This is a genomic window from Kribbella jejuensis, from assembly GCF_006715085.1.
In the GTDB taxonomy this organism is placed as follows: domain Bacteria; phylum Actinomycetota; class Actinomycetes; order Propionibacteriales; family Kribbellaceae; genus Kribbella; species Kribbella jejuensis.
Genome location: NZ_VFMM01000002.1, coordinates 280,306 through 336,212 on the forward strand (window position 1 = coordinate 280,306; position 55,907 = coordinate 336,212).

Genomic DNA, 55,907 nt, shown 5'->3' on the forward strand with positions numbered 1-55,907 from the left:
TGCGGGCGAGGGTTTGGGTGTTGAGGCCGACCCGGCGCGCCAACAAAGGAAGGCTTTCGGGGCCGCGCATGCTCACGGGCTGCTCGCCGCTGGGTTCGATGACGATCTCGACGTCGTCCGACATCGACACGACCCCAGCAACGGAGCCGATCGATGCGGCGCGGCTCACCGCGCGGCGGGCGAGGGCTTCGGCTTCCGCCGCCGTACGGCCGACACCGAAGCCGACGTACGCCGTGCTGTGCCGCGACGCGAGATGATCCAGCAACGGCATCCGCGTGAACTGCTCCGTGGCCTGCTCGAGCAGACCGCGGGTCGTGACGACCAGATGACGCCCGTCCGGCAACGCGGCCAGGCTGCCGCCGAGCGTGATGAGATCCGCCGCGAGCGCGTCGTCCGGCTCGGGGAGGTCGACGATGCCGAGCGCGACCTGCGCATCGCCGACGTGCTGCCCGGTCGTGGTCAGTACGAGCGCCTGCAGCGTCGAGCGGATCGAGTACCGCGACGGCGCGAGCCGCACCGAGGGCATCTCGTTCTCGATCAGGTGGTACGCCGACCCGAGGCAGGTGATCGCCACCTTCGTGTCGTGCTTGTCGTGCGCGCTCCGGTGGAACGCGACGATGTCGTCGGAGGTCAGCCCCGGCCGGTACGGCAGTACGTGGATCCGATCCGTCGGCAGTTTCGCCTCGATCAGCGTCTCGAGTACTTCGGACCGCCGCAGCGTGTCGATCGAGAACTGGGTGACGTTGTGCCCGAGCCGGAGCAGTTCGACCAGTGCGCGCAGCAGCGTCGCCCCGTCGTACGAGACGTACATCGCCGGCCGATCGATCGCGCCGGCCTCGGTCGCGATCGTGTACGGGACGACACCGGTGAACAGGAACGCGTCCACGTCACCGTGTGCCTGGCGGACCAGGTCGACCGCTTCGGTCTCGTGCCGGTACGGGAGCGGGACGAGCGTCGTACCGTTGGGGCCGCCGACCGCGGTCACCCGCTGAACCAGATCTTCGGGCCCGACCACCCCGACCGCGAGCGCCATCAGCGCACCTCCCGACGACTTATGGTCCGGCCCTCAAGTCCCCTCACGACGCAGAATAGCGCAGCTAAGCCCCGGGGCTTGACGTACCGGTCGCGCTCTCCTAGTTTCGGTCAAGACCACATTTAGCGTGGTGGAGCGTCGGAGGGAGCGCGCCACCTCACTTCCCGTGGAGTTCCTCCAGGCAGCGGATCACCAGTTCACGCTCGCCCGGAGGCAGTTCCGGCCCGTACGGATCGTGCGCGGCCGCCGCCGGTACCAGCCCTTCCCACTCGGCCGCCCAGAGCATCCGCTGGACGTACCCCTCGATCGGCGCGTAGAACGTCGCCGCCGCGAACCGGTCGAGCCGCTCCGACGCGGCCGGGAACTCCGAGTGCGCACTCGCTGTCCACGCCCGCAGTACGGCGGCCGACAGCTCGACCTGGGCGGACGCGATCCCGACCAGCGCGGTGTCGGCGCCCCACAGGAACGACGGGCCGTACATCCGGTCCTCGCCGGTGATCAGCAGCTTCCCGGTACCGCGGCCGGCCCAGATCGCGTCCTGGCAGCCGATCGCCCGGTCCAGCGTCGCGGTCTTGACGCCGAGCATGGCGTCCAGCGACAGCAGATCCCGGATCAGCGAAGGCGGGTACGGGTACCCGCCGGCCTCGCCGTGCAGGTAGAAACCGACCAGTGGCAGCCCGCTCTCCGCGGCCACCCGCTCGTGCAGCGCGACCGCCTGCGCGTGCCCGTCCTCCAGTTCGCCGAGCGCCGCCAACGGGTAGACCATCACCGCATCGGCCCCGCCCGCCGCCGCGGCCCGCGCCATCTCGACCGTTGCCTCCGCGGCCTCTTCCAATCCTCGTGCGTCGGCGGACTTCGGTACGCCGACCCCGGCCACGATCGGTAGGTCGGTAGCCGCCCGCCACGTCTCGAGCACCTTCACCCGGTCGCCGGGCGACAGGTACAGCCCGCGGCCGGTGTGCGCCCAGACGGCGACCCCGCCGATCGCGTGCTTCGTCAGCGTCACGGCGTACGCGGACAGGGCGTCGTACGAAACCACGCCGTCGGAGTTCATCGGGGTGATGACCGCGGGGAGCAGCGTGCCGCGGAGCCGTTCTACGAGCGGATGCATCAGCTACCTTTCACAGGTCGTGGCCGAGACCGGGCCGCTTCGGTACGTCGATCCAGCCGTCGCAATCGGCGAAAACGGTCGGGGCCAGCGGGTCCTCGTCGACCATCAGCGGGCCCACCAGGTCGGCCGCGACGGTCGCACCCGGAACGGCGGCGGCCAGGTGAACGGCCGCCAGCGTGGCCACGCCCAGCTCCGGCATCGAGCCTACCTTCACGGCGAGCCCGGCGGCCTCGGCGACCGCGGCGATCTGCAACGCCCGGTGCAGGCCGCCGACCTTCAGGATCTTGATGTTCAGTACGTCGGCGGCACCGCGGCGGGCGATCTCCAGCGCGTCGTGCAGCGAATGCATGCTCTCGTCGACCATCACCCGGACGTCGAGGCGGTCGCGGAGGCGGACGAGTCCGGTCAGGTCCCAGCGCGGCAGCGGCTGCTCGAGCAACGTGAGGCCCGCCGCGCTCATCCGGGCGAGGTACGGGAGCGCGGTCGTGGCGTCGTACCCCTCGTTGGCGTCCAGGCACAGCTCGGCGTCGGCGGGGATCGCGGCGCGGACCGCGCGGACCAGTTCGAGGTCCTTCGCGGGGTCCTGACCGCCCTTGACCTTCAGGTGCCGGAACCCACGGGCGGCGTACTCCGCGGCCTCGGCCGCCATCTCGTCGAGCGTTCCGAGGCCGACGACCCAGGTGGTCTCCACCCGATCGCGGACGCTGCCGCCGAGCAGGGCGTGCACGGGCCAGCCGCTGAGCCGTCCCGCGAGGTCGAAGAGCGCGATGTCCAGCCCGGACTTCGCGACCTGCTGGCCGCGCAGTACGGCGTCCATCACCACGTGCGCGCCGGCCCGGTCGAGCGGGTCGCGACCGACCAGGGCCGGCGCCAGATGCTCCTCGATCGCGGCCTGGACCCCGGCCAGCGTCTCACCGGTGTACGCCGTCATCGGGGACGTCTCGCCGATCCCGACCGCGCCGTCCGCGGTGTGCACCTCGACGACCAGGCTGATCAGCTCGGTGCTGACCCCGCTGCTGATCCGGAACGGCCGACGGTACCGCGCGCTCACCACCCGGGTCTTGACCGCGCTGATCGGCGCCGCCACCGCTGTCCGGTCCGGCAACTCGGCCGGTTCTGCTGCAAGACTCATGACCGGCTCCTAGCGTTCTGGGCGGAAAGCATTTACGGTCAAGACCGTAAATAGCCCGAGCGCTCCCTGTCAACGGAAGGTGGCACCCCCGATGCGGCTGGGTCTGTATCTGAACCTCTACGGCACCCCGGACGAGCGCCCGCGGCTCGCGGACGCCGTCGAACAGGCGAAGCTGGCCGAGCAGGCCGGGTTCGAGTGGGTCGTGCTCGGCGAACGGCACCTGCACCGGCCGGGGTACCACGAGATCCTCACATCGATGACCTGGCTGGCCGCGCACACCTCGCGGATCGGGATTGCGACGGCGGGGATCGTGGCGCCGCTGTACGACCCGGTGCTGCTGGCGGAGACGCTGGCGCATATCGACGTACTGTCCGGTGGGCGGCTGACTGCTGGGTTCGTGCTCGGGTACCGGCCGGAGGAGTTCGCGCTGTACGGCGCGACGCAGGCGGAGCGGGTCGCGCGGTTCGAGGAGGGGCTGGAGATCCTCACCCGGCTGTGGACGTCCGACGAGGTGACGTACGACGGGAAGTTCACGTCGATCGCCGAGGCCTACCTGTCGCCACGACCGTTGCAGTCGCCGCGCCCGCGGTTGTGGAACGGCGGCCGGGTGTCCGCCGTACTGGAACGCACCGCGCGGATGTGCGACGGCTGGACGAGCTCCTTCAACGAACTGGACGCCGACCTACCGTCGAAGATCTCCGAATACCTGTCGTATCCGCTGGGCCCGTCGTCGCTGGGCCACGAGGTCATCCTGTGCCGCGAAGGCTACTGCGCCGACACGTCCCAGGCGGCCCGCGCGGCGTTGGAGCAACCCCTGCGCGACCTGTACGACGCCTACACCGGCTGGAAACGGACGTCGACAGACGCCTCCCGCTACACCCAAGGCTGGGACGACATCACCGCCCGCAGCATCATCGGTTCCAAGTCCCAATGCGCCGACCGCCTGGCCCACTACACAGAACTAGGAGCCGACGGCATCGTCCTCCGCATCCAACCCCCCGGGATGACCCAATCCGACGCCCTCAGGTCCATCGAGGCTTTCGGAGAGATGTTGTAGATTGTCCTACTTGAAGTAGGATAGCAGTATGAGTACTCCGGCCGGGATTGAGAAGCACTCCGTCACGATGCCTGCGGCAACCTCCGAGGGTGTACGCGCCCGCGTCGGTGCCCGCGGGTTCTCCGCGTATGTCGCCGGAGCCGTAGCGCGCCAGTTGGAGCGCGACGCCCTGGATGACACCTTGGCTCGGATCGAGGCCGAGCACGGCCCGGTCGACGAGCAAGAGGTAGCAGCGATCATGGGTCGGCTGACCGCGTGATCGTTCGCCCACACTCGATATTGCTCGATTCCGAGGCGCTGTCCGCTCTCGCTGCCGGCGAACGTCGTATGCACGCGTGGGCGACGGTCGCCCGGCGAACGGACTCGATCCTCTATACCTCGACCATCACACTCGCAGAGGTCACGGACGGCACCGCTCGCGACGTTGCGGTACGTCGTACCGCGAAGGCTGTGCGGCTGGAACCGGTCAGCGAGCCGATCGGCTACCAGGCAGGTGCGCTTCGCGCCGGTGCAGCGGCGCGCAGGCGAAAGCCTCGCGACCTGACCGTGGACGCGGTCGTCGCGGCGACCGCACTCATGCTCCCCCCTCCGGTTGTCGTCCTCACCTCCGACCAGAGTGATCTACGGCTCTTGTTGACGGGGACGCCAGTGCTGGTCGAGCAGATCGGCTGACGGGCGCACAAAGCTCAGGCCTTCAGGCCCGACATGGTGATGCTGTCGGTTAGGTAGCGTTGGAGGAGGGCGAAGACGAGGAGGCTGGGGACTACGGTGATGGTGGCGCCGGCCATCAGTTCGTTGATCGGTGGGGATTGGGACTGGAGGGTGGCGAGGCCGACGGTCAGGGTCTGCATCTTGGCGGACTGGCCGATCACCAGCGGCCAGAGGAAGTCGTTCCAGTGCCAGAGGAAGACGAAGATGCCGAGGGTCGCGAGCACCGGGCGGATCAGCGGCATCACGATCATCGTGAAGATCCGCCACTCGCCGGCACCGTCGATCTCGGCCGCCTCGAACAGTTCGTCGGGGAGCTGGGCGATGAACTGGCGCATCAGGAAGACAGCCTGTGAGTTCGCCAAGGTCGGCACGATCAGGCCCCAGTAGCTGTCCACCCAGTTCAGGTTCGAGACCAGGATGTACGACGGGATCAGCGTCGCCTGGAACGGCACCATCAGCGTCGCGAGGAACGCCCAGAACATGATCTCCCGCCCCGGGAACTTCTTCTTCGCGAACGCGTACCCGGCCATCGACGCGAACAGCAGTACGCAGACGACCGACACCAGCGAGTACAGCAGCGAGTTGACCGTCCAGCGCGGGATGTCCGAGCTGGCCAGCACGTGCCGGAAGTTCTCCAGCGTCACCTGGCTCAGGTTCAGCGCGTCCGGGAACGTCCGTCCGCTGTGCGGCGCGAACGCGACCAGCACCATCGCCGCGAACGGCACGATCGTCACGATCGCGGTCAGCGCCAGCAGCGTCGGCAACGTCAGGCGCGCGACCGTACGGCGCCCGGCACCCCGGGATGCGCGGAGCTCGCGGACCGGCGGTCGATCGAGTACCTGGGTCATCAGTCGTCCCTCCCGACGAGCCGGCGCTGGACGAGCGAGACGATCAGCACGATCAGGAACAGCACCAGGCCGATCGCGCTGGCGTAGCCGAAGTCGAAGTACTTGAAACCGCTGTCGTACAGGAAGTACACGAGCGAGTAGCTGGACCGCACCGGCCCGCCGCCGGTCATCACATACATCGCGTCGAAGACCTGGAACGCCCCGATGGTCTCGATCACCAGCACGAAGAACAGCACCGGCCGCAGCTGCGGCAACGTGATGTACCGGAACCGTTGCCAGCTCCCCGCACCGTCGATCATCGCCGCCTCCAGGTACGACTTCGGCACGGACTGCAGGCCCGCGAGCAGGATCAACATCGAGTACCCGAAGCCCTTCCACGCCGACGTCACCGCGATCGACGGGAGCACCGTGCCGGACTGGTTGAGGAAGTCGATCGGACCGATCGACACCAGCCCGAGGACCGCGTTCAGCAGACCGTCCTGCGCGTCGTAGATCCACTTCCAGATCACCGCGGCGAGCACGATGCTGGTCACGTACGGCAGGAAGAACACACCGCGGAAGAACCCGCGCTTCCACACCACCTGCTGCAGCAGTACGGCGGTACCGAGCGACAGCAGCACGGTGAGCGGTACGAAGATCACCGTGTACGTCAGCGTCACCAGCAACGTCTGGTGGAACAGTTGGTCCGAGAACAGTCGCGTGTAGTTGTCGAGTGCAACGAATGTCCATTGGCCGCTGAGCCGGTAGTCGGTCAGGCTGAGGAACAGCGCGCCGAGGGCCGGCAGGAACCTGAACACTCCGAACAGTGCCAGCATCGGCGCGACGAACAGCAGCCCGACCCACGGCCGCCGGAGCGATCCGCGCCGCCCCCAGGACGGCGCGGACCGGCCGGCCACGGGCCCCGCCCGGCCCGTGGCCGTCTCCGGCTGCTGCCGGGTCTCGGTCAACGCTGTCTCGACAGCAGGTCGTCGGCTTGCTTCGCCGCGTCGTCCAGCGCCTGCTGCGGCTGCTTCTTCCCGGTCAGCACCGCCTGGATCTCGGTCGCCAGGTACGACATCACCTGGCGCGCGGCCGGATTCGGTTCACCCGGTACTGCGTACTGCAGGGCGTCGGCGAACTTCGCCGCGGTCGGGTTCGCGGCCGCCACCTTGACGTCGGTGCGCGGGCTGTAGAACCCCGACGCCTTGCTCAGGCCCTCGAGTTGCGCGGGCTGGATCATGAACGACAGGAACTTCTTCGCGGCGTCCTTGTTGCCCGACGCGGCGTTCAGCACCAGACCGCCCGGCAGACCGAACCCGACCTGCTTCTTGCCGGTCAGCGGGGCGCCGATCTCGACGTTCCCGTCGCCCCAGGTCTTCGCGACCGCGCCGGCGTCGGCCGGCGTGCTGGTCATCGCCATCGCGACCTGGCCCTTGCCGAACGGCTGGTCGGCGATCACGTTCGCGTTGCTGAGCGCGCTCTTCGGGATCGCACCCTCGTCCCACAGCGTCTTGAGGAAGGTCAACGCCTCGAGGCCGGGCGCCTGGTTGAAGGCGACCGACTTGCCGTCGTCGGCGAACACCTTGCCGCCGGCCTGCCAGAGCAGCGGGTAGAAGTTGAGGTTCAGCGAGGCCTCCGGCGAGGCGGAGTAGTCCAGCGTGGAGAACCCGGCCGCCTTGATCTTCGGCGCGGCGGCCTTGATCTCGTCCCAGGTCTCCGGCGGCTTGCTGATCCCGGCCTTGGTCAGGATCGTCTTGTTGTACATCGTCGTGGTGACGGTGTGGTAGATCGGAGCGCCGTACACCTTGCCGTCGACCGTGAGGCCCGGCAGTGCGGCCGGCAGGAACTTGTCCTTGTCCGGCGCGACCACGTCGTCGACCGGCTCCAGCGAGCCGTTCTTCACGTACTGCGGGATCTGGTCCGGGATCATCAGCAGGACGTCCGGGCCCTTCTTGCCGGAGAACGCGGCCGAGACCTTCTCCTCGCGGTTCGCCCACGGCTGCGCCTCGATCTTGAGGTCGATGCCTGAGTTGGCCGCCTCGAAGTCGGTCTCGACCTTCTTCCAGTACGTGTCGCTGGCTGCCTGGTCGCCGATCACCGGGTACATCCAGAGCGTGATGCTCTTCTTGGAGTCCGACGAGCCGGAGCCGTCGCCGCCGCAGGAACTGAGCGCGACCGCCAGTACCAGCGCCGTGAGTGGTGCCGCGATGCGGCGGACAGTGGATTTCATCGCACCCCCAGGGTGTGTGTCCGGACGTCAGGGCCGGAAAGTATTGCACCGAATAACGGTCAGGACCGAAAGTAGCCGGGGTGAATTTCGGCTGTCAACGGCTGATATCAATCCGGAACAGCTCGGAGCCGCTGGTCATCAGTAGTTGGTGATCCCCGCGGACGCCCAGCCGCCGGTGGGCGTGCTCGACGAACAGCGTCGGAACCGACTTCGTTCCCGGCGCGATCCGGTAGATCTTGTTCAGGTCGATACTCACGTACACCGCCTCCGGGGTGGCGACGATATCGCCGCTGGAGGTGGTCGTGCCGAGCGTGAAGGACCGCTTCAGCTTGCCGTTGCCCGGCGCGAGCGCGAACACCGTCTTGCCGGCCACGCCCCAGAGCAGGCCGTCCGGTCCGATCGTCACCGACGAGACCGTCGCCGCGCCTGGCACCGGCACGGTTTCCCACAGCTTCTTCTTGCCCGTCACGTCCCACGCGAACACTGTGCCTGCTGAACGGGTCGGCGGAGTGGTCGTCAGGCCACCGGCGATCGACGTTCCGCCGTACACGATGCCGCACTGGGCGGTGAGGCCGTAGACGGACTCGTCCTGGACCACATTGCGGTACTTCTCCGAAACGCCGGTTGCCGGGTCGTAGATCACCAGCGCGCCGCCGAGCCGGTCGCCGTCGGGGACGGTGCCGACGGCGATCTTGCCGTCCACCTCGGCCAGCGCCCGGGCCCGGGTCTGGAAAATGTCCGGTTTCAGGTTCAGCAGCTGCTTCGGGTTGTCCGGGGTGCCGGGCGGTCCGGGGGAGTACTCCGGGCTGCTCCAGGTCTGCGTCGGCTCGTAGGAGTAGAGCCGGGCCTCCGGGTACGCGCCGACGTACACCGTGCCGTCGGACGCCTCCATCAGCGCCTCGACCTGGGAGAACCGGTTGAACTTCGCTTCGCCCGTCGACGGGTTGACGACCGAGACGCCGCCGTTCAGGAAGCCTCCGGCGTAGATGTTGTCCTTGCCCCCGGCCACCGACAGGATCTCGATCGGCTCCCGGCGGACCTTGGTCTGGAAGATCTCCGACTTGCCGGTCTGCGGGTTGTACCGGAACTCCTCGCCGCGCCAGAGCGTGCCGACCACGCTGGTCCCCGGGTAGTCGGGCAGGTTCAGGTCGGCGTACCCGATCGAGCGGGCGTTCTGGATCCGGCCGGTGAACATCAGACCAGTGCCGGTCAGCATCTTCGTTGCCGGGTCGTACCTCTTCAGCTCGCTGCTCTGGATCAGGTAGATCCCGCCGTCCGCGCCGATCGGCGAGATGTCCAGGCCGTGCTCGTTCGGGATCGTGTCGACCCAGGTCCGGGACGCGATGTCCCAGACGTACAGCGGCCCGGGGAACGCGGTGCTGACCCGCGCGTACATCCGCCCGCCGCGGACGTTCAGGTCGTAGACGACCTGGTTCTTCGGATCGCCCATCCCGGGCGGTGCCGGGATCTCGGTGACCGCGCCGGTGCTGACGTCGATCTCGGAGAAGTACGCGTCCGGCTCGGAGCCGGTGTACAGCTTGCCGTTGAAGTAGTCGATGCTCTTCACGTAACCCTGGCCGGCCTTGATCGTGCCGTAGTCGCGGATCGCGCCGGTCGCGTGGTCGTACCGGAACACCTTGCCGTGCGGGTACGTCCCGCCGTACACGTTGCCCTGCTCGTCGACGGTGATCCGCAGGATGAACGTCTCGGTGGACAGCGGCCGGCCGAGGTCCTCGGCGGTCGTCGCGCCGGGCTTCAGCCGGTACAGGTGGCCGTTGTTGTAGGTGCCGGCGTAGATCGTGCCATCCGTCGCGGCCGCGACCGCGTAGCTGCCGTCGGCGCCGGGCAGTGCCGTTGACAACAGGCTGTCGCCGGTGGCCGGGTCGATCGCGTTCAGGTACGCCGGACTGCCGCTGGACACGTTCCAGATCGCGGTCTTCCCGTTCGGCCCGGGGGCGACGGTGCCGCCGATCAGCAGTACGTCGGACAGCGGCGTACCGAGCGAGACGAGGGTCGCGGTCGGTGGATTGTGCCCCGCTTGCGCGGGGGTCGCGAGGGTGGTCACGAACAGGGCGGTGAGGGCCAGTGCGAGAAGTGAGCGGACTGATCGCATGCGATTGCCTCCGGGATGCCGTATTTACGGTCCTGTCCGAAAGTGAAGCGCTCGCGGCGCGACGAAGTCAACGGCTCAGCAGAATTTGCAGCTAGTGGCAGCCACCGATGCGGTTGCGGGCCGGGCCGTTAGCTGGACGGAAGCTTGGTCAGGAGCTCCTGGAGCGTCCCACGCGTCGCGGCGAGGTAGCTGTCGTCGCGCTGCAGCGCCCGGCGGAACGCGGCCAGCTCGGCCGGCGAGATCGTGTTCGAGAACGTACTGACTTCGGTCAGGTCGAGGCGCCGGTTGAACAGATGCACGGTGTCCCGCCAGCGGTGCAGCAGCCCGACCAGCTCGGCGTCCTTGTGCAGGCCGAGCGCGCCGGACACCAGCGCCAGGTCCACTGCGGACACGATCAGCCGCGGGTACACCTGCCGGGTGGTCGGCGCGTCCGGTGAGAACCGCGGGTCGTTCAGCAGCCGTGAGTTCTCCTGCAGTTCGTCCTCGACCGATCGCAGTACCTCGGTACGGCGTTCCGCCTCGGACGTCAGCCGCTCCACGAAGATGCCGGTCAGTCCCGCGACGAGCGTCAGCGTGTTCACCGCCGGGTCCAGCCGTGCGTTGCCCGGGCTGATGACCGCGATCACGCCCAGCACGAACGCGGTGCCGAGCAGCCCGTAGGTCACCAGGCTGACGACGGTTCGCTTCATCTCATACGGACCAGATGTCGTCGGCGAGGGTGTGCGTGGCCTCGCCGGCCGCCTCCGGTGCGAGCAGCAACAGCTCCAGGCCGAACGGGTTCGCCCGGCGGGCGTAGCGGAACTGGGACTGGATCGCCTCGATCGGGGTCAGCTTGCAGGCCTCGGTGAGCCGCTTGAGCCGGGCGGTGGAGTACTTCCGGGTGGTGTAGAGCCGGATCGTGTCGCCGACCGGGAGCACCACCTCGGTGTGGTCGGGCAGCTCCATCCGGATCTCTTCGCCGGTGTCGTTGCGCCAGAGGATCTTGACCAGCAGCGCGTCGTCGTCCTCGACCTCGCCGACGAACCGCACCAGTTCGTTGCTGATCTTGAGGTCGGTGTTGTACCGCAGGGCGCTGGTCACGAACTCCGCGAAGGCACGGGTCTGGTGGTACTCGTCCGCGGCCGCGTCGGCGGTCTCCTGGTCGAGTCGCGTCGTACTGGCGACCTCGAGCAGCAGCCGGTCCTGCGGCCGCAGCGCCCGGGTGAGTGTGTCGAGCAGCTCCTCGTCGTTCTCGAAGTTGGCCAGCGTGTTGCCGGTCAGCGTGAACAGGATCGGGTCGTCACCGACCAGCCGGGCCAGCATCTGGCCGAGCTCGTCCATGTTGTCCTCGATCGAGAAGTCGAGCTGCACCGGCAGCACTTGGGACACCGGGAACCGGGCACCGCGGACGGGCTCGAGGGTGCCCATCCGCAGCATCTCCGAGCTCATGTCGACCGGGATGTAATACATGTCCGGGTTGTTGCGGCGCATGTCGCCGAGGATCGTCCGGTCCTTGACGCCGGTGCCGATCCCGAGGCTGACCAGGTGGAAGCCGCCGTTCTGCACCTTCGGCAACAGCTTGCGCCAGTGCCGCAGGAACGACTCGGTGCCGACCTTCATCACCAGGTAGAACGGGTCGTTGGTGGCGTTCGCCCAGGCGATCGTCGGTGCGATACCCCAGTACGAGAAGCCCGACGTGATCCGCTTGCCGTCACCGGTCGCCGAGAACGGCCCGCGCAGATCGGCGGTCAGCGTGGCCAGCTTGTCCGCCTGGTCCTCGCCGACGAGCAGCATCGACCAGGCGAAGTCGTCGTCGGCCAGCGCATGCTCGAGCTTCCGGATCACCGGTACCGGATCGGCCACGTCTCACCCCTCACACGATGAGACGTCAGGTTACCGGTATCCGGACCGGTCCGCCGGTCAGACCGGAGTGACCGCGTCGGCCTCGCGGCCCTTGGGGCCTTCGACGATCTGGAAGTCGACCTGCTGGCCGTCCTCGAGCGTCTTGTACCCGTCGGAGACGATCTTGCTCCAGTGCACGAACACGTCGTCCTGACCCTCGACGGCCAGGAAGCCGTACCCCTTGTCGGCGTTGAACCACTTCACGGTGCCGCGCACCATCGAATCTCCTCGACCACGGGACCCGCTCTACCAGGGCCCCTCGCGGTCCACAAGCCTAACCCAGCTCGCCTCCCGTCCGGATCGACCGCGGTGCGGTGAGCCCGGCGACCGCGCCGGCCACGGCGACCGCGACACCCAGCAGGTAGGCGGTCCGGTACCCGGTCATCGGCCCGCCGGCGGCGACGACCGGTCCGGCGAGGGCCAGACCGAGCGAGGTCCCGAGCTGCGCCGAGGAGTTGAGTACGCCGGCGGCCAAGCCGCGGTCGGCTTGCCGGACGTACGCCGTACCCGCCGTCGTGGATGCCACCGATGCCAGGCCGAGGCCGACGCCCATCACGCCGAAGCCGCTGCTCAGCAGGGCCAGCGGGAGACCTTGGGGTGGGAGCGGGATCAGCAGTAGTACGCCCACCGCGATGCCGAGGAAGCCGATGACGAGCGTTCGTCGTACGCCGAGAACGTGGATCACGCGCGGTCCGAGCAGGGAGCCTCCGATGACCGCGAGGTTGAAGAGCGGGAAGATCAGGCCGGCCAGCGCGGGCGGCAGTCTGAGCGTGTCCTGTACGTACAGGGCGACGGTGACCATCGCGGGGCTGGTCGCACCGGTCACGGCCGCCGCGGTGAGGTTGCCGCCCAGCACGCCCGGCGTCCGGGCGAAGCCGAGCGGAACCAGGGGCTGACGCGACGACCGCTCGATGCGCAGGAAGGTGAGAAGCAGCAGGACGGCGATGGCGAGGGCCGCCCAACCGGTCCAGGCAGACGGATCGCCGGCGACCTTCGACAGGCCGAGCGCTGTCATGCCGATGCCTGCGGTGGCTGTGCAGGCTCCCGGGAGATCGAGGGTCGCAATGCGCGTGGTTGTGCCGTGGCTCGGAAGGCTGCGCAGGCTCCAGAGCAGGGCGACGATGCCGAGCGGGACGTTCACAGCGAACACCCAGCGCCAGCCGGCCACCTGGGTGATCAGGCCGCCCACGAACCAGCCGCTCGCCCCGCCGGCAGCTCCGGCGGCTGTCCACCAGCCCAGCGCGCGGCGCGCGGCGTCCGGGGGCAGCGCGTCGGACAGTGCGGCGAGTGCGGCCGGGGAGAGGAGTGCGGCGCCGGCGCCTTGGAACAGGCGAGCCACGACGAGCGATGCCGGGGACCAGGCGAGCGCGCAGGCCAGTGAGGCGGCGGAGAACAGCCCGAGCCCCCAGCGGAAGACGCGCCGGGAGCCGGCCACGTCCGCTGTGCGACCGCCGAGGACCAGCAGGCCGGCCAGCACGATCGTGTACGCCGTGAACACCCACGGCAGGGTGCCCGCGGCGAAATGCAGGTCCGCGCCGATCCGGGGCAGTGCCGTGGTGACGATCGTCGCGTCGAGCACGACCACGAACTGGGCCACGCAGACGACCGCCCAGCGGCCCGGTCGGGTCGAGGTGTTTCCGGTCAAAGCCGTCATGCTGGAAACAGTGCCCTGGGGCCCGAACTGGTAAACTGCCTTTTGATGGAAACACCTGAACTGCCGGCCGGGATCCGCGAACTGCCCGTCGTCGGTGGAGACCTTGCGCTGGATTTCGCGAACACGGTCGACGACCCACTCGGCCCGGAACGACACGACCACATCGCCGACTACCACGGCCTGCTGTGGTGGTCGCTGCGCGTCGGCATCCTCACCGAACAAGATGCGGACCGCCTGCTCCTACGCGCGGCCCCCCGACGAACAGCACCAGTCCTCCGCCGCGCCCACCAGTTGCGCACGGCAATCAACCTCGCCGCCGGTGCAGTGGCTGACGGCTCTGTGGGGGTTGATGTGCTGCCGGGGTGGGGGGTGTTGCGCGGAGTGGCGGGGGAGGCGCTGGGGGAGTGTGAGTTGGTGCAGCTGCGGCCGGTGTGGGGGTTTGAGGCTGTGGAGTCGCCGTTGTGGCCGGTGGGGTTGGCGGCGTACGAGTTGTTGACCGGTCCGCGGGCGCGCCGGATCAAGCGGTGCGCCGGCTGCCCGTGGCTGTTCCTCGACCAGTCGAAGAACGGCAGCCGGCGCTGGTGCTCGATGGACATCTGCGGCACGGACGAGAAGATGCGCCGCTACGTCGCCCGCCGCGCGGCCAGGCGCACCCACACCTGACCTACGCAGAGTGCGGTGGCGACTAGGGCGGCGCTGACCCATAAGGGGGCTTGGAAGCCTGAGACGGTGATTGCGAGGCCGCCTAGGAGCGGGCCTGTGGCGGCGCCGGTGTTGAGGGCTGCGGTGGACAGGGCGCCGGTGAGGAGCGGCGACTGGGAGCCTGCGTAGAGGGCGTACGCGATCAGCGTCGAGCCGACCGCGAACGACAGCGCGCCCTGGAGCAGCACGAGGAACACGGACGGTACGACGTACGACGCTGTCAGGGCGAACGCGATCCAGCCGAGCAAGAGGATGCCTCCGGCAACGAAAACGGGGCGGTGGTCGCGGCGGTCGGCGTACCGGCCCGCGACCGTCACGCCCGCGAACGAACCGAGGCCGAAGAGCGCGAGCAGCAGCGGCACCCACCCGGCGCCGAGCCCCGTGACTTCGGTGATTACGGGCGAGAGATACGTGAACGAGCAGAAGGTAGCGCCGTTCACAAGCGCGCCGAGCAGCAGCAGTACGGCGAGCCGCGGCGACACGCGGAACCGGGCGATCGCAGCAGGCCCAGGAGAACGCGACGGGACGGACCGGAGGATCCCGATCAGTGCCGGCAGCGAGATCAGCGCGACCGCCCAGAACGCGGACCGCCAGCCGAGCGAGGCCCCGAGCACCGCACCTGCCGGTACGCCGACGATGCACGCGAGCGTCGTACCGCCGAGCAGGACCGAGGTCGCGCGACCCTTGGCGTCCGGGCGGACCAGGCTGGTCGCGGTGGCCAGTGCGATCGCGAGGAAGCCCGCGTTCGCGAGGGCGGCGAGGATGCGGGTGATGAGCAGTACGGCGAAGCTCGCGGTCAGTGCGCCGACCACGTGGACGGCGAGGAAAACGGTCAGTGTCACGAGCAGGGTCCGGCGCCGCGGCCAGCGGGCGCCGAGGACCGCGATCGCCGGGGCGCCGACGATCATCCCGAGTGCGAACGCCGACGTCAGCCAGCCGGCGGCCGGGATCGAGACGCCCAGGTCCTGGGCGATCTCCGGACCGAGCCCGGAGAGCATGAACTCAGAAGTCGCCTGGGCGAAAACGGCCAGGCCGAGCAGGTACAGCACGAAAGGCATGGAGATACTCCGCAACCATGAGAAGACGGCATGGGTCGTCTCCGGCCGGCTCGACGTGCGAAGCACGGAACCCGCCGGTGGTTACGGTCTGTCCGCCTCCGGGCTGGTCACGGGATGGAGCCTAGGAAACCGGCGTCCGCCGCGTCCACACGATTAACCGCGCTGCGAGGCTCGCTCAATCGCAGTGCGAGGCTGAGTTAGCCGCGGTGCGAGGCCGCCAGGCCCAGCAGACCCGCGGTCACCAGCAAGAGAGCACTGGTGACGCCGAGGTCGTCGGTCTGCAGGACACCGTTGTCGGTGAGCATCCAGATCGTGGCGGCGCCGGTCAGCACGGTACCGGCCACGACACCGGGCACGTCCGGCCTGGTTTTGCGTTGCTGGCTCATCCGCGCTCCACCTTGATGCTGCCGAGTTTGAGGTTCAGGTCCAAGGTGACCTGCTCGCCGGCCTTGCCGTCCGCGCCCAGGTCGTCGAGCGTCAGGTTGGCATTATGGCCGCTGTGGTCGTCGTTGAGGAAGGCAACGTCTCCCATCTCGGTCGACAGCTGACCCTTCACGTCGACGTCCGCGGGCACCTTGACGATCACCTCGCCGACCCCGCCGCGCACCTGCACGGTCGCGCCCGGGTCGAACTTCGCCTTGGTCAGGTCCAGGTGCACCGACCCGGCGTCGAACTGGTACGTCGACCCGGTCGCGGAGATCGTCGTACCGGGCGGCGCCACGTAGTTGGTGTCGGCGAAGTTCCGCGGTACGTCGGTGAAGACCGTACTGACGACCGCACCGGCCGCGAGCAGGATCCCGAGCGGGAGCAGGCCGAGCGTACGGCCGACGAACCCGCCGATCAGCATGCCGGCGCCGAGCGTGGCCAGACCGATCACCAGCATGGTCGCGGTGGACGCGTGCGCCAGCGCGGCGATCCCGATCGCGAGCCCGGTGAGCACGACGACGATCGACTTCACCCCGCGCATGCCCTTCGCGGGTGGTGCGGCGGGCCGGGTGGTGGCCGTCGTACCGGACGGGCCGGCGGGTTCGTCGACGTACAGGCCGAGGGGGTCGTCCTCGGTCCACACAGGCTGGACCGGTTCGACGGTGCGGTCCTGGGGTCGCTGTGTGGCCGAGGACGACGGGCCCGCCGGGGGAGCTGACGGGCCGGTCTGGGGAGATGTGTAAGCAGGGCCGTACGGCTGGGAGGAGTACGGCTGCGTGGTGAACTGCTGGCCGCTCGCCGGAGAAGTGGTGTCCTGCGGCCGAGGTGCTTGCGGTGGCTGCACGGGCTGCTGCGGCTGCTTGTTGTTCTTGCGGTGCTTGGACAGCAGCCAGATCGCCGCCACCACGATCACCGGACCGGGCACGAAGTGACCGAACTTGAACGACGACATGGTCGCGATCCCGGCGAACAGGCAGATCCCGATCACCACCGGCCAGAACCACGGGTGGTCGGTCCGGATCCGGTCGCCGAGCAGGCCTTGGACCGGCGCCCGGTCGCTGCCCTCGTCGGGCATCAGCAGCCAGGCCGCGAGGTAGAAGATGATGCCCGGGCCGCTGATGATCAGCACAGCCATCACCACCCGGACCAGCACGGGGTCGATGTTCAGCGAACGGCCGATGCCGCCGCAGACACCCGCGACCCAACGGTCCGACCTGCTGCGCCGCCAGCTCTGGGGGTTCTGCAGGCGGTCGCGGTCGAACCCGGAGGGTCCACTCTGGTTCTGCTCCATGCCATCGATACTCACACCGGATCCGGCGGCGAACATCGGGGATCCACCCTGATGGGCCCCGGAACGGCAGGAATTCGGGGTTCTCCCCGACCCGACCCTGACCGCGGTGGGCGAGCGTTGAGGAGGCGGCCGGGGACAAGCCTGCTGGTGTCCGGCCTGTCCGCATGTGACGATCGTGGTGATGAGCCAGCCAGCAGCCGCGCCGGCGGGCGGACCCTCCGACAACGGAGCCCCGCCCGAACCCACGCCTGGCCAGAATCAGAGCCAGAACCAGGAGCAGTGGCGCTACAAAGGCTGGGGTCCGCAGGGCCCGGCAGGCCAGTACCAGGGCCCGTACGCCGCCTACGCCGCGCGGATGAGCGCCCAGGCGGGCGTGTCCGGCGGCTACACCGGCCCCTTCAGCAGTTCGTCGTACCAGTCCCCGTTGCCGCGAGAGGACGCGCCGCGACGGGCGTACCGCCGGACCGAAGGACGCGTGATCGCCGGTGTGGCCGGCGGCGTCGCGGACCACCTCGGCGTCTCGGACACCGTCGTACGGCTGGTGCTGATCGCGACCACCGTGTCCGGCGGCTTCGGCGTACTGATCTATGCGGCCCTGTGGTTCCTGATGCCGCTCGCCCCCGAGACCGTGCCCGGCGCGCCCGGCCTTGCGGCGCACACGCGCTCCGGGATGCGGTCCGACGAACCGCCGGCGCCGGTCGCCGAGGCGAAGCAGCGCAAGCGGGAAAAGAGCCGCGGCCAGCTGCCCGCGCTCGTCGCCATCGGCATCGGTGTGCTGATCCTGCTGCAGGTGGCCGGGTTCGGCGTGGCCGGGAAGCTGTTCTGGCCGTTGGTGTTCGCGGCCACCGGTCTGGCGCTGATCTGGCGGCAGGCCGACGAGAGCCAGAAGGACAAGTGGGCGCAGGACATCCGGGTCCCGATCCTCGGTCTGGTGCTCGGCAAGGGCGGCTGGAAGTCGTTGCTCCGGATCGCCGTCGGCCTGGTCCTGATCGGGACCGCGGTGACGCTGTTCCTGGTCCAGAACGGCCGGCTCCAGATGGTCGGCGACGTCCTGATCGCGCTGCTGCTCGCGGTCGTCGGGATCGGCGTCATCGCCGGCCCGTGGGTGCACCGGCTGACCCGCGACCTGAACGCCGAGCGCGCCGAGCGGGTCCGCTCGCAGGAGCGCGCCGACATGGCCGCGCACCTGCACGACTCGGTGCTGCAGACGCTCGCGCTGATCCAGAAGCAGGCCGAGGACCCGAAGGCGGTCGCCCGGCTCGCCCGCTCCCAGGAGCGCGAGCTGCGGTCCTGGCTGTACGACGAGGAGCACGATGCCGACCAGACCGTGGCCGGGGCCGCGAAACAGGCCGCCGCCGAGGTCGAGGACTCGCACGGCGTCCCGATCGAGGTGGTCACGGTCGGCGACTGCGCCCTGACCGAGCAGCTCGCGTCGATGGTCCGGGCCGCCCGGGAGTCGATGGTCAACGCCGCCAAGCACTCCGGAGCGGCGAAGATCGATGTGTTCGTGGAGGTCGACGGTGACCGGGTGGAGATGTTCGTCCGGGACCGCGGCAAGGGCTTCGTGGTGGACGACGTCCCCGACGACCGGCTCGGACTGCGGCACAGTGTGATGGGCAGAATGGAACGGCACGGCGGCCGCGCGACGGTGCGGTCCGATCCGGAGACAGGGACCGAAGTGCGACTGGAGATGGACAGATGAGCAGACGCGTTGTCGTCGTCGACGACCACGACATGTTCCGGGCCGGGGTACGCAGCGAGATCGGCAGCTCGGTCGACATCGTCGGGGAGGGTTCCGATGTCGACACCGCGGTCAAGGCGATCGTCGGTACCGAGCCCGACGTGGTGCTGCTCGACGTACACCTGCCCGGTGGGGGCGGTACCGAGGTGATGAAGCAGGCGCACCAGCGGCACCCGGACATCAAGTTCCTGGCGCTGTCGGTGTCCGACGCGGCCGAGGACGTGATCGGCGTGATCCGGGCCGGCGCCCGCGGGTACGTGACCAAGAACATCTCCGGTACCGAGCTGGTGGACGCGATCAACCGGGTCGCCGAGGGCGACGCGGTGTTCTCGCCGCGGCTGGCCGGCTTCGTGCTGGACGCGTTCTCCGGCGCGATCGACATCGCCTCGGTGGACGAGGACCTCGACCGGCTCTCCCAGCGCGAGCGGGAGGTACTGCGGCTGATCGCCCGCGGGTACGCCTACAAGGAGGTCGCCCGCGAGCTCTTCATCTCGGTGAAGACCGTGGAGACCCATGTGTCGTCCGTACTGCGGAAGCTGCAGCTGTCCAACCGTCACGAACTGACCCGCTGGGCGACCGACCGCCGCCTGGTCTGAGTGCGCCGGGCCGTATGCGACTATTCGGCCCGTGGGGTTCTACATAATCCGTCGGCTCGTGTCGGCGCTGAGCGTCGTACTGGCCACGCTGGTGGCGACGTTCGCGCTGTTCTTCGTCGCGCCGACCGATCCGGCCGGCGCGATCTGCGGCGAGCGCAACTGCACGACCCAGCGGTACCAGGAGATCAAGGCGAACCTGCACCTGGACGAGCCGAAGGTGCAGCAGTTCGCCCGGTTCGTCGAGGGCATCGTCGTCGGACGCGACTTCGAGACCTCGGGGGTGGTGCAGCACTGCAGCGTGCCGTGCCTGGGGTTCTCGTTCAAGAACGACCAGCCGGTGACCGGTCTGCTGATGACCAGGCTGCCCGTGACCGTGTCGCTGGTGCTCGGACAGGCCGCGATCGTACTGACCGTCGGTGTCGCGGCCGGTGCGATGGCGGCGCGACGCCGGGGCACGATGGGCGATCGGATGCTGATGAGCGGCGCGCTGTTGGTGAGCGCGGTGCCCTACTACATCGTCGGCCTGCTCGCAGTGCTGTACCTGACGGTGCTGCACCCGATCCTGCCCCGGGGTGGCTGGACACCACCTACGCACAGTCTGTGGAAATGGTTCGCCGGGCTGGTCGCGCCGTGGGTCGTCCAGGGCCTGTACGGCTGCACGGACTACGCCCGGTTCGCCCGCGGCTCGATGGTGGAGACCCTCAGCGAGGACTACATCCGGACCGCCCGCGCCAAGGGCCTCGCCGACCGTACGGTCACGTACAAGCACGCGTTGCGGGCCGGGCTGATTCCGGTGATCACGATCTTCGGGCTCGACATCGCCGGCAGCCTGTCCGGGGCGATCTTCACCGAGAAGCTGTTCGACCTGCCGGGGCTCGGGATGCTGTCGCTGGACAGCGTCAACAACTACGATCTGCCACTGATCATGGGCACGGTGTTGCTGGCGACGATCTTCCTGGTCGCACTGAATCTGGTCGTCGACGTCACCTACAGCCTGATCGATCCGCGCGTCCGCTTGAGCTGAGTGGCGCGTTTCGGCCAGGGCATGGATTCGCCACACCGTTGCGGCGGTCCGTGCTTGGCGGCTGTTATACCGTCGACTGTTATGGAGCGGAATCTCACAGCCGATCAGCTCGCGCTCTTCGAGAAGGAGTTCGCGTCGAACCCGCAGTACCGGGTGATGCAGAACGCCGTCACGCAGACGCCGGTGAACAGCATCGCCCTCGACCGTCAGGTCCTCACCTCGATCGACCACTCGGTGTCGAACCAGTTGGACGACTGGAAGGTGACGAACCAGAAGAAGAGCGGGCGGTGCTGGATGTTCGCCGGCCTGAACCTGCTCCGGGTCGGCGCGGCCGAGAAGCTCGGGGTCAAGGACTTCGAGTTCTCGCAGAACTACGTGCTGTTCTGGGACAAGTTCGAGCGGGCCAACTTCTTCCTCGAGGCGATCATCGAGACCGCGGACCGCGACGCCGACGACCGGACCGTCGCGCACCTGCTGTCCGACCCGATCGGTGACGGCGGCCAGTGGAACATGTTCATCGCGGTGGTGCGCAAGCACGGCCTGGTGCCGAAGTCGGCGATGCCGGAGAGCGAGAGCTCGTCCGCGACCGCGCAGATGAACGACATCCTGCGCAAGCTGCTCCGCCAGGGCGCGCGCGACCTGCGGGCGCTGGACGGTGAGGAGGCACGCCGCGAGCGCAAGGGCGAGATCCTGACCACCGTGCACCGGGTGCTGAGCATCCACCTCGGTACGCCGCCGCAGAAGTTCCTGTGGCAGTGGAAGGACAGCGACAAGGGCTTCCACCGCGACGGCTGGGTGACGCCGACGGAGTTCGCCGCGGAGTACGTGCAGCTGCCCGTCGACGAGTACGTCTGCCTCGTGCACGACCCGCGCTCGACCAGCCCGGTCGGCAAGACCTTCACCGTCGACTTCCTCGGCAACGTCATCGACGCGCCGCCGGTGGTGTACCTGAACGTCGAGATCGACCTGATGAAGAAGCTCACCCAGGACGCGATCGTCGGCGGCGAGCCGGTCTGGTTCGGCTGCGACGTCGGCAAGCAGATGAACGCCGACCTCGGCTTCTGGGACGCCAAGCTGTACGACTACGGCTCCGTCTACGACACCGAGTTCACGCTGGACAAGGCCGAGCGCCTGGTCCACCACGAGACCCTGATGACGCACGCGATGCTGTTCACCGGCGTGGACGTGGTGGACGGCGAGCCGCGCCGCTGGCGGGTCGAGAACAGCTGGGGCGACGAGAAGGCCGACAACGGCTTCTGGACCATGAACGACTCGTGGTTCGGCGAGCACGTCTTCGAGATCGCCGTCCGCCGCTCCGCCCTGCCGGCCGAGCTCCAGGCGCGCCTCGACGACGCGCCGATCGTGCTGCCCGCCTGGGACCCGATGGGCGCGCTCGCGCACTGAACCAGCTGAATCGACTCAGCCACCTGACGTCCCGGGATCCCGCAGCGGATCCCGGGACGTTGCCTGTCAGCGGCTGCTCACAAGACGCTCACAGGGCGCTCACAGGCCGCGCAGTGTGGCGGTGATCCGGTGCAGACGACGGCGCCGCGGCCGGAGCATCACCCGCCGGCCCTGCGGACGGGCGGCCGCGACGGTCGCCGCGCGGAGTGCGAGTTCGTCGTCGAGCGGCTCGAGTTCGTCGATGCCGTAGCGGCGGCGCAGCGCGCACAGCAGCAGGTGATCGGCGAGGACCGGGTTCTTCGGCAGCGCCGGGCCGTGCAGGTAGGTGCCGATCGTGTTGCCCGTGACGGCGCCTTCGTCGCCGGAAGTGCCATTGTTGCCGAAGCCCTGCAGGACCGTACCCAGCGCAGCTTGCCCGGGGTCCAGGACGGTCCGGCCGGAGTGGTTCTCGAAACCGACCAGCTGCCCGAACGGGCTGTCCACGACGATGTTCCCGATCATCCGCTGTCGCCCGGCGGTGGTGGTCGCGCCGAAGATCCCGAGCCCGGGAAGCCGCCGCCCGGAGTCGTCGAAAAATTCCCGGCCGAACAGCTGGTAGCTGCCGCAGATCAACAGCATCGGGACGCCGTCGGCGGATATCTTGCGCAGCTCGTCGCCACGGGTCAGCAAATCTTCCACATTGATCGACTGGCCGGAATTCTGACCACCGCCGCCGAAAACCAGGTCGATATCCGAGAAATCGAAAGGACAACCCGGTTCGACCGGCAGTACGCCGGCGTGAAAACCGCGCCATTCCAGCCGTTTCGCCAGCGTGATGACATTTCCGAGATCGCCGTAGACGTTCAGGTCCCGGGGATAGAGATGGGCGATGCGCAGCGTCTTCATCAGGCTGCCTCCTTTCGCTGGTGCAGCGCCCGGCGGATCTGCAGCATGGCGGTGTACGTCGGGAGGATGTACGCATCACCACCCGGTGGCAGACCCGACAGCAACCGGGAGATCCCGTCGTCGACGCTGGAGGCGACCGCTGCCTCGGTGCCGGCGTAGTGCAGCCGCAACGCCATCTCGGCGGCCCGGGTCCCGGCCGTGACTACTTCGGGTTGCTGCTGCGACAGAGCCTCGAGCGAGACGTCCCACAACCACGAGACGTCGCGGCCGTCGGCCGGCAGGTCGTTGACCGCGATCAGCACCCGCGGCCGGGCCCGGCCGATCAGGAACGTGTCCACCACCTGCGCGAAGCCGGCCGGATTCTTGATCAGCAGCAACCACAGCGTCCGGCCTGCGACGTCGGTCTTCTCGACCCGTCCGAACGCCGCCTCGGTGGTCCGCACGGCGTGCGCCGTCACCGCGGGATCAATGCCCAGTCCGGTGGCCACACTCACGGCGGCCAAGGCGTTGTAGAGGTTGTAGGTCCCGGACAGCCCGTACCGCAGTTGCCGGAGATCTCCCCCCGCGGAGACGGTGAACTCGGTGCCGTCGAGGTCGGCATGCTGTACGTCGACAACGGCGACATCCGGCCGGGGCCGCTCGAAGTCGCCGTTCGGGCAGCCGTAGTGGCCGAGATGGCTGTAGAAGATCCGGCTGAACCGCAACCGTTCGCCACAGTGCGGGCAACGGTCGGAATCGACGGCCGTCGTCGCGTCGGTCAGCCGTTCCGGCAGTCGCTCGATGCCGAAGTAGCTGACCAGGTCAGGCCTGGCCGCGGCCCCGGCCAGGTTCGCGACGCGGGCGTCGTCGGCATTCAGGTACAGCCGGGCGCTGGTCGCGGCGATACCTTCGGCGATCATCGCCGCGGTGATGTCGAGTTCGCCGTACCGGTCGAGCTGGTCGCGGAAGAGGTTCAGGACGACGATGTGCCGCGGCCGCAGTTCGGCCGCGACCAGGCGCAGGCTGGCCTCGTCGACCTCGAACACGCCGATTGTCGCGTCGATCCGGCCGTGCAGGTCGGCCGCCGAGACCAGTGCGGACACCACGCCGCCGCGCAGGTTCGCACCGGAGGAGTTGGTGAGCACCCGCTCACCACTCTCCCGGAGCGCCTCCGCGATCAGTTTCGTCGCGGTCGTCTTGCCATTGGTCCCGGTGACCAGAATGCAGCCGTTGGGTAATTCTGCGGCCAATTTCCGGGGCAATTCCGGCGCTATTCTTCCGGCGATCACGCCGGGCAGCGTCTGACCGCCCCGGCCGAGTCGGCGACTGAGCGTGGCCGCGGCCCGGGCAACGGTAATCGCAGCTGCTGCACGCATACTTCAATGGTAAGGCCGGGCGTCAATTGGAACTCAGCGTCCGCTAAGCTCAGTAAATACTCAGGAAATAAGTTTCAATGCCTCGGCGGGACGTTCCAGGGTCGGCAGATGCCCGGCCCAGTCCAGATGGATCCGCTCGGCTGCCGGCAGCCGCTCGGCGAGGTAGTCGGCGCTGTCGGTGAAGAACGCGAAGTCGTGTGCGCCGGTGATCAGCCGCACGGCCGGGGTGATCTTTTCCGGTTCGACCGGCCATTCCTCGTTCTCGACCTCACCGGCGGCGAGCTGTACCTCGTACGCGCGCTTCTGCATCGTCCGGAGAAGTTCGCGGGCCTCGTCGTCCGCGTCGGGGCCGATCCAGCGGCGCACCGTCAGGTCGGTCGCGCCGTCGACGTCGCCGGCTTCGAGCAGCTTGTTCTCCTCGGCCCACAGCGCCCGCAGCTCGTCGTCGGGCTGCACGTTGTCGGTCGGCGCGCACAGCAGTACGAGCCGCGAGAACAGCTCCGGCCGCCGGCTCGCCACCTGCTGTACGACGTACCCGCCGTACGACGCCGCGACCGCCGTCACGTCGTGCGTGTGCAGCTCTTCGAGCAGTGCGAGTACGTCGCCCGCGTCGGAGTACTGCGGTACAAGCGGCGTCTCGCCGTACCCGCGGAGGTCGAGTGTGATCACGCGGTACCGGTCCTTCAGCTCCGCCACCTGCCGCGTCCACATCCGCGCGTCGGCCACACCGGCATGGACCAGCAACAGATCCGGGCCGTCCCCGGTCACCTGATGAGAAATCGTCATGGCTGCACCCTCTACGGCGTCAGCCGGGTAGGCAAACCGATTACATCCGGACGACGGTGAATGCCTCGGCGTAGTGGTCGGCCGGGAAGCCTGCGGCGGCGGCGACGGCAGCGAAGTTGGCCCGGATACCGGTCTGGAGGCCTTCGGGATCGCGGTGCTGGCTGGTGTGCGAGAGCAGCGCGGCGAGCTTCAGGTCGAAGGTGCCGGTGATGTCGACGTAGTGGTTGGCTGTCGGGTGGTCCATCATCCACAGCTCGCCGACGTCCCAGGCCTCTTCGGTCAGGTCGGGGTACGCGTACGGGTTCCCGGCGGCCGGGTAGAACGCGCGGACCGTCGCCTCGGCCGCGGCCAGGTGGTCGGGGTGCGAGACCTGCAGGCGGTTCCACGAGCGCTCGGGGGACTGGGTGAGGATGCGCTGCGGGCGGACCGTGCGGATCACCCGGCTGATGTCGCGGATCAGCTCCAAGGTCGGCTCGACGGCGCCGTCCTGGTACCCGAGGAAGTGCAGCTGGTCGACGCCGACATGCTGCGCGGCGGCGGTCTGCTCGGCCCGCCGCACGCCGGGGATCTCCGCACGGTCGCGGTCCGGCTCGAAGCCGCCGGCCTGCCCGTCGGTGACGATGCAGTACTGCACCTCGATACCGGCCTTGGTCCACACGGCGACGGTGCCGGCACCGCCGAAGTCGATGTCGTCGGGGTGCGCGACCACCACCAGGATGCGCTCTATCTCACTGTCCGGACGTGGTTCGCTCACGTCCCGAACCCTAACTGCTTGTGCGAGTGGGCACAGTGGAATTCATGGAGTTCGGTGGCAGCTGCGATCCCGCGGACGCCGGCTTCGATCCCGATCGGCTCGCGGAGGCGGTCGGGCTGGTCGAGGCGCGCGGCGGGATCGCGCAGCTGTGCGTCGTCCGGGACGGGCGGGTGGTGCTCGACCGGGCGTTCGGGTGCTCGCCGAGTGCGTTGTTCTGGCTGTTCTCCGCGAGCAAGCCGTTCGTCGCGGTGGTCATCCACCAGCTGGTCGAGTCCCGCCGGTTGCACCTCGACGACGCGGTCGCGGCGTACTGGCCCGAGTTCGGGCAGAACGGGAAACGCGACATCACCGTCCGCGAGGTGCTCCAGCACCGGTCCGGGCTGACGCACGCGGGGTCGTTCGCCGGCGAGGCCCGGGCGATGAGCGACTGGCAGCGGTCGCTGCGCCGGATCGAGGACGCCAAGCCCCGCTGGCCGATCGGCACGGTCGCGTACAGCCCGCTGGCGTTCGGGTTCGTGCTCGCCGAGGTCGCTCGGCGGTGCAGTGGTCTGCCGATCGAGGAGCTGGTACGGCGGGGCGTCCTCGAACCGCTCGCGCTGGGCGACACGTTCCTCGGGGTGCCGGCCGAGCGGTTGGGCTCGTACGTACCGATCAAGGGCGCCGGTCCGGCGGGGCCGTTCCTGCAATCGGTGGTGAACCGGCGGAGTACGCGTACCGCGGTCGTACCGGCGGCGGGGATCTCGACGACGGCGCGGGACCTGGCGACGTTCTACCAGGGGCTGCTCGTCGGCGCGCTGCTCGACCCGGGCACGCTCGCGGTCGCGGTCGAGCCGAGCAGTGAGGGTGAAATGGATCGGACCGCGCGGGCGCCCATCCGCTGGTCCCAGGGGTTCCAGCTCGGCGGACCGCGCTGGGTGGAGGGCGCGCAGACGGCGCTCGGGTCGCTGAGCAGTCCGCGCACCTTCGGCCACAACGGCAGCAACTGCTGCATCGGCTGGGCCGACCCGGACCGCCGGATCGCCTACGCCTACCTGACCAACCGTGTCGGCCGCCCGCACGCCGACCTTGTCCACCACGCGGCAGTGGCGGACAAGGTCCTCGAGGCGGCCGACTGAGGCATTACGTCAGTGCGGCCAGTGGAGCGCGTTCGGCGATCACGTGGTCGACGATGCCGTACGCCTTCGCGCCCTCGGCGGTCAGGACGTGGTCGCGGTCGGTGTCGTGCCGCAGCCGCTCGACGGTCTGGCCGGTGTGCCGGGCCAGGATCTCCTCGACCTGACCGCGGACCCGGACCACCTCGTCCGCCTGCAGGATCAGGTCCGGGATGGTGCCCTGACCGCGCCCGGCCGGCTGGTGCAGGACCACCCGTGCGTGCGGCAGGATCGCCCGGCGCCCCGCCGTACCGGCCGAGAGCAGCACGGCCCCGGCGGAGATCGCCTGCCCGACGCCGTACGTCGCGACCGGCGACTGGATGTACTGCATGGTGTCGTAGATCGCCAGCATCGCGGACATGTCGCCGCCCTCGCAGTTGATGTAGAGGTTGATCTCCGACTCGGGGCTGTCCGTCTCCAGGTGCAGCAGCTGCGCGATGATCGCGTTCGCGACCCCGGAGTCGATCGCCGTACCCAAGTAGATGACCCGCTCGGTCAGCAGGTGCGAGTAGACGTCCATGATCCGCTCGCCCCGCGGGTGCGAGGCGATCACGTTGGGAATGGTGTAACTGCTCATGCGGCCGCCCTCCGGGGCATCACCTGGTCGAACGACTCGACGATGTGGTCGATGAAGCCGTACTCGCGGGCCTGTTCCGCGGTGTACCAGTGGTCGTGCAGCGAGTCCTCGTGGATCACGTCGAACGGCTGCCCGGTGTCGCTGGCGATCAGCCCCAGCACGGTGTCGCGGATGTGGCGCAGGTCGTTCGCCTGGATCTCGATCTCCACCGCGGAGCCGCCGATCCCGGCCGAGCCCTGGTGCATCAGGATCCGCGCGTGCCGCAGGGCGTACCGCTTGCCGCGCGTACCGGCCGACAGCAGGAACTGCCCGGCGCTGCAGGCGAGCCCGATCGCCAGCGTCGACACGTCGCACGGCACGGTCTGCATCACGTCCCGGATCGCGAGCATCGACGGCACCGACCCACCGGGCGAGTGGATCCAGAACGCGATGTCGGAGTCCGGGTCCTCGGCCGCCAGCGTCAGGATCTGAGTCGCCAGCAGGGTCCCGAGGTCGTCGTCGAGAGCCCGGTCCAGTACGACGATCCGCTGCGCGAACAACCGCTGCCGCGCCGTCTCGTTGAACAGCGGCGCTTTCATGTCTTCTGCCATGTCACCACAGTGACCGCCCCGCCCACCCCACTCCCACCTTTTCTGCTGACGGCAACTCTGCCCACAGCAAACCCGCCCGATTCGAACCGGTTTTCGGTAACTGTCGGGGGGAGCGCCTAAGGTGTTGGGTGATGACTACGCTGTTCTCGCCTGATGAGCTCCCGGTGCCGCTGGAGGAGCCGAAGACGTCCCGCCCGGATCCGGACAAGCTGCTCGAAGGGCTGAATCCGCAGCAGCGGGCGGCGGTCGTGCATGCCGGGAAGCCGCTGCTGGTGGTGGCCGGGGCCGGGTCGGGCAAGACCCGGGTGCTGACCCGGCGGATCGCCTACCTGCTGGCCGCCCGGGACGTGCACCCGGGGGCGATCCTCGCGATCACCTTCACCAACAAGGCCGCCGCGGAGATGCGCGAGCGGGTGGTGGAGCTGGTCGGGCCGCGGGCGAAGATCATGTGGGTCTCGACGTTCCACTCGTCCTGTGTGCGGATCCTGCGCCGCGACATCAAGCGGTTCGGGATCAACTCGACGTTCTCGATCTACGACGACACCGACTCGCGCCGGCTGATGACGCTGGTCTGCCGCGAACTCGACCTGGACGTCAAGCGGTACAACCCGCGCGCCGTGCTGAACTGGATCTCCACCCAGAAGAACGAGCTGATCGATCACGAGACGGCCGCCGCGAAGGCGGAGAACCATCTCGAGGAGACCTACGCCGAGTGCTACCGGATCTACCAGGAGCGGCTCGCGCAGGCGAACGCGCTGGACTTCGACGACCTGCTGATGACCACCGTCAACCTGCTGCAGGCCTTCCCCGAGGTCCGGGAGTACTACCGCCGCCGCTTCCGCCACGTGCTCGTCGACGAGTACCAGGACACCAACCACGCGCAGTACACGCTGATCCGGGAGCTCTGCGGTGAGGACCCGGCCAACTACAACGGTCCGACCGCCCCGCCGGCCGAGCTGATGGTGGTCGGTGACTCGGACCAGTCGATCTACGCGTTCCGGGGCGCGACGATCCGCAACATCCTCGCCTTCGAGGAGGACTTCGCCGGCGCGGAGACGATCCTGCTCGAGCAGAACTACCGCTCCACCCAGACGATCCTGACCGCGGCGAACGCGGTGATCGCCCGCAACGAGGGCCGGATGGCGAAGAACCTCTGGTCCGACCAGGGCGCCGGCGAGCAGATCGCGGTGTACGTCGCGGACAACGAGCACGACGAGGCGCAGTTCGTCGCCGACGAGATCGACCGGCTCGCGGACGCCGACGGGGTGAAACCGTCGGATGTCGCGGTGTTCTACCGGACCAACGCGCAGTCCCGGGTCTTCGAGGAAGTCTTCATCCGCACCGGCCATCCGTACAAGGTGGTCGGCGGCGTCCGGTTCTACGAGCGCAAGGAGGTCCGCGACGCCCTCGCGTACCTGCGGGTGCTGGTGAACCCGGAGGACACCGTCTCTCTGCGCCGGATCATGAACGAGCCGAAGCGCGGGATCGGCGACCGGGCCGAGGCCGCGATCGAGGCGCTCGCGCAACGCGAGCGGATCTCGTTCGCGCAGGCGATGCGGCGGGCGCACGACGCGCCGGCGATGGCATCCCGCTCGGTGAACGCCGTGCAGGCGTTCGTTGACATCCTCGACGAGCTGACCGCGATGGTGGACTCGGGCGCCCCGCCGGACGACATCCTCGACGTCGCGCTGCACCGCTCGGGGTACCACGAGGCCCTGCAGAAGTCGCCCGACCCGCAGGACGAGACCCGCCTGGAGAACCTGGACGAGTTCATCTCGGTGGCCCGCGAGTTCGTCGAGGAGCGGACCGCGGCGGGCGAGCCGGCCGATCTGCAGGCGTTCCTGGAGCGGGTCGCGCTGGTCGCCGACGCGGACCAGATCCCGGACGCGGCGACCGAGGGCGTGGTCACGCTGATGACGCTGCACACCGCGAAGGGCCTGGAGTTCCCGGTGGTGTTCCTGACCGGGATGGAGGACGGCGTCTTCCCGCACTCCCGGTCGCTGACCGATCTGAAGGAGCTCGAGGAGGAGCGCCGGCTGGCGTACGTCGGCATCACCCGGGCCCGGCAGCGGCTGGCGATCTCCCGGGCCGCGGTCCGTTCGGCGTACGGCGCTCCGCAGCACAACCCGCCGTCGCGGTTCCTGGAGGAGATCCCCGCCGAGCTGCTCGACTGGCGTCGGGACGAGTCGGCGATCACCCGCTGGTCCGGCACGGGCACGACCCGCGGCAGCGGCATCCCGAGCCGCTACGAGCCGGCTCGCAAGACGGCGTCCGACAAGCCGGTGATCAGCCTCAACCCGGGCGACCGCGTGGTGCACGACAGCTTCGGCATGGGCACCGTCGTCGTGGTCCGTGGCGAGGGTCAGCAGGCCCAGGCCGACATCGACTTCGGCTCCGAGGGCGTCAAGCGACTCCTGCTGCGCTACGCCCCGGTGGAGAAGATCTGAGCCCGCGGGTCGTCTACGCGGTCAAGGAGCCGGAGTCGCCCGGCGGCGGGATCCGCGTCCAGGCGAAGCACGTGGAGCTGCTGCGGGCGGCGGGGATCGACGCGGCGCTGTGGTTCCGCAAGCCCGGGTACCGGCCGCCGTGGTTCAGCACGACCGCGCCGGTCGTCGGCGGCGATCAGCTCGAGTTCGGCGCGGACGACCTGCTCGTCGTACCGGAGCTGTATCTGCTGCCCGGCGTGGATCCGGCACCCGGCGTACGCAAGGTGATCTTCAACCAGAACCATTTCCTGACGTACTGGTCCTGGCGCGACACGGACAACTATCCCGGCTGGGATCCCGCGCCGGAGGTGCGGGCGGTGTCGCGGGAGAGTCGCGACGTCCTCGGCCGGCTGCATCCGGAGCTGGCGGTGCGGCTGATCCCGAACCCGGTCGACGCCGACCTGTTCCGTCCCGCCGCCGCACGGGCTCGGCGGATCGCGTGGATGCCGCGGCGTCGCCCGCTCGAGGCGACCGTCCTGGAACGCCTGCTGCGCAACGACCCACGCTCCGCCGGCGTCGACCTGGCCGTGCTCGCCGAGCTCACCGAGGCGCAGGTCGCGACGGCTCTCGGCGGTACGTCGGTGTTCGTCGCGCTCGGCATCTCCGAAGGATTCGGCCTACCGGTCGCGGAGGCGCTGGCCGCCGGCTGTCTGGTCGTCGGGTATCCGGCCGGTGGCGGCGAGGAGCTGTTCGAGGCCCCGGGGACCTGGCGGATCGACGACGCGCGACCCCACCTGCTCGCGGACCGCGCGCTCGAGCTCATCGACGTACCGGCCGACGACCCGATCCGCACCGCCGCGCGGGAGTGGATCCGCGAGCGCTACTCGGACGCCGTAACCTCGTCCGCCCTACTGACCGCGATCGACTCCGCCCTGGCGCTCCCCGGCCGCGCCGGCACTGCGACACACCCGATTGTCTGGCCCGACGATCCCGTCGCTTCGGCCGAGCGTGCCGCGCCGTGGCGCCCCTCCTGAGATGCGGTCCTGGCCTCCGATCCACGCCGGCGCCCGCCGCTCGCTCGGCGGGCGCCTGGCCTGAAACGCGTGTTTGCCGGGAGATTTGTCAAGTTTCGGACCGGCTGCGTTGCATCTGGGCCGGAGATTGAGACAATCAAGGATCTTCGGCCCCTCCCGGAAGCGCGCCCCTATGCCCAAGTCGTCGGCCGCCAACCGCCGGATCATCCTGGCGGGGGCGAACCCTGGCCTCCGGCTGTTCGACGAGAACGGCAAGGTCACGGCGTACGCGTCGATCTGGATGATCGACTGGTCGATCCGCGGCTCCGGTACGGCGGTGATCCTCTGGTTCGACGGCATCGTCCGGGTGGTGTCCGAGGACGTCGACCTCGCCGCCTGGCTGGAGCGGTACTTCGTCCGCTCGTTCCTCGAGGTCCAGGGCCTGCCCTGGCACGAGCCGGCCGTCGAGCGGGACCTGGTCCAGGTTTCGATGAACCTCGCCGACGGGTTGAGCGCCAAGGCCGCGGACATCCAGATCGAGATGGGTGGCGTCCTGGACCGGCGGCTGTTCGCCACCGACAACTTCCAGCTCGCCGAGGGCACCCACAGCCTCAGCCTGGTGATCGCCCCGGTCCGCTCGGCCACCGTCTCGATCGGCGGCGCCTCGGTCCCCGGCTTCGTCCAGGTCGACGGCTCGCCGGACCGCCCCGGCTCGTCCGCCTTCCTCACTACTGCCGAGGTCTGGCAGCGCTGAACCAGTTGTCCATCCGCACGACCGAGCGCTGATCCCCGTCCAGCGCGCGTTGCAGCCGGAACAGGTACGCCGAGATCCCGGCCGCACCCTGCATCCAGCCGACGCCCGGTGGTAGCAGCGGGTCCGCGTTCTTGTGCTCCACGAACCGCCAGTAGCCCTCCGGGTCCGCATGGTCGACCAGCGTGTCGCCCATCAGTACGGCGAACTCCAGATCGGCCTTGTCGCCGTCGCGCAGCCAGGCGTCGAGGAACGCGTCGCCGACTCCCGCCGTACCGCAGCAGCGGCCGTCGTTGTCCCAGAAGCCCGGATGCAGCCGCTCGGGGATGCCGGAGTACCGGACGCTGTCCAGACACCGCCGGCGCCAGGAGGCCGGCGAGTCACCGGCGATCGCGGGTACGCCGGCGTACTCGAGGGCGCTGAACGCGAGCGCGGTACCGGCGCCGCCGTGACACCAGTTGTACGTGTACTCGTCGCCGTGCCGCGCCGCCCACGGGATCACCCGCGGCACCCGGAAGCCGCGGTCGTCGTTGATCCCGAGCGTCACCAGGTGCTCGGCCCCGCGCCGCGCCGCGTCGACGAGCTCGGGGCGGTCGAGGTCGGCACCCGCGACGGCGAGGACCGCCACGATCCCGGCGAGGCCGTGGGAGAAGTTCGGCATCTCGGTCGGCTCGTCGGACCGGAACCGCCGCGACACGAACTGCCAGTTCAGCCCGGTCGGCAGGACCTCCTGCTCGGCCAGCAGCAGGTCGGCCGCCCGTCCGGCGAGCGCCGAGGCGTCGGAACCGTGCCGGAGCGCCCAGAGCGCGCCGAGCAGCACGGCGCCGGTGCCGAGCGTGATGTCGTTCGCGACCGCGCCCGGCTCGTACCGCGGCTCGTCCAGGAAGCTCTCCGGCCAGCCGTTCGCGGTCTGCAGCGCCTGCAGGCGTTCCACGGCAGCCGACGTACCGGGCTGGTCGAGGGCGGTGAGGACGCCGATCGAGCTGACCAGCCCGTCGAAGAACGTGGTAGCGGTCGTCGAAGGGATCGAGGAGCGAATCCGGTCCCCGATCGCGGCAGCCAGGTCCTGCTCGGCCGGCGTCCACGCGCGCACCAGACGGATCTCGGCCAGCGTGTGCGCCAGGCCGCCGATGCCGTTGTGCATCCCGTCCCGATCAGGGGAAGGCCCCGCGTCGCCGGCGGCCTCCGGGATCCACGGGCCGTCGTCGTCCCACCGGACCTGGCCGAGCACCCAGGACCAGGACCTCTCCGCGAGTTCGCCGTACGTCATGGCCGGGCGTTCCGGAGCCGGATGCCGCTGAACTCGAGCGTGCTGGCCACGACCGCCGCCCAGAAGTCGTGCAACCGCGGCAACACCCGCAACTGGATCCCCGCCTCGTCGTGCAACCCGAACAGGTCACCCACCAGCTCGGGCGGCCCGAGCGGCCGGACCTCGGAGGTCGCGACGACGGCGGCGTCGTGCTCGACGAAGTCGGCGGCGGGCAGGCGGTAGGCGTACAGCTCGACCGTGCGCATCGCGTCCAGCCAGCCGTACTCGACCGCATGGACGCGGGTACCGGTGCCAGGACCGATGATCCGCTCGCGGTCTGCTGAGGTGGTGGCCGGTCCGACCCAGGCCATCGCACGGGGGCACTGGCGCGGGAACCAGTAGTCCGGGGCGCGGTCGTGGCCGACGGCCCAGACGTACGGCGTGACCTTGTCGCCAGTCTTGGCGATGTGGGGACGGAAGATCTCGATGGTCGGATCTTCGGAGAAGTGCAGGACCTCACCGGCAGCCGGACGCATGCGCGGCAGCTTAGCGCTGCGACTGCGGCCGGCGCGCCGGAATTGTCACATCGAGGTGTACGGGTTCAGGCCGCAGTGGTTGCGCAGCCACGGGTCCGGGTCGACCGCGGGGCCGCCGTCCGGGTGCACCTCGAAGTGCAGGTGCGGGCCGGTGGTGTTGCCGGTCATCCCGACCGCGCCGACCTGGTCACCGGCGTACACCGTCTCGCCGACCGACACGCTGAACTTCGACATGTGGTTGTACCAGGTGACGGTGCCGTCCTCGTGCCGGACCTGGACCTGGCGGCCGTACGGGCCGGCCCAGTCGGCGAAGATCACCACGCCCTTCATCACGGCGCCGATCCGGGTACCGATCGGGGCGGCGAAGTCGAGGCCGGTGTGGTTGTGCGCCCAGCGGTTGCCGCCCTGCCCGAAGGTGGCGGTGATGTGGTAGCCGGTGAGCATGATCTGGCAGCGGGTGGCCGACTCGCGGGACTTCTTCTCGGCGGCCTCGGCCTTGGCCTTCGCGAGGGCCAGCGCGCTCGCCCGCTTCGCGGTGAGGGCCTGGCTGGCGGTGAGCTTCGCGGCCCGGGCCTTCGCCAGCGCGCTGGCGGCGGACTGCTTCTTGGTGGTCGTGTCGGCCAGCTGAACCCGGGAGGAGTCACGGGTGGCGAGCTGGCGCGCCTGGATGCGTGCCGTGGTGATGCCGGACAACTGCTGCCCACTGTCCAGGCTGAGGGCCGCGAGGTTGACCGCGGAGTTCGCCTGGGTCGGTGAGGCCAGCGAGCTGTGGCTGAAGCCGACAGCTCCTGCTGCCGCGGCGAGCGCGGCTGTCAGTCCGACGATCTGGGTACTGCTGGGGGTGTTACGCCTGGCGACGCGATGCTTGGCACTGTGACGTCCTGCGCCGTTCTTGCGCGCAGCGTTGCCGGGCGTGACGCGGTCGCCCGCGGCACGGTGCTGGGACACAACGTGGCCTTTCGGTCACAGGGGAGGGGCTTCTGTGGTCCCCGGTGGGGGTTTGTTCCCGGTGAGGACCTGACGCACGATAACGGATCAGTCACGGGGCCACAAACCCTGTCCCGGCGTTTTCCGCGTCTCCTTCACGAAACTTTTGCATGCGCGGCTGCACGTGCATCCGCTCCGAGCGCTCAGAACGCTGCCGGGTCAGGCAATTCGGGGTTCGTCGTCGAGATGTGCGAGAGCGCCGGTGATCCGATGCACGACCTCACCGTGGAAGGGCAGTGACAGGTGGCCGACGCCGTGTACGCGGACGTTGCTCGCGATCAGGTCGGGATGCCGGAGCCGCGCCCGGCGCTGCGGCACGATCAACTGGTCCATGTCGCTGTAGAACGAGATGAACCTGGTCCGGCAGTCCGGGGCGGGCTCGGCGAGCTCGGCCATCAGGTCGCTGTCCGGCCGCACCTGCTTGACCAGCGGCCATGGAAGCAGCCGGGCCGCCATCGTGCCCTGGTGTGGCGTGCCGAGCGTGACGCAGGTGTGAACGCGGGCGTCGCCGCCGAGCCGCTGGACGTAGTACCGCGCGATCAGCCCGCCGAGGCTGTGCCCGATGACATGGATCTGGTCCGACCCGGACTCCTCGCAGATCGCCTCGATCTCGCGGCCCAGTCGCTCGGCGGTACGGCGTACGTCCAGGGTCAGCGGCGAGTACGAGAACGTGTGGATGCTGCTGAACCCGCGGCGCAGCAGGTGCCGGCGCATCAGCGCGAAGATCGTGTGGTTGTCGATGATCCCGTGGACGAGCAGGATCGGCGTACCGGCGGCGCGGACGTCGCTGACCAGCAGACCGCGCTGCGCCGGGCCGAGGCCGGCCAGGTTCAGCCGGGCCGGCAGCGCAGGCGCCCGGCCGACCAGGCCGAGCGGGTACATCGCCAGGTGGGTGGTCAGCCATCCGATCTCGACGGCAGCCCCCTGCAACACGCTCGGCGTGAGCGCGGAGCGCGCGCCGTACGCGAGTCCGTCCAGGGCGCCGCGGACTTCCTCCTGCCACGTGCTCATCGGCGGCTCCTCAGTAAACCAGACCCCCCGGTGGTCCGATCTCTTTCCACGGTAACCGGTTCCCATTCGGCGTGTGGGCGAACACACGCGTCCGTGTCTTATCCGTGAGTTAACGCTCGGGTTAGCCTGCCCACATGCCTGCTACGAGTCCGTTGCGCGTTGTCGTCGCCAAGCCTGGTCTGGACGGTCACGACCGTGGTGCCAAGGTCGTCGCCCGTGCCCTGCGCGACGCCGGCATGGAGGTGATCTACACCGGCCTGCACCAGACCCCCGAGCAGATCGTCGAGACCGCGATCGCCGAGGACGCGGACGCGGTCGGCCTGTCGGTGCTGTCCGGCGCGCACATGACGCTGTTCAAGCGGGTCCGCGAGCTGCTCGCCGAGCGGGACGCCGAGGACATCGTGGTGTTCGGCGGCGGGATCATCCCGGAGGCGGACCTGGAGCCGCTGGCGCAGCTCGGCGTGCACAAGATCTTCACCCCGGGCGCGACCACCACCGAGATCGTCGAGTGGGTCCGCGCGAACGTCGGCGACGCGTCCACCACAGCGTGATCGTTCGGGAACACTTCTGAACAGGCATCCCCGTTTCAGCAAGGTTACTAATCGGTAATACCGAATCGTTAGGAAATGCCCGGTTGTGCGGGCTTCCCAAACGCGGTCGCATACAGCCATGCGGCTGACCGTTTCAGAGACCGCGGGTGAGGCTGTGTGTGGCTCAGAACACATCGGCCGGTTCTCGGTTACTGTCCGGACAGGGCGGATCGCAGTGCGGTGGGGGACTGCGAGTCGCTGCCGCAGGACCAAGCGATGTCCCAAATCGGGAGAGGGCAGGTAAACGATGAGGTTTGAACGATCACACGCACGTGGGACGGCCTTCGTCGCCGTCGCAGGCAGCCTGGTGCTGCTTGCTGCCGCGTGTGGTAGTGGCGACAACGGAAGCAGCAGCGGGGGCAGCAGCTCGACCGGGGCGCTCGACGGCCGGGGACCGATCACCTTCGCCACCGGTAAGGACACGTCGGGATTCCTGCCGAAGCAGCTCGCTGCCTGGAACGCGGCGCACCCGAACGAGAAGGTCGAGCTGAAGGAGCTGCCCGAGGACGCGGACGCGCAGCGCCAGCAGATGGTCCAGAACGCGCAGGCCAAGTCCGACGCGTTCACCGTGCTGAACATGGACGTCGTCTGGACGTCGGAGTTCGCCGCGAACCAGTGGATCACCCAGATCCCCGAGGACAAGGTGCCCGACCTGGGCAAGTTGATCCCGGCAACGGTCGAGACCGCGAAGTACCGCGACAAGCTGTACGGCGTCCCGATCACCTCCGACGGCGGTCTGCTGTACTACCGCACCGACCTGCTCACCAAGGCCGGCATCGCCGCACCGCCGAAGACCTGGGACGAGATGCTCGCCGACTGCCAGAAGGTGGCCACGCTGCCCGAGGCCAAGGGTATGAGCTGCTACTCGGGCCAGTTCGAGAAGTACGAGGGTCTGACCGTCAACTTCTCCGAGGCGATCAACTCGGCCGGCGGTGACATCGTCGACAAGGACGGCAAGCCGAACGTCAACACCCCGGAGGCCAAGGCCGGCCTCGAGGAGCTGGTGAACGGCTTCAAGACCGGCGCGATCCCGAAGGCCGCGATCACCTACAAGGAGGAGGAGAGCCGCCGCGCGTTCCAGGACGGCAAGCTGCTCTTCCTGCGCAACTGGCCGTACGTGTACTCGCTGGCGAACAAGACCGACGGATCCTCCAAGGTGGCCGGCAAGTTCGCGGTCGCGCCGCTGCCGGGCAAGACCGGCCCGGGTGTCTCCTCGCTCGGTGGTCACGACTACGCGATCAACTCGTTCGCCAAGAACAAGGCGACCGCGATCGACTTCATCAACTTCATGGCGAGCGAGGCCCGCCAGAAGGCGAACATCGAGGCCACTTCGCAGGCACCGACGTGGGCGTCGCTGTACGACGACCCGACGCTGCAGAAGCAGTTCCCGTACCTGGCTCCGCTGAAGGCCTCGATCCTCGGCGCCAAGCCGCGGCCGAAGGTGGTCAAGTACGGCGACGTCACCGCGGCCATCCAGGCGGCGGCGTACGACGCGCTGAACGGCACGGTGGCGCCCGACAAGGCGCTCTCCGACCTGCAGACCAAGCTGCAGTCGCTGATCACGAACTGATCGTGCTGCGGGGCCGGTGGGTGGAGCTGTGCTGACCACGCACCGGCCCCGGTCCGTCCCTGCCCGGGTCTGACCCGGGGAGCAAAGGAGTCTCAGGTGACAGTAAGTGCACCGGTCGCGGAACGACCGGTCAGGAAACCGAAGCGCCAGCAGCGCTTCGACGAGGGCACCGGCCGGCTGGCCGCGATCCTGCTCTCGCCGACACTGCTCGTGCTCGCCGTGGTGGTGCTGTTCCCGATCATCGCGGCGCTGCGCGAATCGCTGTTCCAGAGCGGCCAGCACCTGGATGCGAACGGGTTCGTCGTCCAGGGGTCGCAGTTCGTCGGGCTGCGCAACTACACCGACATCTTCAAGGGTGACACCGGTCACCGGTTCTGGAACGCCTTCTACAACACGACGTTCTTCACCGTCGTGTGCGTCGTACTGGAGACCGTTCTCGGTGTCGCGATGGCGCTGGTGATGGCCAAGGCCTTCAAGGGCCGCGGCATCGTCCGGGCCAGCATCCTGGTCCCGTGGGCGATCCCGACCGTCATCTCGGCGCTGCTGTGGAAGTGGGTCTTCCAGGCCGACGGGATCTTCAACGCCATCATCGGCACCCAGGTGCTGTGGTCGACCGAGGGCTGGCAGTCCAAGCTCTCGATCGTCATCGCCGACACCTGGAAGACCGCGCCGTTCATCGGCCTCCTGGTCCTGGCCGGGCTGCAGACCATCCCGGCCGAGGTCTACGAGGCCGCCAAGGTGGACGGGGCGAACGCGTGGCAGACCTTCCTGCGGATCACGATGCCGCTGGTCAAGCCGGCACTGCTGGTGGCAGTGCTGTTCCGGATCCTCGACACCCTGCGGATCTTCGACCTGCCGTTCGTCCTCGTCGGTGCGCACAAGGACTCGGTCGAGACGCTCTCGATGCTGGCCTTCGACGAGGCGGCCAACGTCAGGTACGGGCCCGCGGCCGCGTACGCGACGGTGTTGTTCGTGTACGTCGCGGTGGTCGCCTACCTGTTCGTGAAGATCCTCGGTGCCGACGTGATCGGTGAGGCCCGGGCCAAGAAGCCGGGCGGTGGTGCCAAGGGTAAGCGGCGACGTGATCGCGAAGCGGCTCCCTCGATCGGTGCTGCCGCAGCAAGCAACACAGGGATGGGTGTCTGATGGCTACTGCAACTGCACAGCCCCGCACCGACACGGCCAAGGTCCGGGCCGCGGAGGTCGGCCCGGTCAAGCGTTGGCTGCCGTTGCTCGGCGTCGCGATCATCGTGGTGTACTGCCTGCTGCCGTTCTACTGGATGGTGGTCTCGGCGTTCCGGCGGCCGTCCGACCAGTTCTCGAACAACGTCATCCCGGCGCCGTTCTCGATCCAGAACTTCAAGGACGTGTTCAGCGGCGACAACGGCTTCGGCCGGGGTCTGCTGAACAGCCTGATCGTGGCCGGATCGGTGACGATCCTGACGCTGGTGATCGGCATGGTCGCGGCGTACACGCTGGCCCGGCTGGACTTCAAGGGCAAGAACATCGTGCTGGCGATCATCATCACCACGTCGATGTTCCCGGGCATCTCGCTGGTCGTCCCGCTGCTGAAGCTGTTCGTGAACATCCACTGGATCAACACCTACCAGGCGATGATCGTGCCCAGCCTGTCGTTCGCACTGCCGCTGGCGGTGTGGAACCTGACCGCGTTCTTCCGGCAGATGCCGCAGGAACTCGAGCAGGCGGCGATGGTGGACGGCTGTACGCCGGCCCAGGCGTTCCGCAAGGTGATCATCCCGCTCGCGGCACCGGGTGTGTTCACGACCGCGATCATCACGTTCATCGCGGCCTGGAACGAGTTCCTGATCGCGCTGAGCATGACCAACAAGAAGTCGATCCAGACCGCGAACGTGATCGTCTCGCAGTTCACCGGTACGACGGGCCGCGACCAGCCGTTCGGCAGCCAGATGGCCGCCGGTGTGGTGGTCACGATCCCGCTCGTGATCGCCGTCCTGCTGTTCCAGCGGCGCATTGTCGCCGGCCTGACCGCGGGTGGCGTGAAGTAGCCGAGTACGAAGAACGGCCGGAGCCAGTGGCTCCGGCCGTTTCTTGTTTTGTCAGACCTGCAGCCAGACGCTGGTGTCGGCGGGTAGTTCGTCGTTCGTCAGCGGCTCACTGGTGAGCAGGATCTTCTCGTGCGCGGGCAGCGGGACCGGGCCGTCGGTGATGTTGACGACGCAGCGGAAGCCGGGGTCGCGGGTGAAGGACAGGACGCCTTCGGGGGCGTCGGTGTCCCAGGTCAGGCGGCCTTCACCGAGGGCGGGGTGCGCTCGGCGGATCCGGAGGGCCGCCTTGTAGAGGTTCAGGTGGCTGTCCGGGTTGCCGGCCTGGGCCTCGGCGGTCAGCGGCGCCCAGTCGGCCGGCTGCGGCAGCCACGGCTGGCCGGTACCCGGACCGAAGCCGTACGGCGGTTCCGCGCCGGACCACGGGATCGGTACCCGGCAGCCGTCCCGGCCGCGGACGGTGTGCCCGGAACGCTCCCAGGTCGGGTCGTCGAGCTTGTCCTCGGGCAGGTCCTCGACCTCGGGCAGGCCGAGTTCGTCACCCTGGTAGACGTACGCCCCGCCCGGCAACGCCAGCTCCAGCAGCGCCGCGGCCCGGGCCCTGCGCAGGCCGAGCGCGAGATCCGTGGGTACGACACCCGCACCCTCCAGCGCGTCCTTGAGGGCCCGCCCGTACCGCGTGCGGTGCCGGATCGTGTCGTGGTTGCTCAGCACCCACGTCGCCGGCGCGCCGACCGCCCACAGGTTCTCGGTGGTGTGGTCGATCACCTCGCGCAGCTCCTTCGCGTCCCACTTGGCCCGTAGCGCGTCGAAGTTGAACGCCGAGTGCAGCTCGTGCGGCCGGACGTACTGCGCGAGCCGCTCGGCCGGCGACAGCCACGCCTCGGCCACGAAGACCCGCGGGCCCTGCGGCGTGTCGGCGTACTCGTCGGCGATCGCCCGCCAGCGCTGGTGGATGGTGTGCACCCCGGGCTGGTCGTAGAACGGGTTCCCGACGTACTTCTCCCGGGTCGGCTGACCGTTCTCCAGCGGTACGTCGGGCAGCGCCGGGTCCTTGGCCATCGAGTCGGCGACGTCGATCCGGAACCCGTCCACGCCGCGGTCGAACCAGAACCGCAGGATCGAGTCGAACTCCTCGATCACCTTCGGGTTGTCCCAGTTCCAGTCCGGCTGGGAGATGTCGAACAGGTGCAGGTACCACTGGCCGTCGTCGATCTGCTGCCAGGCGGGGCCACCGAACGCGGCCGGCCAGTTCGTCGGCGGCTTGCCGTCCTCGGAGTCGCGGAACCAGAACAGGTCCCGCTCCGGCGAACCCTTGCCGGCCTCCAGCGCGGCCTTGAACCACGGGTGTTCCCAGGAGCAGTGGTTCGGCACCAGGTCGATCAGGATCCGCAGCCCGAGCGCGTGCGCCTCGGCGATCAGCGCGTCGGCGTCGGCGAGCGTGCCGAACTCCGGGTTGATGTCGCGGTAGTCGGCGACGTCGTACCCGCCGTCCAGCAGCGGGGACGGGTACCACGGGCTGATCCAGACCGCGTCGACGCCGAGGTCGGCGAGGTACGGCAGCCGGGCGCGGATGCCGTTCACGTCGCCGGTGCCGTCACCGTCGGCGTCAGCGAACGAACGGGGGTACACCTGGTAGACGACGGCACTACGCCACCAGTCGTCAAGTGGTCTGGTCTGAGGATCAGTCATGTGAACCAGCCTCGCACGACTCGTGGGAGGTCTGTGACGGTCGTCTCAGCGAGTACCCCGGCTGTCGCTGCCGGCACCAGGGTGGCTAGTGTCAGGAATCCGTACAGGCGAGAGAGGGACCACACTCGTGGATCTGATGGAATTCCAGGCGAAGACGGTCTTCGCCAAGCACGGGGTGCGGACGACCGTGGGTGAGGTCGTCACGACTCCGGAGGAAGCGCGCGCGGCGGCCGAGAAGATCGGCGGCCGGGTGGTCGTGAAGGCCCAGGTCAAGACCGGCGGCCGCGGCAAGGCAGGCGGCGTCAAGCTGGCCGCGAACCCGGACGAGGCGGAGGAGAAGGCCCGCGAGATCCTCGGGCTGGACATCAAGGGTCACGTCGTCAAGATCCTGAACATCGTCCCGGCCGCGGCGATCGCCGAGGAGTACTACTTCTCGTTCCTGGTCGACCGGGCCAACCGCAACTACCTCTGCATCGCCTCCGCCGCCGGCGGCATGGAGATCGAGGAGGTCGCGCACACCAACCCCGAGGCGGTCGCGCAGATCTCGATCGACCCGGCCACCGGTGTCGACGAGGCGAAGGCGCGCGAGATCGCCACCGCGGCGAAGTACCCGGCCGACGTGATCGACGCCGTCGTACCGGAGATCGTCAAGCTGTACGAGGTGTTCATCGCCGAGGACGCGTCGCTGGTCGAGGTGAACCCGCTGGTCAAGCTCGAGGACGGCAACGTCGAGGCGCTGGACGGCAAGGTCACGCTGGACGAGAACGCGGACTTCCGGCACCCGGAGCACGCCGAGTTCGAGGACGTCACGGCGGCCGACCCGCTGGAGGCGGCGGCCAAGGCCAAGGGCCTCAACTACGTGAAGCTCGACGGGTCGGTCGGCATCATCGGCAACGGCGCGGGTCTGGTCATGTCGACCCTGGACGTCGTCGCGTACGCGGGCGAGGAGTTCGGCGGCCAGAAGCCGGCCAACTTCCTCGACATCGGCGGTGGCGCGAGCGCCGAGGTGATGGCGAACGGCCTGGAGATCATCATCTCCGACCAGCAGGTGAAGAGCGTGTTCGTGAACGTCTTCGGCGGCATCACCGCCTGTGACGCGGTCGCGAACGGCATCGTGCAGGCGTTCGAGCTGCTGGCCTCGCGCGGTGAGCACGTCACCAAGCCGCTGGTCGTCCGGCTGGACGGCAACAACGCCGAGGAGGGCCGCCGGATCCTCGACGAGGCCGGCCTTGCCGGTCTGGAGCGGGTCGACACGATGGACGGCGCCGCCAAGCGCGCCGCCGAGCTGGCTGCGAAGTAAGGGATCGCCGAACAATGTCTATCTTCCTGACCAAGGACAGCAAGGTCATCGTCCAGGGCATGACCGGCTCCGAGGGCACCAAGCACACCACCCGGATGCTCGCCTCCGGCACCAACATCGTCGGCGGCGTGAACCCGCGCAAGGCGGGCCAGAGCCAGGACTTCGACGGCAAGGCTGTGCCGGTCTTCGGTACCGTGGCGGACGCGGTCAAGGAGACCGGCGCGAACGTGTCGGTCATCTTCGTCCCGCCGAAGTTCACCAAGGACGCCGTACTGGAGGCCGTCGAGGCCGAGGTGCCGCTGGTCGTGGTGATCACCGAGGGCGTGCCGGTGCACGACACCGCCGCGTTCTTCGCCGCCGCCCAGGCGTCCGGCAAGACCCGGATCATCGGCCCGAACTGCCCCGGCATCATCACCCCGGGCGAGTCGAACGCCGGCATCATCCCGGCGGACATCGCGGGCCAGGGCCGGATCGGCCTGGTCAGCAAGTCCGGCACGCTGACGTACCAGATGATGTACGAGCTGCGCGACTTCGGGTTCTCGACCGCGATCGGTATCGGTGGCGACCCGATCATCGGGACCACCCACATCGACGCGCTGCAGGCGTTCCAGGACGACCCGGACACCGACGCGATCGTGATGATCGGTGAGATCGGTGGTGACGCCGAGGAGCGGGCGGCCGCGTTCATCAAGGAGAACGTGACCAAGCCGGTCGTCGGGTACGTCGCGGGCTTCACCGCGCCGGAGGGCAAGACCATGGGTCACGCCGGCGCGATCGTCTCCGGCTCGTCCGGTACGGCGGCGGCGAAGCAGGAGGCCCTCGAGGCCGTTGGCGTGAAGGTCGGCAAGACGCCGACCGAGACCGCCAACCTGATGCGCGAGATCATGCAGGGCCTGAGCAAGTAAGCCTTGTTGCGGGGCCTGTCTCTCACGGGGCAGGCCCCGTTTTCTATTTGTAGGCGGCGGAGCGGTCGACCGCGCGGACCAGCGTGTCGTTGAACGCTGCGTCGGTGATGTCCAGGTCCTTCAGCACCGGGAAGAGCAGATACACGACCCGGTCCCCGGCCCCGGCGATCCCGATCCGGTAGTGGAACTTCTTCCCGTCGCCGCTGTCGTAGGTCGCCTTCCAGCTCTTGCCGCTGACCGTGCCGGTCTTGACCGTGCCGGTCGACTGGACCTGCGCGTTCGAGACGTTCTTCTCGCAGGCGTCGACGTTCTTCCGGATCTTGTCCAGGAACGCGGCGGCCAGCGGGGCGGTCGGGAACTTGGCGACGGTGTCGTCCATGCCGAACTCGGTCGGCACCTTCGCCTCCGGCGTCACGTACGTGACCGTGCCGTACTTCTTCGGCTTGGCCTTCTTCAGGCTGAGCTTCTCGCAGCCGGTGCCGTCGGTGGTCTGCGCCGGCGCGCTCACCCACGGCTTGTCCACCTGCGCCAGCAGCGGCAGGTCGACCGGTGCCATGAATCCAGGCGTGTCGACGTTCGGCAGCAGGGCCGGTGTCGCGACCCGCGCTCCGGTGCCGCAACCGCCGGTCTGGGAACAGATCTTCTTCGTCGCGGCGCTGGTGGCCGCGAGGACGAGGTCGGGCCGCGGCGGGGTCGCCGCCATGGTGTCGTGCTCGACCACCATCGTCGCCTGCCCTGACAGCGTCACCGAGACCGTCTTGTACTTCGTCGTCTTCGCGCCCGGCACCTGTCCGAAGACCGCGATCACGCCGGAGTCGCCGACGCCGGTCATCGTGTATCCCGCGGACAACCGGGTCTGCGGGGTGGTGCACTGGCTGAGCCAGCGGACCACCGTGTTGTAGGTGTTCGCCGCGGTGGCCTTGTCGTTGGACACGTCGATGTACTGCACCGCGGTGTCCTTGGTGGTCGTGTTCTGCAGCGTGCGGACCCAGGTCCGCAGACCCGACGGGTCGGCGAACCGCTGCAGTTGGCACGCGAACGAGGTGTTCGGGGCCGAGTCGCCGCCGGCCGTACCGGTGACGGTCCAGACGCCGGTCGCGCCGAGCGCCTTCGCGCCCGTGGCGTCCAGCAGCACGTTGTCGTCGGCGAGCACGGTCGACTGGCCGGCCTTGTCGTCGCTCGGGCTGCCGCCGGCCTTCGGAGCGGAGCCGTTGTCGCCGCCGAAGGCGTTCAGCGCGGCGATCCCGCCGCCGCCGACCAGGAGGACGACGGCCACACCGGCGGCGATCGTCTGGTTCCGCTTGCGCGCCTGGCGGCGCCGCGCCTCCCGGGCAGCGGCGCGCGTGCCGCCGCGTTGTCCACGGTGGGAACCGGCCAAAGCTCGACCTCCTGACTGATTCCACCCGACAGTACCGGGTGGACCCGTGCGGCTCCCATTCCGCTACCAGCAGGCGAACACCGGGAACGGACGGTAAGCAGGCGGGCTGAAGTCTCGCACACCCGGCGTGTCAGGACGAGTGGCGTCCGTACCCGGGGAGACGATGGGAGTCAGATGACCGACATGCTGAGCCGCCCGGGCGCGCGGGACGGCGAAACGCCCACGTCGGAGATCGCCGCCGCCCCGACCAAGCCCTTGCTGGTGTCGGCCGTGATCTCCGCCGGAGCCTGCCTGCTCACCGGCCTGCTGACCTGCGCCGCGGTCGCCGTGATCGGCTGGCTGGGCGCCACCTTCGGCGGTGCCTCCGGTGCGGTCCGGGCCGGCGCCGGAGCCTGGCTGGTCGCGCACAAGGCAGGGGTCACGATCGGTACGGGACGGATCAGTATCGCGCCGCTCGGTCTGACCCTGTTCTTCGCCTGGTGTCTGTACCGCGGCGGCAAGTCGGCGGCCCGGTCCAGCGGTGCCGATCGGACCAGGGACCTGGTCCTGCTGGCCCTGGGTTTCGCGGTCGTCTACGGCCTCGGCGGCCTGATCGTGGCGTTGCTCACGGCGGACGGTGCCCTGAAGGTGTCGGCGTTCTCCGCCTTCCTCGGTGCGTTCTCGCTGGCGCTGGTCGCGGGTCTCGCGGGCATCGTCGTCGAGTCCGGTGCGGGCGCGGACATCGCCGACGCGACCCCGGCCGGGCTGCGGGACGTCGTACCGGCCGCGCTGGCCGCCGTACTCACGATCGTCGCGCTCGCCTCGGTGCTGTACGCCGTCCTCCTCGCGATCCACTTCTCCCGGATCACCGGCATGCTCGAGCTGCTCGACGCCGGCGTGATCGGGTCGGTGGTGCTGTTCGCGATCTGCCTGATGCTGATGCCGAACCTGATCCTGTACGTGATCGCGTTCCTGGCCGGGCCCGGGTTCCAGCTCGGGACCGGTACGACGATCGCCCCGACCGGAGTCGACGTGGGGAACCTGCCGGCGCTTCCGCTGCTGGCCGCAGTACCGGCCGACGGGTCCACGCCGACGTACCTGCTCGCGCTGACGGCCCTCGTACCGCTGGCGGCCGGGGCCGTCGCGGGGCTGGTCGTGGTACGGCGAGGGCTCGCGGAGCGGGACGCGGACGCGCTCGGGTGGGACGCCTTCGCGCTCCGGGGCGCGATGGCGGCGGTGCTCGCGGGCGTGATCCTGTTCGCGCTGCTGGCGATGTCGGGCGGTTCGGCCGGGCCGGGCCGGATGTCCGTGGTCGGGGTCCCGGGCGCGCTGCCGGCGGCCGGCGTACTGGCTGCCGGGATGGCGATCGGGGCGGCGATCACGGCCGCGGTGGTGTCCGCGCGGCGACCGGCTGACGATGGGGCCGACCCCGAGCGATAGGCTTCGCGCCGTGACTGCTGCTTCTTCCGACTCCGGTTCCGCACGCCTGGTCGTGCTCGTGTCGGGGTCGGGATCGAACCTGCAGGCCCTGCTGGACGCCTGCGCCGACCCAGAGTACGGCGCCCAGGTCGTGGCCGTCGGCGCCGACCGGGAGGGGATCGCCGGACTGGACCGCGCGGCGGCCGCCGGGGTGCCGACGTTCGTGCACAAGGTGAAGTCGTACGCCGAGCGCGCCGACTGGGACCGGGCGCTGACCGAGTCGGTCGCGGCCTACAAGCCTGACCTGGTCATCTCGGCCGGGTTCCTGAAGCTGGTCGGCGACGACTTCCTCGCGGAGTTCGGCGACCGCTACATCAACACCCACAACGCGCTGCTGCCGGCCTTCCCCGGGATCCACGGTCCCCGGGACGCGCTGGAGTACGGCGTGAAGGTCGCCGGGGCGACGCTGTTCTTCGTGGACGGCGGCGTCGACACCGGGCCGATCATCGCTCAGGTCGTCGTACCGGTCGAGGACGACGACACCGAAGAAACCCTGACCGAGCGGATCAAGGAGGTCGAACGCCGCCAGCTGGTGGAATGGGTCGGCCGGCTGGTCCGCGACGGCTGGACCATCACCGGACGAAAGGTTCGACTGAAGTGAGCACCGACCGCAGGCCGATCCGCCGCGCGCTGATCAGCGTCTACGACAAGACCGGTCTGGAGGAGCTCGCCACCGCGCTGCACACCGCCGGTGTCCAGCTGGTGTCGACCGGCTCCACCGCGGCCCGGATCGCGGCGGCCGGCGTACCGGTGACCAAGGTCGAGGAGCTGACCGGGTTCCCGGAGTGCCTCGACGGGCGCGTCAAGACGCTGCACCCTCTCGTGCACGCCGGATTGCTCGCGGACCTGCGTAAGCCCGATCACGTCGAGCAGTTGCGGGAGATGCGGGTCGAGCCGTTCGACCTGCTGGTCAGCAACCTGTACCCGTTCTCGGAGACGGTCGCGTCCGGCGCGTCGGTGGACGAGTGCATCGAGCAGATCGACATCGGCGGGCCGTCGATGGTGCGCGGAGCCGCGAAGAACCACGCGAACGTCGCTGTGGTGACGTCGTCGTCGCAGTACGAGGCGCTGTACGCGGCGTTGAAGGAGGGCGGGTTCTCGCTCGAGCAGCGTCAGCAGCTGGCCGCCGCGGCCTTCGTCCACACGGCGGAGTACGACATCGCCGTCGCCTCCTGGATGGGCAACGTACTCACGGACTCCAGCGAGGGCACGGGCTTCCCGGCGTGGGTCGGTGCTTCGTGGGAGAAGGCCGCCGTCCTGCGGTACGGCGAGAACCCGCACCAGCCGGCCGCCCTGTACCTGAACGGCCGCGGCGGTCTCGCGGCGGCGGAGCAGTTGCACGGCAAGGAGATGTCGTACAACAACTACGTCGACGCCGATGCGGCCCGGCGTACCGCCTATGACTTCAGTGAGCCGGCGGTCGCGATCATCAAGCACGCGAACCCGTGCGGTATCGCGGTCGGCAAGGACATCGCCGAGGCGCACCGGCGGGCGCACGAATGCGACCCGGTGTCGGCGTACGGCGGTGTGATCGCGACGAACCGGCCGGTCACCGTGGACCTCGCCAAGCAGGTCGCGGAGATCTTCACCGAGGTGCTGGTCGCTCCGGCGTTCGAGGACGGCGCGGTCGAGATTCTGCAGGCCAAGAAGAACATCCGGCTGCTGGTTGCTCCGGCAGTGACCGGGGACGAGCCCGTCGAGCTGCGGGCGATCAGCGGCGGGCTGCTGCTGCAGCACCGCGACCGCTTCCAGGCACCCGGCGACGACCCCTCCAACTGGACCCTCGCCGCCGGTGCGCCCGCCTCCGACGAGGTGCTCGCCGACCTCGCCTTCGCCTGGAGGGCCTGCCGCGCGGTCAAGTCCAACGCGATCCTGCTGGCCGCCGACGGCGCGTCCGTCGGCGTCGGCATGGGCCAGGTCAACCGCGTCGACTCGTGTCGGCTGGCCGTCTCTCGCGCGGGTGATCGCGCCACTGGCTCGGTCGCTGCCTCCGACGCCTTCTTCCCCTTCCCCGACGGCCTCGAGGTCCTCATCGAGGGCGGCGTCAAGGCAGTCGTCCAGCCGGGTGGCTCGATCCGCGACGAGGCAGCCATCGAGGCCGCGAACAAGGCCGGCATCACGATGTACTTCACCGGTACGCGCCACTTCTTCCACTGAGTTCACGACGTCCGCCCGGAGCTGCCGATCCGGGCGGACGTTCTTATTCGGTGGTCAGCAGGCGTACTCCGATCGCGGCGATCAGAAGGTCGGCCACGGCGATCGCCACGTACGTGGTGAAGCTGGTGAAGCCGGTGGCGAAGATGGCCGGCGTGACGACCAGCAGCTGGAAGGCGCCGAAGATTAGTGGCAGGACGGACCAGCCCTGGTTTCGGCGCGACGCGATGCCGTAGCCGATCATGCCGAGGTCGGCGATCAGCAGGCCGATGCCGAAGACGGCACTGGCTGCGTTGGTGGCCGCATCGTCGAACGTCTTGTCGGCCACGAGGATCAGGACCAGCTCACCGGGCACGGTGATGGCGAAGCCGATGACCGACAGCGCGGCGAAAACCCTCAGCGAGCGCCGTCCCGTACTGGACGAGACCAGCGCGAACACGCCGTACGCCATCAGTGCCTGCGTGAGCGCGAAGAAGACCTGCACCCAGCGGAACTGCGCCGGCGTGACGGGGTAGCTGAGGAACTGGTCGGTGACGACCGGAGTGACGAAGAGCAGGGCGGTGTTGCCCGCGATCGCCAGCAGCGCGCCGGCGATCGCGGCGATCCCGCCGTACTTCCTCCGGGTGAGCGCGACCGAGTGGTCGATGGACAGCGTCATGGTTCCCCCTCGCTGGATATTTCACTAGAGTGCTCACTAGTGATGAATCCAGTAGAGTGTGGTCTCGTGGCAGATGTCAAGCAGTCCCGGCGGGAGAAGGCGCAGGAGACGCGCCGGCGGATGGTGGCGGCGGCGTACCGCCGGTTCACCGAGGACGGGTACTCCGCGACGCCGATGGACGTGATCGCCAAGGACGCCGGGGTCGCGGTGCAGACGCTGTACTTCACGTTCCGTACCAAGGGCGACCTGCTGCAGGCGGCGTACGAGTTCGCGGTCGAGGGACCGGTGCCGGTACCGCCACACCTGTCGGACTGGTGGCGCGCGGCCGAGGAAGCACCGGACATCGAGACGGCGCTGCGGCTGTTCGTCGACGGCACGATGACGGTCTTCGAACGCGCGGCGCCGCTCGTGTGGGTGGTCCTCGGCGACGAGAACGCACGCAAGAGCTACGAGTACAACGACGGCCTGCGCCGCACGGGCTACGAGCGCGCGATCACGTTCCTGGCCGCCAAACACCCTCTCCGTGAGGGTCTTTCGGAGACTCGCGCCCGCGACATCCTGCTGGTCCTACTGGGCCCTCAGCTCTACAACCAGTACACCCGAGACCTCAACTGGACCGCCGAAGAGGTCGCGGCCTGGACCACGAACGCCCTACTGGAGCAGCTGTTCGGCGTCAGTTCGGGACGATGAGGCCCAGGACGGCGATGGCGACGGCGGTGAGGAAGAGGAAGGTCGTGTCGAACATGCGGCTGCGGACGTGCAGGAGGCCGGCGGCCGTGTCGGAGAGGCTGGCGCGGAGGACTGCGGCCAGGCCCACCGAGCCGGCGAACACGAGGACTCCGTTGCGCCAGTTGTAGAACCAGATGACGACCAGGCCGGTCAGGGCAACCAGCAGCGACAAGGCCAGCGGCCACTGGCTGCGGCGCTGGGCCTCGCCGGCCATCAGCACGTCACACCCGTCGCGAACGCGGCACCGGCCACGGGTCGGCCGCTCGGGTTCCTGCTCACCTCGCGAGGCCCGCTTCGGCGGCTTCGACGACGTTGGTCAGCAGCATCGCGCGGGTCATCGGGCCGATGCCGCCGGGCATCGGGGCGATCCAGGACGCCTGCTCGCGGGCCGCCTGCTCGATGTCGCCGACGATCTTGCCCTCGGCGCTGCGGCTGGTGCCGACGTCGAGGAGTACGGCACCGGGCTTCACCATGTCCGCGGTGATCAGCCCGGCCGACCCCGCGGCGGCGATCACGATGTCGCCGGTCCGGACGACCGCGGCCAGGTCCTTCGTACCGGTGTGGCACTGGGTGACGGTCGCGTTCTCGCTCCTCCGGGTGAACAGCAGGCCCATCGGGCGGCCCGCGGTCACGCCACGCCCGACCACGACGACATGGGCGCCGGCGATCGGTACGTCGTACCGCCGGAGAATCTCCACGCAGCCCTTCGGCGTGCACGGCAGCGGGCCGTCCTGCCCGAGGACGAGCTTGCCGAGGCTGACCGGGTGCAGGCCGTCGGCGTCCTTGGCCGGGTCGATCAGCCCGAGGATCGTGTTCGTGTCGACGTGCTTCGGCAGCGGGAGCTGGACGATGAAGCCGGTACAGCTCGGGTTCTCGTTGAGCTCGCGCACCTTCGCGGCGATCTCGCCCTCGGTCGCGGTCTCCGGCAGCTCCACCTGGATCGAGGAGATCCCGACCGCGGCGCAGTCGCGGTGCTTACCCGCGACGTACGCCCGGCTGCCCGGGTCGTCGCCCACCAGAATCGTCCCGAGCCCAGGCACCACACCCTGCTCGGCGAGCTTCGCGACCCGGACCTTCAACTCGTCCTTGATCGCCGCCGCCGTCGCCTTACCGTCCAAGATCTGCGCCGTCACGCCCCGAGTCTCCCACGCCGCGACCTACCACCGACGCCTCGCCCCCGGGGTTGGGAATGGGTGGGTCCTTGCCGCGGTTCCAGAAGATAGTTTATTCTTGAACTACCGACCAGCGAGGAGCACACCATGCCCGCCGTGACCGTCAACGACATCACCGTCCTGCCGCGGATCAGCCCGCAGGACCCTGCCGCGGTGCACGAGCGGGCCGTGAAGTCGGTGACGTCCGCGCCGAGCGGGTACGAGGGCGAGGGCTTCCCGGTCCGGCGCGCCTTCGCCGGCGTCGACCTCCGCGACCTGGACCCGTTCATCCACATGGACCAGATGGGCGAGGTGGAGTACGCGCCGGGCGAGCCGAAGGGCACCCCGTGGCACCCGCACCGCGGTTTCGAGACCGTCACGTACATGCTCGACGGGATCATGGAGCACCAGGACTCCAACGGTGGTGGCGGCGTGATTTCCAACGGCGACACGCAATGGATGACCGCAGGTAGCGGACTTCTGCACATCGAGACGCCGCCGGAACACCTGGTGCTCAGCGGCGGCCTGTTCCACGGCATCCAGCTCTGGGTGAACCTGCCGAAGGCGCTCAAGTGGGCGCCGCCGCGGTACCAGGACATCCGCGGCGGCGACTCCGCGCTGCTGTCCACGCCGGACGGCGGATCGTTGATCCGGGTTATCGCCGGTACGGTCGACGGGCACGACGGCCCGGGTTCGACGCACACCCCGATCACGCTGGTGCACGCGACGGTCAGCCCGGGCGCCGAGATGGTGCTGCCGTGGCAGCCGGACTACAACGCGCTCGTCTACGTGCTGGCCGGCCAGGGTACGGTCGGCGCCGACCGGCGGCCGATCCGCAAGGGGCAGTTGGCCGTGTTCGGGCCGGGTGACGTCCTCCGTACGGCGGCCGGTACGACGCAACCGCAGGCGGAGCCGAACCTCGACGTCCTGGTGATCGGCGGCCGCCCGATCCGCGAGCCGATCGCGATGGCCGGCCCGTTCGTGATGAACACCCGCGCCGAGGTGATCCAGGCCTTCGAGGACTTCCAGGCCGGCAAGCTCGGCAGCATCCCCGCGGTCCACGGCGCACCGACCGAATTAGGTAGTACTGAGAACTAACCCTCGGGGTAGAAGAGGAACAGGGTGCAGCCCGCGGTCGACTGCGGGACGTGCGACGACCCGGCCGGTGCGTGGATGAACGAGCCGGCCGGGTAGTCGCGTTCACCGTCGTTGAAGATGCCGTCGACGACGAAGACCTCCTCGGGGCCCGGGTCGTGTACGTCGATGCCTTGCCAGCGTGAGCCCGGGTCCATCTGCAGGACGTACGCCTTGGCGACCTCGCCCGACCAGAGCGGTCGGAGGCGGATGCCGGGGAAGACTTCGCGGACGGGTGCGTCGTGCATCGACGCCCATTCGTAGGTTTCCATGTCGTCGATTCTCGGGTTGTGCACAGGTTTGTCCCCAGTGTCTGGATAGTCTCGGTGCGGTACTTTTCTGCCATGCATCGAGTGGTCGCGCTGGTGACTGCGCCGCAGGCCAGCTTCGAGTTCGGGTGTGCGGCGGTGGTGTTCCGGGATCCGCCGTACCGGTTCAGCGTGTGTGCTGAGCGGGCGGGGAGCGTGCGCACCACCGAGGGAGTCGACATGGTGGTACGCGCGGGGCTCCGGGCGCTGGATCGGGCGGACACGATCGTGGTGCCAGGGTGGTTGCCGGTCGATCGGGTGCCGCCGGCGGCGGTGGTCATGGCGTTGCGGCGGGCGCATCGGCGGGGTGCCCGGTTGGTCAGCATCTGCTCGGGGGCGTACTTGCTCGCGGCAACCGGTCTGCTGGACGGTCGGCGGGTGGCCACGCATTGGCGGTATGCGGACGAGCTGCAGCGGCGGTTTCCTGCGGTGCGCGTGGATGCGGACGTGCTCTACATCGATCACGGCGATGTGGCGACCAGCGGTGGGTCCGGTACCGGGATCGACCTGTGTCTGGAGTTGGTACGGCGGGACTTCGGGGCGGCGTATGCGGCGCGGGTCGCGCGGCGGATGGTGATGCCGCCACATCGCGAAGGCGGTCAGTCGCAGTACCGCTCCGAGGACGAGGTGGCCACCGAATCCTTGGGTGGGGTGTTGGAGTGGGCGGGCGAGCGGTTGGCGGATCCGTTGACCGTCGGGGATCTGGCTCGGCGGGCGAATGTGTCGGAGCGGACGCTGGCCCGGCGGTTCGGGGAGCAGCTAGGGGTTTCGCCGGGGCAGTGGCTGCTGGCCCAGCGGATCGCGCGGACGCGGGTGTTGCTGGAGGAGACCGACCTGTCGGTGGATGCGATCGCCACCAAGGTCGGCCTGTCGTCGGCGACCAATCTGCGCAGACGGTTCCGCGCCGCGCTCCGGACGACCCCGAGCGCCTACCGCCGGGCGTATCAGGGCAAGTAGTCGTCGATCTCGACGGTCAGGTACTGCTCGATCCGCGGGTCGTCCGGATCGCCGCCGTACAACTCGACGAAGCGCCGCGCCGCGGGCGGTCCGCCGTACTGCGGGTTCAGGTTGCCCCGCAGGCTCCCGAACATCAGCGAGAGATCGACGTACCGATCGCCGGTGCCCAGGCGACTCAGGTCGAGGAGGCCGGCGAACCGCAGTGTTTCCGGGTCGATGAAGACGTTCGGTGCGCAGTAGTCCCCGTGCGTGACGGCCGAGCCGTCGCCGGGGAACGGCGAATCGAAAGGACATCCGCTCAACGAGTCCAGCGCGCGCAGACCGGCGGCCAGCGCGGCCAGGACGGCCGGGCGGTCGGCGGCGGGCCAGTCCTGGGAGGCGTCCCGTCCCGCCAACTCGGTGGTCAGCAACCAGTTGTTGCCGCGGTCAACGATCCCCGGGCACGGGAATCCGGTCGACCCGAGCCACGCCAACCGGTCGGCCTCGGCCGGAACACCGGCTCCGGCCTTGTAGTAAAGGCGTTCCGAGCCGCGGGTCAGCCGGACGACGGTCGCCTCGGAGCATCCGACGTGGACCACCGAGGCGCCGTCGGCACCGAATCGATCCTGGAGTACGTTGAGATCCACTCACCGAAGGTTACGGTGCAACGCCGAGATCAGCTCCCCATTTGCGGTGTCACCGTCCAGCGACCAGATCATCGCGCCGCCGAGATCACGCTGCGAGATGTACTGCGCCTTGCGTGCCATCTCGACCGGATCGTCCCAGGTCCAGAACGTCGTACCGTCGAACAGCCAGGCGAATCCGGCGCGGTTGTCGCGGTAGACCGTGTAGTTCGCCAGCTGCGCCTTCAAGTACCGGTAGTCGTCCGTACCGGCCTCGAATGTTCCCGGCGCCGGCCCGGTCGACGGCTGGAAGAGCCCGTGGTTCTGGTTCGTCACCCCGGTCCACCCGTGCGAGTAGAACGGCACGCCCATCACTAGTTTGTCCCGCGGCGCGCCACGCGACAGGTACGCGTCGATCGTCACCCGTGAGCTGAACTCGGGCGTGGTCGGATCGCCCGCCGGACCGCGCAGAGCGGACTGCTGGTTCGTGAGGTTCTCCCACGGACCGTGGTAGTCGTACCCCTGCGTCGTACCGAACGTCAGGTCCTTGAACAGCTGCCGGACCTCGAACCCGCGATCGATCATCGCCGGATTCGCCGGCAGGAATGCGGTCAGGTTGTACCGCGGTCCCATTTGCTTGCGGTACTCGTGGACCAGCGCGGTGAAGTTCTGCTTGTCCTCGGGCCGGATCACGTTGCCCGGGTTGCCGTCGCTGGCCGGCCACTCCCAGTCCAGGTCGACCCCGTCGAAGATCCCCTCCGCCGCGCCCGCGGGGAGACCCGGCAGGTTCCCCTTCAGCCACAGGTCGATGCAGGACTTCACGTGCGCGGCCCGCGACGCCGGCGTGAGGGCCGCGTCGGAGAAGTGCGCCGAGCCGGTCCAGCCGCCGAGCGAGATGCTGATCCGCAGCTTCGGGTACTTCTGCTTGAGTTCCTTGAGCTGGTTCAGGTTTCCGTTGAGCACCTGACCCGGCTCGTCGGCCTTGCCGTTCACACTCTGCTCGGCGGTGAACGGCCGCTGGTAGTCGGCCCACGGATCGCTGCTGGTGCAGTTCCCCTGGGCGTCGACGAAGCCGAACGCGTAGTTGATCTGGGTCAGCCGCGCCGCGGACCCGTTCTTCACCAGATCGCTGACCAGGAAGTTCCGGCCGTACCCGCTCCAGTTGGTGTAGTACCCGACCACTCGCTTGCTCTCGTGCGCTTCCGCCGGCACCGCAAGAGTCGTTGGTACGACCA

Annotated in this window: 56 protein-coding genes (2 of these 56 only partly in view); 24 read left to right on the forward strand and 32 right to left on the reverse strand. The window is 69.0% G+C overall.

From position 1 onward, the window contains the following. The 3 genes from FB475_RS21280 to FB475_RS21290 form a co-directional block, all read right to left on the reverse strand. Positions 1-1,033, reverse strand: the 5' portion of a protein-coding gene (locus FB475_RS21280; protein WP_141858329.1) for a response regulator. It extends 191 nt beyond the left edge of the window; 1,033 of the gene's 1,224 nt are visible here — the first part of the coding sequence; the start codon lies at positions 1,031-1,033; its stop codon lies beyond the left edge, outside the window. Between the two features lie 157 nt (positions 1,034-1,190). After that, on the reverse strand, positions 1,191-2,144 hold the full coding sequence (locus tag FB475_RS21285; RefSeq protein WP_141858330.1) for a dihydrodipicolinate synthase family protein: 954 nt from the start codon (positions 2,142-2,144) through the stop codon (positions 1,191-1,193). 10 nt (positions 2,145-2,154) lie between these two features. Beyond that, positions 2,155-3,276 (reverse strand): mandelate racemase/muconate lactonizing enzyme family protein, encoded by a 1,122-nt coding sequence (locus tag FB475_RS21290; protein ID WP_141858331.1) that lies wholly within the window; start codon positions 3,274-3,276, stop codon positions 2,155-2,157. Positions 3,277-3,367: 91 nt separating this feature from the next. Between FB475_RS21290 and FB475_RS21295 the strand changes: the two genes are divergently transcribed. The 3 genes from FB475_RS21295 to FB475_RS21305 are packed head-to-tail and all read left to right on the forward strand — an operon-like array spanning position 3,368 to position 5,005. Continuing rightward, positions 3,368-4,333, forward strand: a complete 966-nt coding sequence (locus FB475_RS21295) for an LLM class flavin-dependent oxidoreductase (RefSeq protein ID WP_141858332.1) — start codon at positions 3,368-3,370, stop codon at positions 4,331-4,333. 28 nt (positions 4,334-4,361) lie between these two features. Further along, positions 4,362-4,592: a CopG family transcriptional regulator gene (locus FB475_RS21300; RefSeq protein ID WP_141858333.1), complete on the forward strand. Its 231-nt coding sequence runs from the start codon at positions 4,362-4,364 to the stop codon at positions 4,590-4,592. After that, positions 4,589-5,005 (forward strand): PIN domain-containing protein, encoded by a 417-nt coding sequence (locus tag FB475_RS21305; protein ID WP_202878465.1) that lies wholly within the window; start codon positions 4,589-4,591, stop codon positions 5,003-5,005. Before FB475_RS21300 ends, FB475_RS21305 begins: the two co-directional genes overlap by 4 nt. 14 nt (positions 5,006-5,019) lie before the next feature. Here the strand turns inward: FB475_RS21305 and FB475_RS21310 are convergent, their stop codons facing one another. From FB475_RS21310 to FB475_RS21345, 8 genes are all read right to left on the reverse strand, one after another. Then, complete coding sequence (locus FB475_RS21310; protein ID WP_141858334.1) at positions 5,020-5,892, reverse strand: carbohydrate ABC transporter permease; 873 nt, start codon at positions 5,890-5,892, stop codon at positions 5,020-5,022. Then, positions 5,892-6,839, reverse strand: coding sequence for a carbohydrate ABC transporter permease (locus tag FB475_RS21315; protein WP_238332324.1), 948 nt, complete (start codon positions 6,837-6,839; stop codon positions 5,892-5,894). Before FB475_RS21315 ends, FB475_RS21310 begins: the two co-directional genes overlap by 1 nt. Further along, positions 6,836-8,101, reverse strand: coding sequence for a sugar ABC transporter substrate-binding protein (locus FB475_RS21320; protein WP_141858335.1), 1,266 nt, complete (start codon positions 8,099-8,101; stop codon positions 6,836-6,838). The genes FB475_RS21315 and FB475_RS21320 overlap by 4 nt, the downstream gene beginning before the upstream one ends. A gap of 94 nt (positions 8,102-8,195) precedes the next feature. Beyond that, positions 8,196-10,214 (reverse strand): hypothetical protein, encoded by a 2,019-nt coding sequence (locus FB475_RS21325; RefSeq protein WP_141858336.1) that lies wholly within the window; start codon positions 10,212-10,214, stop codon positions 8,196-8,198. Between the two features lie 128 nt (positions 10,215-10,342). Beyond that, positions 10,343-10,903, reverse strand: coding sequence for a hypothetical protein (locus FB475_RS21330; RefSeq protein ID WP_141858337.1), 561 nt, complete (start codon positions 10,901-10,903; stop codon positions 10,343-10,345). A gap of 1 nt (position 10,904) precedes the next feature. After that, entirely contained in the window at positions 10,905-12,056 is a 1,152-nt protein-coding gene (locus FB475_RS21335; RefSeq protein ID WP_141858338.1) for an L-histidine N(alpha)-methyltransferase, read from the reverse strand. A gap of 57 nt (positions 12,057-12,113) precedes the next feature. Next, a complete protein-coding gene (locus tag FB475_RS21340; protein WP_141858339.1) occupies positions 12,114-12,314 on the reverse strand; it encodes a cold-shock protein in 201 nt (66 codons plus the stop codon). A gap of 55 nt (positions 12,315-12,369) precedes the next feature. After that, positions 12,370-13,749, reverse strand: a complete 1,380-nt coding sequence (locus tag FB475_RS21345) for an MFS transporter (RefSeq protein ID WP_141858340.1) — start codon at positions 13,747-13,749, stop codon at positions 12,370-12,372. A 45-nt stretch (positions 13,750-13,794) separates the two neighbouring features. Between FB475_RS21345 and FB475_RS21350 the strand changes: the two genes are divergently transcribed. Beyond that, positions 13,795-14,412 (forward strand): CGNR zinc finger domain-containing protein, encoded by a 618-nt coding sequence (locus FB475_RS21350; RefSeq protein ID WP_185759383.1) that lies wholly within the window; start codon positions 13,795-13,797, stop codon positions 14,410-14,412. Here FB475_RS21350 and FB475_RS21355 read toward each other — a convergent pair. From FB475_RS21355 to FB475_RS21365, 3 genes are all read right to left on the reverse strand, one after another. Then, entirely contained in the window at positions 14,373-15,509 is a 1,137-nt protein-coding gene (locus FB475_RS21355) for a Cmx/CmrA family chloramphenicol efflux MFS transporter (protein ID WP_141858342.1), read from the reverse strand. The genes FB475_RS21350 and FB475_RS21355 overlap by 40 nt on opposite strands. A gap of 197 nt (positions 15,510-15,706) precedes the next feature. Beyond that, the gene (locus FB475_RS21360) at positions 15,707-15,895 is read right to left on the reverse strand and encodes a hypothetical protein (protein WP_141858343.1); all 189 of its coding nucleotides are present in this window, start codon (positions 15,893-15,895) and stop codon (positions 15,707-15,709) included. Continuing rightward, on the reverse strand, positions 15,892-17,226 hold the full coding sequence (locus tag FB475_RS21365) for a PspC domain-containing protein (RefSeq protein WP_141858344.1): 1,335 nt from the start codon (positions 17,224-17,226) through the stop codon (positions 15,892-15,894). The genes FB475_RS21360 and FB475_RS21365 overlap by 4 nt, the downstream gene beginning before the upstream one ends. Positions 17,227-17,407: 181 nt before the next feature. Here FB475_RS21365 and FB475_RS21370 point away from each other — a divergent pair, with 181 nt between their 5' ends. The 4 genes from FB475_RS21370 (at position 17,408) to FB475_RS21385 (ending at position 21,991) form a co-directional block, all read left to right on the forward strand. Beyond that, positions 17,408-18,928: an ATP-binding protein gene (locus FB475_RS21370; protein ID WP_141858345.1), complete on the forward strand. Its 1,521-nt coding sequence runs from the start codon at positions 17,408-17,410 to the stop codon at positions 18,926-18,928. Further along, positions 18,925-19,563, forward strand: coding sequence for a response regulator (locus tag FB475_RS21375; RefSeq protein ID WP_141858346.1), 639 nt, complete (start codon positions 18,925-18,927; stop codon positions 19,561-19,563). Before FB475_RS21370 ends, FB475_RS21375 begins: the two co-directional genes overlap by 4 nt. 31 nt (positions 19,564-19,594) lie before the next feature. After that, the gene (locus tag FB475_RS21380) at positions 19,595-20,587 is read left to right on the forward strand and encodes an ABC transporter permease (RefSeq protein ID WP_141858347.1); all 993 of its coding nucleotides are present in this window, start codon (positions 19,595-19,597) and stop codon (positions 20,585-20,587) included. Between the two features lie 81 nt (positions 20,588-20,668). Beyond that, the gene (locus tag FB475_RS21385; protein ID WP_141858348.1) at positions 20,669-21,991 is read left to right on the forward strand and encodes a C1 family peptidase; all 1,323 of its coding nucleotides are present in this window, start codon (positions 20,669-20,671) and stop codon (positions 21,989-21,991) included. A 99-nt stretch (positions 21,992-22,090) separates the two neighbouring features. Here FB475_RS21385 and FB475_RS21390 read toward each other — a convergent pair whose 3' ends face one another. Genes FB475_RS21390 through FB475_RS21405 form a run of 4 tightly spaced genes read right to left on the reverse strand, consistent with a single transcriptional unit; the run spans position 22,091 to position 25,771 of the window. Then, positions 22,091-22,876, reverse strand: a complete 786-nt coding sequence (locus FB475_RS21390; protein WP_141858349.1) for a type 1 glutamine amidotransferase — start codon at positions 22,874-22,876, stop codon at positions 22,091-22,093. Beyond that, on the reverse strand, positions 22,876-24,231 hold the full coding sequence (locus tag FB475_RS21395) for a MurT ligase domain-containing protein (protein WP_141858350.1): 1,356 nt from the start codon (positions 24,229-24,231) through the stop codon (positions 22,876-22,878). Before FB475_RS21395 ends, FB475_RS21390 begins: the two co-directional genes overlap by 1 nt. Before the next feature lie 60 nt (positions 24,232-24,291). Continuing rightward, positions 24,292-25,017, reverse strand: coding sequence for an alpha/beta fold hydrolase (locus FB475_RS21400; protein WP_141858351.1), 726 nt, complete (start codon positions 25,015-25,017; stop codon positions 24,292-24,294). 40 nt (positions 25,018-25,057) lie between these two features. Continuing rightward, positions 25,058-25,771 (reverse strand): PIG-L deacetylase family protein, encoded by a 714-nt coding sequence (locus FB475_RS21405; RefSeq protein WP_141858352.1) that lies wholly within the window; start codon positions 25,769-25,771, stop codon positions 25,058-25,060. 44 nt (positions 25,772-25,815) lie between these two features. Between FB475_RS21405 and FB475_RS21410 the strand changes: the two genes are divergently transcribed. Next, positions 25,816-26,886, forward strand: a complete 1,071-nt coding sequence (locus FB475_RS21410) for a serine hydrolase domain-containing protein (protein WP_141858353.1) — start codon at positions 25,816-25,818, stop codon at positions 26,884-26,886. A 4-nt stretch (positions 26,887-26,890) separates the two neighbouring features. Here FB475_RS21410 and FB475_RS21415 read toward each other — a convergent pair whose 3' ends face one another. Continuing rightward, the gene (locus tag FB475_RS21415) at positions 26,891-27,499 is read right to left on the reverse strand and encodes a ClpP family protease (protein ID WP_141858354.1); all 609 of its coding nucleotides are present in this window, start codon (positions 27,497-27,499) and stop codon (positions 26,891-26,893) included. After that, positions 27,496-28,089: a ClpP family protease gene (locus FB475_RS21420; protein WP_141858355.1), complete on the reverse strand. Its 594-nt coding sequence runs from the start codon at positions 28,087-28,089 to the stop codon at positions 27,496-27,498. Before FB475_RS21420 ends, FB475_RS21415 begins: the two co-directional genes overlap by 4 nt. 131 nt (positions 28,090-28,220) lie before the next feature. On the opposite strand from FB475_RS21420, the gene pcrA reads away from it, so the two are divergent. From pcrA to FB475_RS21435, 3 genes are all read left to right on the forward strand, one after another. Beyond that, a complete protein-coding gene (gene pcrA, locus FB475_RS21425; protein WP_141858356.1) occupies positions 28,221-30,536 on the forward strand; it encodes a DNA helicase PcrA in 2,316 nt (771 codons plus the stop codon). Between the two features lie 71 nt (positions 30,537-30,607). Further along, on the forward strand, positions 30,608-31,549 hold the full coding sequence (locus tag FB475_RS21430; RefSeq protein WP_141858357.1) for a glycosyltransferase: 942 nt from the start codon (positions 30,608-30,610) through the stop codon (positions 31,547-31,549). Positions 31,550-31,721: 172 nt separating this feature from the next. Continuing rightward, on the forward strand, positions 31,722-32,282 hold the full coding sequence (locus tag FB475_RS21435) for a hypothetical protein (protein ID WP_141858358.1): 561 nt from the start codon (positions 31,722-31,724) through the stop codon (positions 32,280-32,282). Here FB475_RS21435 and FB475_RS21440 read toward each other — a convergent pair. From FB475_RS21440 to FB475_RS21455, 4 genes are all read right to left on the reverse strand, one after another. Next, on the reverse strand, positions 32,257-33,549 hold the full coding sequence (locus tag FB475_RS21440) for a lanthionine synthetase LanC family protein (RefSeq protein WP_141858359.1): 1,293 nt from the start codon (positions 33,547-33,549) through the stop codon (positions 32,257-32,259). The genes FB475_RS21435 and FB475_RS21440 overlap by 26 nt on opposite strands. Beyond that, entirely contained in the window at positions 33,546-34,064 is a 519-nt protein-coding gene (locus FB475_RS21445) for a DUF6886 family protein (protein ID WP_141858360.1), read from the reverse strand. The genes FB475_RS21440 and FB475_RS21445 overlap by 4 nt, the downstream gene beginning before the upstream one ends. A 45-nt stretch (positions 34,065-34,109) precedes the next feature. After that, positions 34,110-35,012 (reverse strand): M23 family metallopeptidase, encoded by a 903-nt coding sequence (locus FB475_RS21450; RefSeq protein WP_238332325.1) that lies wholly within the window; start codon positions 35,010-35,012, stop codon positions 34,110-34,112. 198 nt (positions 35,013-35,210) lie between these two features. After that, positions 35,211-36,062 carry an esterase/lipase family protein gene (locus FB475_RS21455; RefSeq protein ID WP_141858361.1) on the reverse strand — a complete coding sequence of 284 codons (852 nt, stop codon included), beginning with the start codon at positions 36,060-36,062 and terminating at the stop codon, positions 35,211-35,213. Between the two features lie 134 nt (positions 36,063-36,196). Here FB475_RS21455 and FB475_RS21460 point away from each other — a divergent pair, with 134 nt between their 5' ends. The 4 genes from FB475_RS21460 to FB475_RS21475 all read left to right on the forward strand — a co-directional run bounded on the left by FB475_RS21460 (position 36,197) and on the right by FB475_RS21475 (position 40,249). Next, complete coding sequence (locus FB475_RS21460) at positions 36,197-36,613, forward strand: coenzyme B12-dependent isobutyryl CoA mutase small subunit (RefSeq protein WP_141858362.1); 417 nt, start codon at positions 36,197-36,199, stop codon at positions 36,611-36,613. Positions 36,614-36,899: 286 nt separating this feature from the next. Further along, positions 36,900-38,222, forward strand: coding sequence for an ABC transporter substrate-binding protein (locus FB475_RS21465; RefSeq protein WP_141858363.1), 1,323 nt, complete (start codon positions 36,900-36,902; stop codon positions 38,220-38,222). A 96-nt stretch (positions 38,223-38,318) separates the two neighbouring features. Then, positions 38,319-39,368: a carbohydrate ABC transporter permease gene (locus tag FB475_RS21470; protein ID WP_141858364.1), complete on the forward strand. Its 1,050-nt coding sequence runs from the start codon at positions 38,319-38,321 to the stop codon at positions 39,366-39,368. 134 nt (positions 39,369-39,502) lie between these two features. Further along, the gene (locus tag FB475_RS21475) at positions 39,503-40,249 is read left to right on the forward strand and encodes a carbohydrate ABC transporter permease (RefSeq protein ID WP_420359229.1); all 747 of its coding nucleotides are present in this window, start codon (positions 39,503-39,505) and stop codon (positions 40,247-40,249) included. 51 nt (positions 40,250-40,300) lie between these two features. On the opposite strand, the gene FB475_RS21480 is transcribed toward FB475_RS21475, so the two are convergent. Then, positions 40,301-41,938, reverse strand: coding sequence for a glycoside hydrolase family 13 protein (locus tag FB475_RS21480; protein ID WP_141858366.1), 1,638 nt, complete (start codon positions 41,936-41,938; stop codon positions 40,301-40,303). Positions 41,939-42,065: 127 nt separating this feature from the next. Between FB475_RS21480 and sucC the strand changes: the two genes are divergently transcribed. Beyond that, positions 42,066-43,238, forward strand: a complete 1,173-nt coding sequence (gene sucC / locus FB475_RS21485; RefSeq protein WP_141858367.1) for an ADP-forming succinate--CoA ligase subunit beta — start codon at positions 42,066-42,068, stop codon at positions 43,236-43,238. A 14-nt stretch (positions 43,239-43,252) separates the two neighbouring features. Further along, entirely contained in the window at positions 43,253-44,143 is an 891-nt protein-coding gene (gene sucD / locus FB475_RS21490) for a succinate--CoA ligase subunit alpha (protein ID WP_141858368.1), read from the forward strand. A 43-nt stretch (positions 44,144-44,186) separates the two neighbouring features. Here the strand turns inward: sucD and FB475_RS21495 are convergent, their stop codons facing one another. Next, positions 44,187-45,521, reverse strand: a complete 1,335-nt coding sequence (locus FB475_RS21495) for a hypothetical protein (protein WP_141858369.1) — start codon at positions 45,519-45,521, stop codon at positions 44,187-44,189. A gap of 174 nt (positions 45,522-45,695) precedes the next feature. On the opposite strand from FB475_RS21495, the gene FB475_RS21500 reads away from it, so the two are divergent. The 3 genes from FB475_RS21500 to purH are packed head-to-tail and all read left to right on the forward strand — an operon-like array spanning position 45,696 to position 49,136. Beyond that, on the forward strand, positions 45,696-46,940 hold the full coding sequence (locus FB475_RS21500) for a cell division protein PerM (protein ID WP_141858370.1): 1,245 nt from the start codon (positions 45,696-45,698) through the stop codon (positions 46,938-46,940). Positions 46,941-46,950: 10 nt separating this feature from the next. Beyond that, positions 46,951-47,580: a phosphoribosylglycinamide formyltransferase gene (purN, locus tag FB475_RS21505; RefSeq protein ID WP_141858371.1), complete on the forward strand. Its 630-nt coding sequence runs from the start codon at positions 46,951-46,953 to the stop codon at positions 47,578-47,580. Then, complete coding sequence (purH, locus tag FB475_RS21510) at positions 47,577-49,136, forward strand: bifunctional phosphoribosylaminoimidazolecarboxamide formyltransferase/IMP cyclohydrolase (RefSeq protein WP_141858372.1); 1,560 nt, start codon at positions 47,577-47,579, stop codon at positions 49,134-49,136. The genes purN and purH overlap by 4 nt, the downstream gene beginning before the upstream one ends. A 43-nt stretch (positions 49,137-49,179) precedes the next feature. Here purH and FB475_RS21515 read toward each other — a convergent pair whose 3' ends face one another. Beyond that, a complete protein-coding gene (locus tag FB475_RS21515) occupies positions 49,180-49,791 on the reverse strand; it encodes a hypothetical protein (RefSeq protein ID WP_141858373.1) in 612 nt (203 codons plus the stop codon). Positions 49,792-49,857: 66 nt separating this feature from the next. On the opposite strand from FB475_RS21515, the gene FB475_RS21520 reads away from it, so the two are divergent. Beyond that, positions 49,858-50,481, forward strand: a complete 624-nt coding sequence (locus FB475_RS21520; protein ID WP_185759385.1) for a TetR/AcrR family transcriptional regulator — start codon at positions 49,858-49,860, stop codon at positions 50,479-50,481. Here the strand turns inward: FB475_RS21520 and FB475_RS21525 are convergent. Together FB475_RS21525 and FB475_RS21530 are read right to left on the reverse strand one after the other, a co-directional pair. Further along, positions 50,465-50,734, reverse strand: a complete 270-nt coding sequence (locus FB475_RS21525; RefSeq protein WP_141859636.1) for a DUF3017 domain-containing protein — start codon at positions 50,732-50,734, stop codon at positions 50,465-50,467. The genes FB475_RS21520 and FB475_RS21525 overlap by 17 nt on opposite strands. Positions 50,735-50,795: 61 nt before the next feature. After that, a complete protein-coding gene (locus FB475_RS21530) occupies positions 50,796-51,653 on the reverse strand; it encodes a bifunctional methylenetetrahydrofolate dehydrogenase/methenyltetrahydrofolate cyclohydrolase (protein ID WP_141858375.1) in 858 nt (285 codons plus the stop codon). Positions 51,654-51,779: 126 nt separating this feature from the next. On the opposite strand from FB475_RS21530, the gene FB475_RS21535 reads away from it, so the two are divergent. Beyond that, complete coding sequence (locus FB475_RS21535) at positions 51,780-52,769, forward strand: pirin family protein (RefSeq protein WP_141858376.1); 990 nt, start codon at positions 51,780-51,782, stop codon at positions 52,767-52,769. On the opposite strand, the gene FB475_RS21540 is transcribed toward FB475_RS21535, so the two are convergent. Next, the gene (locus tag FB475_RS21540; RefSeq protein WP_141858377.1) at positions 52,766-53,077 is read right to left on the reverse strand and encodes a cupin domain-containing protein; all 312 of its coding nucleotides are present in this window, start codon (positions 53,075-53,077) and stop codon (positions 52,766-52,768) included. The genes FB475_RS21535 and FB475_RS21540 overlap by 4 nt on opposite strands. A gap of 72 nt (positions 53,078-53,149) precedes the next feature. Between FB475_RS21540 and FB475_RS21545 the strand changes: the two genes are divergently transcribed. Next, positions 53,150-54,070, forward strand: a complete 921-nt coding sequence (locus FB475_RS21545) for a helix-turn-helix domain-containing protein (protein WP_141858378.1) — start codon at positions 53,150-53,152, stop codon at positions 54,068-54,070. Here the strand turns inward: FB475_RS21545 and FB475_RS21550 are convergent. Together FB475_RS21550 and FB475_RS21555 are read right to left on the reverse strand one after the other, a co-directional pair. Beyond that, entirely contained in the window at positions 54,058-54,696 is a 639-nt protein-coding gene (locus FB475_RS21550) for a phosphotransferase (protein WP_141858379.1), read from the reverse strand. The genes FB475_RS21545 and FB475_RS21550 overlap by 13 nt on opposite strands. Next, a protein-coding gene (locus FB475_RS21555; RefSeq protein WP_141858380.1) for a glycoside hydrolase family 18 protein crosses the window boundary here: on the reverse strand, positions 54,697-55,907 show its 3' portion. It continues 40 nt past the right edge of the window; the window shows 1,211 of its 1,251 coding nt (coding positions 41-1,251); its start codon lies beyond the right edge, outside the window; the stop codon is at positions 54,697-54,699.

What these genes read in the sequence shown, in the direction of transcription:
- FB475_RS21285 (WP_141858330.1), bottom strand. Translation starts at nt 2,144, where the DNA reads ATGCATCCGCTCGTAGAACGGCTCCGCGGCACGCTGCTCCCCGCGGTC.
- FB475_RS21290 (WP_141858331.1), bottom strand. Translation starts at nt 3,276, where the DNA reads ATGAGTCTTGCAGCAGAACCGGCCGAGTTGCCGGACCGGACAGCGGTG.
- FB475_RS21295 (WP_141858332.1), top strand. Translation starts at nt 3,368, where the DNA reads ATGCGGCTGGGTCTGTATCTGAACCTCTACGGCACCCCGGACGAGCGC.
- FB475_RS21300 (WP_141858333.1), top strand. Translation starts at nt 4,362, where the DNA reads ATGAGTACTCCGGCCGGGATTGAGAAGCACTCCGTCACGATGCCTGCG.
- FB475_RS21310 (WP_141858334.1), bottom strand. Translation starts at nt 5,892, where the DNA reads ATGACCCAGGTACTCGATCGACCGCCGGTCCGCGAGCTCCGCGCATCC.
- FB475_RS21320 (WP_141858335.1), bottom strand. Translation starts at nt 8,101, where the DNA reads ATGAAATCCACTGTCCGCCGCATCGCGGCACCACTCACGGCGCTGGTA.
- FB475_RS21325 (WP_141858336.1), bottom strand. Translation starts at nt 10,214, where the DNA reads ATGCGATCAGTCCGCTCACTTCTCGCACTGGCCCTCACCGCCCTGTTC.
- FB475_RS21330 (WP_141858337.1), bottom strand. Translation starts at nt 10,903, where the DNA reads ATGAAGCGAACCGTCGTCAGCCTGGTGACCTACGGGCTGCTCGGCACC.
- FB475_RS21340 (WP_141858339.1), bottom strand. Translation starts at nt 12,314, where the DNA reads ATGGTGCGCGGCACCGTGAAGTGGTTCAACGCCGACAAGGGGTACGGC.
- FB475_RS21345 (WP_141858340.1), bottom strand. Translation starts at nt 13,749, where the DNA reads ATGACGGCTTTGACCGGAAACACCTCGACCCGACCGGGCCGCTGGGCG.
- FB475_RS21350 (WP_185759383.1), top strand. Translation starts at nt 13,795, where the DNA reads ATGGAAACACCTGAACTGCCGGCCGGGATCCGCGAACTGCCCGTCGTC.
- FB475_RS21355 (WP_141858342.1), bottom strand. Translation starts at nt 15,509, where the DNA reads ATGCCTTTCGTGCTGTACCTGCTCGGCCTGGCCGTTTTCGCCCAGGCG.
- FB475_RS21360 (WP_141858343.1), bottom strand. Translation starts at nt 15,895, where the DNA reads ATGAGCCAGCAACGCAAAACCAGGCCGGACGTGCCCGGTGTCGTGGCC.
- FB475_RS21365 (WP_141858344.1), bottom strand. Translation starts at nt 17,226, where the DNA reads ATGGAGCAGAACCAGAGTGGACCCTCCGGGTTCGACCGCGACCGCCTG.
- FB475_RS21370 (WP_141858345.1), top strand. Translation starts at nt 17,408, where the DNA reads ATGAGCCAGCCAGCAGCCGCGCCGGCGGGCGGACCCTCCGACAACGGA.
- FB475_RS21375 (WP_141858346.1), top strand. Translation starts at nt 18,925, where the DNA reads ATGAGCAGACGCGTTGTCGTCGTCGACGACCACGACATGTTCCGGGCC.
- FB475_RS21385 (WP_141858348.1), top strand. Translation starts at nt 20,669, where the DNA reads ATGGAGCGGAATCTCACAGCCGATCAGCTCGCGCTCTTCGAGAAGGAG.
- FB475_RS21390 (WP_141858349.1), bottom strand. Translation starts at nt 22,876, where the DNA reads ATGAAGACGCTGCGCATCGCCCATCTCTATCCCCGGGACCTGAACGTC.
- FB475_RS21395 (WP_141858350.1), bottom strand. Translation starts at nt 24,231, where the DNA reads ATGCGTGCAGCAGCTGCGATTACCGTTGCCCGGGCCGCGGCCACGCTC.
- FB475_RS21400 (WP_141858351.1), bottom strand. Translation starts at nt 25,017, where the DNA reads ATGACGATTTCTCATCAGGTGACCGGGGACGGCCCGGATCTGTTGCTG.
- FB475_RS21410 (WP_141858353.1), top strand. Translation starts at nt 25,816, where the DNA reads ATGGAGTTCGGTGGCAGCTGCGATCCCGCGGACGCCGGCTTCGATCCC.
- FB475_RS21415 (WP_141858354.1), bottom strand. Translation starts at nt 27,499, where the DNA reads ATGAGCAGTTACACCATTCCCAACGTGATCGCCTCGCACCCGCGGGGC.
- FB475_RS21420 (WP_141858355.1), bottom strand. Translation starts at nt 28,089, where the DNA reads ATGGCAGAAGACATGAAAGCGCCGCTGTTCAACGAGACGGCGCGGCAG.
- pcrA (WP_141858356.1), top strand. Translation starts at nt 28,221, where the DNA reads ATGACTACGCTGTTCTCGCCTGATGAGCTCCCGGTGCCGCTGGAGGAG.
- FB475_RS21435 (WP_141858358.1), top strand. Translation starts at nt 31,722, where the DNA reads ATGCCCAAGTCGTCGGCCGCCAACCGCCGGATCATCCTGGCGGGGGCG.
- FB475_RS21440 (WP_141858359.1), bottom strand. Translation starts at nt 33,549, where the DNA reads ATGACGTACGGCGAACTCGCGGAGAGGTCCTGGTCCTGGGTGCTCGGC.
- FB475_RS21445 (WP_141858360.1), bottom strand. Translation starts at nt 34,064, where the DNA reads ATGCGTCCGGCTGCCGGTGAGGTCCTGCACTTCTCCGAAGATCCGACC.
- FB475_RS21455 (WP_141858361.1), bottom strand. Translation starts at nt 36,062, where the DNA reads ATGAGCACGTGGCAGGAGGAAGTCCGCGGCGCCCTGGACGGACTCGCG.
- FB475_RS21460 (WP_141858362.1), top strand. Translation starts at nt 36,197, where the DNA reads ATGCCTGCTACGAGTCCGTTGCGCGTTGTCGTCGCCAAGCCTGGTCTG.
- FB475_RS21465 (WP_141858363.1), top strand. Translation starts at nt 36,900, where the DNA reads ATGAGGTTTGAACGATCACACGCACGTGGGACGGCCTTCGTCGCCGTC.
- FB475_RS21475 (WP_420359229.1), top strand. Translation starts at nt 39,503, where the DNA reads ATGGTGGTCTCGGCGTTCCGGCGGCCGTCCGACCAGTTCTCGAACAAC.
- FB475_RS21480 (WP_141858366.1), bottom strand. Translation starts at nt 41,938, where the DNA reads ATGACTGATCCTCAGACCAGACCACTTGACGACTGGTGGCGTAGTGCC.
- sucD (WP_141858368.1), top strand. Translation starts at nt 43,253, where the DNA reads ATGTCTATCTTCCTGACCAAGGACAGCAAGGTCATCGTCCAGGGCATG.
- FB475_RS21500 (WP_141858370.1), top strand. Translation starts at nt 45,696, where the DNA reads ATGACCGACATGCTGAGCCGCCCGGGCGCGCGGGACGGCGAAACGCCC.
- FB475_RS21515 (WP_141858373.1), bottom strand. Translation starts at nt 49,791, where the DNA reads ATGACGCTGTCCATCGACCACTCGGTCGCGCTCACCCGGAGGAAGTAC.
- FB475_RS21525 (WP_141859636.1), bottom strand. Translation starts at nt 50,734, where the DNA reads ATGGCCGGCGAGGCCCAGCGCCGCAGCCAGTGGCCGCTGGCCTTGTCG.
- FB475_RS21535 (WP_141858376.1), top strand. Translation starts at nt 51,780, where the DNA reads ATGCCCGCCGTGACCGTCAACGACATCACCGTCCTGCCGCGGATCAGC.
- FB475_RS21540 (WP_141858377.1), bottom strand. Translation starts at nt 53,077, where the DNA reads ATGGAAACCTACGAATGGGCGTCGATGCACGACGCACCCGTCCGCGAA.
- FB475_RS21545 (WP_141858378.1), top strand. Translation starts at nt 53,150, where the DNA reads ATGCATCGAGTGGTCGCGCTGGTGACTGCGCCGCAGGCCAGCTTCGAG.